The sequence below is a fragment of the Halobacteriovorax sp. genome (assembly GCF_048381875.1).
In the GTDB taxonomy this organism is placed as follows: Bacteria; Bdellovibrionota; Bacteriovoracia; order Bacteriovoracales; family Bacteriovoracaceae; genus Halobacteriovorax_A; species Halobacteriovorax_A vibrionivorans.
Genome location: NZ_JBLXBP010000003.1, coordinates 55,706 through 113,376, shown reverse-complemented (window position 1 = coordinate 113,376; position 57,671 = coordinate 55,706). Strand labels below are relative to the sequence as shown.

Annotated in this window: 53 protein-coding genes and 1 other RNA gene (1 of these 54 cut by a window edge); 11 read left to right on the top strand and 43 right to left on the bottom strand. The window is 35.9% G+C overall.

Annotation, left to right across the window (positions count from 1 at the left end; all coding sequences use genetic code 11):
• The 14 genes from ACN5L8_RS09085 to ACN5L8_RS09020 form a co-directional block, all read right to left on the bottom strand.
• A protein-coding gene (locus ACN5L8_RS09085; RefSeq protein ID WP_419172857.1) for a hypothetical protein crosses the window boundary here: on the bottom strand, positions 1-533 show its 5' end (the start). It extends 562 nt beyond the left edge of the window; only the first 533 of its 1,095 coding nucleotides appear in the window; the start codon lies at positions 531-533; the stop codon falls past the left edge of the window.
• Positions 530-1,483, bottom strand: coding sequence for a radical SAM protein (locus ACN5L8_RS09080; RefSeq protein WP_162929707.1), 954 nt, complete (start codon positions 1,481-1,483; stop codon positions 530-532). The genes ACN5L8_RS09085 and ACN5L8_RS09080 overlap by 4 nt, the downstream gene beginning before the upstream one ends.
• Positions 1,441-2,370 carry a radical SAM protein gene (locus ACN5L8_RS09075; protein WP_419172856.1) on the bottom strand — a complete coding sequence of 310 codons (930 nt, stop codon included), beginning with the start codon at positions 2,368-2,370 and terminating at the stop codon, positions 1,441-1,443. The genes ACN5L8_RS09080 and ACN5L8_RS09075 overlap by 43 nt, the downstream gene beginning before the upstream one ends.
• The gene (locus ACN5L8_RS09070; protein ID WP_120405526.1) at positions 2,360-3,298 is read right to left on the bottom strand and encodes a radical SAM protein; all 939 of its coding nucleotides are present in this window, start codon (positions 3,296-3,298) and stop codon (positions 2,360-2,362) included. The genes ACN5L8_RS09075 and ACN5L8_RS09070 overlap by 11 nt, the downstream gene beginning before the upstream one ends.
• 2 nt (positions 3,299-3,300) lie before the next feature.
• Positions 3,301-4,242: a radical SAM protein gene (locus ACN5L8_RS09065; RefSeq protein WP_120405527.1), complete on the bottom strand. Its 942-nt coding sequence runs from the start codon at positions 4,240-4,242 to the stop codon at positions 3,301-3,303.
• Positions 4,243-4,248: 6 nt separating this feature from the next.
• On the bottom strand, positions 4,249-5,280 hold the full coding sequence (locus ACN5L8_RS09060; RefSeq protein ID WP_419172855.1) for a radical SAM protein: 1,032 nt from the start codon (positions 5,278-5,280) through the stop codon (positions 4,249-4,251).
• Positions 5,270-6,190, bottom strand: a complete 921-nt coding sequence (locus ACN5L8_RS09055; protein WP_120405529.1) for a hypothetical protein — start codon at positions 6,188-6,190, stop codon at positions 5,270-5,272. Before ACN5L8_RS09055 ends, ACN5L8_RS09060 begins: the two co-directional genes overlap by 11 nt.
• 1 nt (position 6,191) lies before the next feature.
• Positions 6,192-6,728: a hypothetical protein gene (locus tag ACN5L8_RS09050; RefSeq protein ID WP_162929709.1), complete on the bottom strand. Its 537-nt coding sequence runs from the start codon at positions 6,726-6,728 to the stop codon at positions 6,192-6,194.
• Between the two features lie 250 nt (positions 6,729-6,978).
• Complete coding sequence (locus ACN5L8_RS09045) at positions 6,979-7,587, bottom strand: hypothetical protein (RefSeq protein ID WP_120405531.1); 609 nt, start codon at positions 7,585-7,587, stop codon at positions 6,979-6,981.
• Positions 7,588-7,609: 22 nt separating this feature from the next.
• Entirely contained in the window at positions 7,610-8,161 is a 552-nt protein-coding gene (locus ACN5L8_RS09040) for a hypothetical protein (RefSeq protein ID WP_120405532.1), read from the bottom strand.
• Positions 8,151-9,368 carry a radical SAM protein gene (locus tag ACN5L8_RS09035; RefSeq protein WP_120405533.1) on the bottom strand — a complete coding sequence of 406 codons (1,218 nt, stop codon included), beginning with the start codon at positions 9,366-9,368 and terminating at the stop codon, positions 8,151-8,153. The genes ACN5L8_RS09040 and ACN5L8_RS09035 overlap by 11 nt, the downstream gene beginning before the upstream one ends.
• Entirely contained in the window at positions 9,368-9,583 is a 216-nt protein-coding gene (locus tag ACN5L8_RS09030) for a hypothetical protein (protein WP_120405534.1), read from the bottom strand. Before ACN5L8_RS09030 ends, ACN5L8_RS09035 begins: the two co-directional genes overlap by 1 nt.
• Positions 9,573-10,577, bottom strand: a complete 1,005-nt coding sequence (locus tag ACN5L8_RS09025; RefSeq protein ID WP_419172854.1) for a radical SAM protein — start codon at positions 10,575-10,577, stop codon at positions 9,573-9,575. Before ACN5L8_RS09025 ends, ACN5L8_RS09030 begins: the two co-directional genes overlap by 11 nt.
• Positions 10,578-10,589: 12 nt before the next feature.
• On the bottom strand, positions 10,590-11,117 hold the full coding sequence (locus tag ACN5L8_RS09020; RefSeq protein ID WP_120405536.1) for a hypothetical protein: 528 nt from the start codon (positions 11,115-11,117) through the stop codon (positions 10,590-10,592).
• 58 nt (positions 11,118-11,175) lie between these two features.
• On the opposite strand from ACN5L8_RS09020, the gene ACN5L8_RS09015 reads away from it, so the two are divergent.
• Positions 11,176-11,547 carry a hypothetical protein gene (locus tag ACN5L8_RS09015; protein ID WP_120405537.1) on the top strand — a complete coding sequence of 124 codons (372 nt, stop codon included), beginning with the start codon at positions 11,176-11,178 and terminating at the stop codon, positions 11,545-11,547.
• Here ACN5L8_RS09015 and ACN5L8_RS09010 read toward each other — a convergent pair.
• The 3 genes from ACN5L8_RS09010 to aroC form a co-directional block, all read right to left on the bottom strand.
• Positions 11,516-12,244 (bottom strand): hypothetical protein, encoded by a 729-nt coding sequence (locus tag ACN5L8_RS09010; RefSeq protein ID WP_419172853.1) that lies wholly within the window; start codon positions 12,242-12,244, stop codon positions 11,516-11,518. The two genes, ACN5L8_RS09015 and ACN5L8_RS09010, sit on opposite strands and share 32 nt — an antisense overlap.
• A 164-nt stretch (positions 12,245-12,408) precedes the next feature.
• Positions 12,409-14,595, bottom strand: a complete 2,187-nt coding sequence (locus tag ACN5L8_RS09005; protein ID WP_419172852.1) for a 3-dehydroquinate synthase family protein — start codon at positions 14,593-14,595, stop codon at positions 12,409-12,411.
• Between the two features lies 1 nt (position 14,596).
• Entirely contained in the window at positions 14,597-15,589 is a 993-nt protein-coding gene (gene aroC / locus ACN5L8_RS09000) for a chorismate synthase (protein WP_334677902.1), read from the bottom strand.
• Between the two features lie 83 nt (positions 15,590-15,672).
• On the opposite strand from aroC, the gene ACN5L8_RS08995 reads away from it, so the two are divergent.
• Positions 15,673-16,386, top strand: coding sequence for a hypothetical protein (locus tag ACN5L8_RS08995; RefSeq protein ID WP_334677901.1), 714 nt, complete (start codon positions 15,673-15,675; stop codon positions 16,384-16,386).
• On the opposite strand, the gene ACN5L8_RS08990 is transcribed toward ACN5L8_RS08995, so the two are convergent.
• Positions 16,383-17,777, bottom strand: coding sequence for a TolC family protein (locus ACN5L8_RS08990; protein ID WP_412473863.1), 1,395 nt, complete (start codon positions 17,775-17,777; stop codon positions 16,383-16,385). The two genes, ACN5L8_RS08995 and ACN5L8_RS08990, sit on opposite strands and share 4 nt — an antisense overlap.
• Before the next feature lie 129 nt (positions 17,778-17,906).
• Between ACN5L8_RS08990 and rnpB the strand changes: the two genes are divergently transcribed.
• An RNA gene (rnpB, locus tag ACN5L8_RS08985) (RNase P RNA component class A) lies at positions 17,907-18,270 on the top strand.
• A 49-nt stretch (positions 18,271-18,319) separates the two neighbouring features.
• Positions 18,320-20,338, top strand: coding sequence for a S9 family peptidase (locus tag ACN5L8_RS08980; RefSeq protein ID WP_419172851.1), 2,019 nt, complete (start codon positions 18,320-18,322; stop codon positions 20,336-20,338).
• On the opposite strand, the gene ACN5L8_RS08975 is transcribed toward ACN5L8_RS08980, so the two are convergent.
• The 4 genes from ACN5L8_RS08975 to ACN5L8_RS08960 are packed head-to-tail and all read right to left on the bottom strand — an operon-like array spanning position 20,330 to position 23,209.
• Positions 20,330-20,758, bottom strand: coding sequence for a hypothetical protein (locus ACN5L8_RS08975; RefSeq protein WP_419172850.1), 429 nt, complete (start codon positions 20,756-20,758; stop codon positions 20,330-20,332). The genes ACN5L8_RS08980 and ACN5L8_RS08975 overlap by 9 nt on opposite strands.
• Positions 20,755-21,783: an A/G-specific adenine glycosylase gene (locus ACN5L8_RS08970; RefSeq protein ID WP_412473866.1), complete on the bottom strand. Its 1,029-nt coding sequence runs from the start codon at positions 21,781-21,783 to the stop codon at positions 20,755-20,757. Before ACN5L8_RS08970 ends, ACN5L8_RS08975 begins: the two co-directional genes overlap by 4 nt.
• Before the next feature lie 21 nt (positions 21,784-21,804).
• Complete coding sequence (locus tag ACN5L8_RS08965) at positions 21,805-22,575, bottom strand: hypothetical protein (protein WP_412473867.1); 771 nt, start codon at positions 22,573-22,575, stop codon at positions 21,805-21,807.
• Positions 22,568-23,209 (bottom strand): helix-turn-helix domain-containing protein, encoded by a 642-nt coding sequence (locus tag ACN5L8_RS08960; RefSeq protein ID WP_419172849.1) that lies wholly within the window; start codon positions 23,207-23,209, stop codon positions 22,568-22,570. Before ACN5L8_RS08960 ends, ACN5L8_RS08965 begins: the two co-directional genes overlap by 8 nt.
• A 223-nt stretch (positions 23,210-23,432) precedes the next feature.
• On the opposite strand from ACN5L8_RS08960, the gene ACN5L8_RS08955 reads away from it, so the two are divergent.
• Complete coding sequence (locus ACN5L8_RS08955) at positions 23,433-23,960, top strand: pentapeptide repeat-containing protein (RefSeq protein ID WP_419172848.1); 528 nt, start codon at positions 23,433-23,435, stop codon at positions 23,958-23,960.
• A gap of 199 nt (positions 23,961-24,159) precedes the next feature.
• On the opposite strand, the gene nadB is transcribed toward ACN5L8_RS08955, so the two are convergent.
• Positions 24,160-25,725 carry an L-aspartate oxidase gene (gene nadB / locus ACN5L8_RS08950; protein WP_114705790.1) on the bottom strand — a complete coding sequence of 522 codons (1,566 nt, stop codon included), beginning with the start codon at positions 25,723-25,725 and terminating at the stop codon, positions 24,160-24,162.
• A 2-nt stretch (positions 25,726-25,727) separates the two neighbouring features.
• On the bottom strand, positions 25,728-26,579 hold the full coding sequence (gene nadC, locus ACN5L8_RS08945; protein ID WP_419172847.1) for a carboxylating nicotinate-nucleotide diphosphorylase: 852 nt from the start codon (positions 26,577-26,579) through the stop codon (positions 25,728-25,730).
• Positions 26,580-26,684: 105 nt separating this feature from the next.
• Between nadC and ACN5L8_RS08940 the strand changes: the two genes are divergently transcribed.
• Positions 26,685-27,644 carry a ComEC/Rec2 family competence protein gene (locus tag ACN5L8_RS08940; RefSeq protein WP_419172846.1) on the top strand — a complete coding sequence of 320 codons (960 nt, stop codon included), beginning with the start codon at positions 26,685-26,687 and terminating at the stop codon, positions 27,642-27,644.
• Here the strand turns inward: ACN5L8_RS08940 and ung are convergent.
• From ung to ACN5L8_RS08920, 4 genes are all read right to left on the bottom strand, one after another.
• On the bottom strand, positions 27,579-28,250 hold the full coding sequence (ung, locus tag ACN5L8_RS08935) for a uracil-DNA glycosylase (RefSeq protein ID WP_419172845.1): 672 nt from the start codon (positions 28,248-28,250) through the stop codon (positions 27,579-27,581). The two genes, ACN5L8_RS08940 and ung, sit on opposite strands and share 66 nt — an antisense overlap.
• 17 nt (positions 28,251-28,267) lie before the next feature.
• A complete protein-coding gene (locus ACN5L8_RS08930; RefSeq protein WP_114705794.1) occupies positions 28,268-30,445 on the bottom strand; it encodes an alpha-ketoacid dehydrogenase subunit alpha/beta in 2,178 nt (725 codons plus the stop codon).
• 116 nt (positions 30,446-30,561) lie between these two features.
• A complete protein-coding gene (locus ACN5L8_RS08925) occupies positions 30,562-31,653 on the bottom strand; it encodes a hypothetical protein (RefSeq protein WP_334677894.1) in 1,092 nt (363 codons plus the stop codon).
• A gap of 251 nt (positions 31,654-31,904) precedes the next feature.
• Positions 31,905-33,011 carry a Glu/Leu/Phe/Val dehydrogenase dimerization domain-containing protein gene (locus ACN5L8_RS08920; RefSeq protein WP_114705796.1) on the bottom strand — a complete coding sequence of 369 codons (1,107 nt, stop codon included), beginning with the start codon at positions 33,009-33,011 and terminating at the stop codon, positions 31,905-31,907.
• A gap of 115 nt (positions 33,012-33,126) precedes the next feature.
• Between ACN5L8_RS08920 and ACN5L8_RS08915 the strand changes: the two genes are divergently transcribed.
• Positions 33,127-33,435 (top strand): 2Fe-2S iron-sulfur cluster binding domain-containing protein, encoded by a 309-nt coding sequence (locus ACN5L8_RS08915; protein ID WP_114705797.1) that lies wholly within the window; start codon positions 33,127-33,129, stop codon positions 33,433-33,435.
• Here the strand turns inward: ACN5L8_RS08915 and ACN5L8_RS08910 are convergent.
• The 6 genes from ACN5L8_RS08910 to ACN5L8_RS08885 all read right to left on the bottom strand — a co-directional run bounded on the left by ACN5L8_RS08910 (position 33,413) and on the right by ACN5L8_RS08885 (position 38,670).
• A complete protein-coding gene (locus ACN5L8_RS08910; RefSeq protein ID WP_114705798.1) occupies positions 33,413-34,111 on the bottom strand; it encodes a hypothetical protein in 699 nt (232 codons plus the stop codon). The genes ACN5L8_RS08915 and ACN5L8_RS08910 overlap by 23 nt on opposite strands.
• 239 nt (positions 34,112-34,350) lie before the next feature.
• A complete protein-coding gene (locus ACN5L8_RS08905; RefSeq protein WP_419172844.1) occupies positions 34,351-35,355 on the bottom strand; it encodes an NAD(P)/FAD-dependent oxidoreductase in 1,005 nt (334 codons plus the stop codon).
• 107 nt (positions 35,356-35,462) lie between these two features.
• Positions 35,463-36,809, bottom strand: a complete 1,347-nt coding sequence (locus ACN5L8_RS08900) for a hemolysin family protein (RefSeq protein WP_114705800.1) — start codon at positions 36,807-36,809, stop codon at positions 35,463-35,465.
• A 202-nt stretch (positions 36,810-37,011) separates the two neighbouring features.
• Complete coding sequence (locus tag ACN5L8_RS08895; RefSeq protein ID WP_120405548.1) at positions 37,012-37,491, bottom strand: hypothetical protein; 480 nt, start codon at positions 37,489-37,491, stop codon at positions 37,012-37,014.
• Positions 37,488-38,264: a hypothetical protein gene (locus tag ACN5L8_RS08890; protein ID WP_114705802.1), complete on the bottom strand. Its 777-nt coding sequence runs from the start codon at positions 38,262-38,264 to the stop codon at positions 37,488-37,490. Before ACN5L8_RS08890 ends, ACN5L8_RS08895 begins: the two co-directional genes overlap by 4 nt.
• Positions 38,257-38,670 (bottom strand): NUDIX domain-containing protein, encoded by a 414-nt coding sequence (locus ACN5L8_RS08885; protein ID WP_120405549.1) that lies wholly within the window; start codon positions 38,668-38,670, stop codon positions 38,257-38,259. The genes ACN5L8_RS08890 and ACN5L8_RS08885 overlap by 8 nt, the downstream gene beginning before the upstream one ends.
• 82 nt (positions 38,671-38,752) lie before the next feature.
• Here ACN5L8_RS08885 and ACN5L8_RS08880 point away from each other — a divergent pair, with 82 nt between their 5' ends.
• Complete coding sequence (locus tag ACN5L8_RS08880) at positions 38,753-39,754, top strand: tRNA dihydrouridine synthase (protein WP_419172843.1); 1,002 nt, start codon at positions 38,753-38,755, stop codon at positions 39,752-39,754.
• Here the strand turns inward: ACN5L8_RS08880 and ACN5L8_RS08875 are convergent.
• From ACN5L8_RS08875 to ftsY, 5 genes are all read right to left on the bottom strand, one after another.
• On the bottom strand, positions 39,714-40,166 hold the full coding sequence (locus ACN5L8_RS08875) for a hypothetical protein (RefSeq protein ID WP_419168025.1): 453 nt from the start codon (positions 40,164-40,166) through the stop codon (positions 39,714-39,716). The genes ACN5L8_RS08880 and ACN5L8_RS08875 overlap by 41 nt on opposite strands.
• Before the next feature lie 66 nt (positions 40,167-40,232).
• The gene (gene rny / locus ACN5L8_RS08870) at positions 40,233-41,792 is read right to left on the bottom strand and encodes a ribonuclease Y (RefSeq protein ID WP_334677891.1); all 1,560 of its coding nucleotides are present in this window, start codon (positions 41,790-41,792) and stop codon (positions 40,233-40,235) included.
• A 16-nt stretch (positions 41,793-41,808) separates the two neighbouring features.
• Positions 41,809-42,369 (bottom strand): 5-formyltetrahydrofolate cyclo-ligase, encoded by a 561-nt coding sequence (locus ACN5L8_RS08865; protein ID WP_114705807.1) that lies wholly within the window; start codon positions 42,367-42,369, stop codon positions 41,809-41,811.
• Positions 42,370-42,371: 2 nt separating this feature from the next.
• A complete protein-coding gene (gene zapA, locus ACN5L8_RS08860; protein WP_114705808.1) occupies positions 42,372-42,677 on the bottom strand; it encodes a cell division protein ZapA in 306 nt (101 codons plus the stop codon).
• A gap of 42 nt (positions 42,678-42,719) precedes the next feature.
• Positions 42,720-43,940 (bottom strand): signal recognition particle-docking protein FtsY, encoded by a 1,221-nt coding sequence (gene ftsY / locus ACN5L8_RS08855; protein ID WP_162929712.1) that lies wholly within the window; start codon positions 43,938-43,940, stop codon positions 42,720-42,722.
• A gap of 30 nt (positions 43,941-43,970) precedes the next feature.
• Here ftsY and epmA point away from each other — a divergent pair, with 30 nt between their 5' ends.
• Positions 43,971-44,966: an EF-P lysine aminoacylase EpmA gene (gene epmA, locus ACN5L8_RS08850; protein WP_419172842.1), complete on the top strand. Its 996-nt coding sequence runs from the start codon at positions 43,971-43,973 to the stop codon at positions 44,964-44,966.
• A gap of 1 nt (position 44,967) precedes the next feature.
• Here the strand turns inward: epmA and ACN5L8_RS08845 are convergent, their stop codons facing one another.
• Positions 44,968-45,744 (bottom strand): hypothetical protein, encoded by a 777-nt coding sequence (locus ACN5L8_RS08845; protein WP_419172841.1) that lies wholly within the window; start codon positions 45,742-45,744, stop codon positions 44,968-44,970.
• 206 nt (positions 45,745-45,950) lie between these two features.
• Here ACN5L8_RS08845 and ACN5L8_RS08840 point away from each other — a divergent pair, with 206 nt between their 5' ends.
• Positions 45,951-49,832 (top strand): putative Ig domain-containing protein, encoded by a 3,882-nt coding sequence (locus ACN5L8_RS08840; protein ID WP_419172840.1) that lies wholly within the window; start codon positions 45,951-45,953, stop codon positions 49,830-49,832.
• A gap of 6 nt (positions 49,833-49,838) precedes the next feature.
• On the opposite strand, the gene rimO is transcribed toward ACN5L8_RS08840, so the two are convergent.
• On the bottom strand, positions 49,839-51,224 hold the full coding sequence (gene rimO, locus ACN5L8_RS08835; RefSeq protein ID WP_114705813.1) for a 30S ribosomal protein S12 methylthiotransferase RimO: 1,386 nt from the start codon (positions 51,222-51,224) through the stop codon (positions 49,839-49,841).
• A gap of 143 nt (positions 51,225-51,367) precedes the next feature.
• On the opposite strand from rimO, the gene ACN5L8_RS08830 reads away from it, so the two are divergent.
• Positions 51,368-53,326, top strand: a complete 1,959-nt coding sequence (locus ACN5L8_RS08830; RefSeq protein WP_419172839.1) for a transglycosylase SLT domain-containing protein — start codon at positions 51,368-51,370, stop codon at positions 53,324-53,326.
• Here ACN5L8_RS08830 and ACN5L8_RS08825 read toward each other — a convergent pair.
• Positions 53,307-53,903, bottom strand: a complete 597-nt coding sequence (locus ACN5L8_RS08825) for an outer membrane lipoprotein carrier protein LolA (protein WP_114705815.1) — start codon at positions 53,901-53,903, stop codon at positions 53,307-53,309. The two genes, ACN5L8_RS08830 and ACN5L8_RS08825, sit on opposite strands and share 20 nt — an antisense overlap.
• Positions 53,903-57,586, bottom strand: a complete 3,684-nt coding sequence (gene smc / locus ACN5L8_RS08820; protein WP_158536773.1) for a chromosome segregation protein SMC — start codon at positions 57,584-57,586, stop codon at positions 53,903-53,905. Before smc ends, ACN5L8_RS08825 begins: the two co-directional genes overlap by 1 nt.
• Positions 57,587-57,671 lie beyond the last annotated feature (85 nt).

Below are 57,671 nucleotides of genomic sequence, written 5' to 3'. Positions count from 1 at the left end.
TCATAATCACGCTTGGTATTCCATGGCGTTAAATCCATTGTCTCTTCCACAAGTCGATTATTTGGGGATTTTAGCCATTTTCCACCACGACCACCATCGAAAAGTTGATTGTAAACCTTATAAAGCAACGTATTCTCAAAATAACGATTTCTTACATAAGTAGGGGTTTCAATTATACAATCGCGATAGACAAGAGATACATCTCTCACATTACTTGCTGCCGACAATTCGGTCTTATAATCTGGTGTCTTAATTGTAACAACTTGAGACAAGTGATCTGGTCGATAAGTTTTCACACCAAGTTCTTCTAATTTCTTAGAAAGGTCATCTAACTGTTGATTTCGCTTAACAAGTAAATCGTGGTTCACATAGTACTCTTCACCTTCATGCTTAAGTCTGTCATAAACTGCGTGTGTTAAGTTTTCACCGTAAAAGTGCTGAAAAGTAAAGTCTGCTACTCTCTTACTTATTTCTAATTCACGTCCTACAATCACGGATTTTAGTTTTCCAAATGATGTATTACTACTAATCATGATAACTTCCTTATTGACTCGATGTTATCATAACTAAAATCACTCATATAGAAGTCACAATTAAGCTTACATTGAGTTGTATTTCCCAATGCCTGATAACAATCACAAAAGCTTCTCGAAAATTTAATAAATTCACTATAAAAATCGAAACTGCGTTCGAAGTTATATATAGATATTGGCGCTATTTGCGTTTTCGCATATATAAATGAAACACAAGGATAACAATTACCATCGGAGTTTATATAAATTCTCTTAAACCAAGGTTTTACTTTTTTATTGTAACTATTCTCATAGAGAAAAGACATATTTCCTAACTCACTTTTATTTCTTGGTGGCCTAACCTTTTTTGTAACTATTGTTGTGTCCCTAAAGATTAACTCTAACCCAAGACGATCACGAACCATTTTATAGGTTTCAGATTCAAAGCCTTCATTATTAAGGTGACGTGAATAAATAGGCTCCACATTAATTCCATGACTGATGGCATACTCAATATTCTTAAACACCTTTTCAAGGTCCCCACCGACACGTGTTTGCTCATGAATAATTTGATTTGGACCATCAATAGCGATTTGAAAAATAATATTCTTATACTTTGATAAAGCCCTAAGATCTAACTTCTCTAAATTTTCACCATTTGTCGCAATGAGAACATCGTTATCAGTAAAACGCTCTCCTAAGGTTTGAAGTATAGAATCAATACGTGAATGTTCTAAAGGTTCCCCATCGTTTCCACAGATAAAGATCTCTTTTGGATTAAAATCTTTGATTATAGGAAAAACTTTTTCAAAATCTAACTCTCTTTTATTTGGATGCTTTGATGGAAGGCTAGGGCAGCCCTGACACTGCAATTGACAGCTATTATTTAAACTAAGCTCAATAAATTCGACAAACTTATTATAAAGCATTACAGAATCTCGAGGTCCCACATATCCATAAGTTTTTTGCAATTTTTCTCACAGATTTGACAACATTCGTATTCAAAATCTTTAATCTTCTTATAGTCGAGATCCCATTCTTCCTTACGACTTTCCTCTAGCCAAATATAACATGGATAAACTCGTCCAAACTGATCAATATGTATACTTCGGTTATGAAAGGAGCGACAATCGATATCATAATCATGCTTACCATCAACTTTGTCCTGCCATTTCTTTTTGGCTGATTCAATAATGACATCGTACTTTCTCTTTAATTCAGGTGTGATAAGCATTTTATCAAGATTAAATGAATTCTTATAAACACTTAGATCTCGACGATATAGAGTTTGTGTTAAATTTATATTACTAAATTCTTCTAATAATTCATCCATGCCACCAGACTCAAGATCATGAGCATTATAATCAAAGAGAATATGCTGAATATAATCAACCTTGTGTACATTGGCCTCGCGGAATGCTTTTGCATTAGCTCTAATATTGGCTAGACTAGTACCCACTCGATAGATTTCATGAAGTTCTTGAGTAGAACCACAAATAGTAAAATAAACACTGTCCCTTTCAGTTAGAATTTTTCCTAATTCTGCCCACCATTCTGGATTATGAGTGTCTCCATTAGTACAAATCTCAATGGCAATATTACGCTTTATGAGATACCTGCATAGATCATAAATATTACGATATAGTGTAGGCTCAGTGAAAGCTCCGACTAAATGGACATACTTTGCATTAGGAAATTGATCAAGCTGATCAGTGATTTCATTTAAGTGACGTTCATTGTACTTCACATCAATATGCTTATAATTTCGAGCACAAAGAGGACATCTGGCATTACAGGTCCCAGTGAGATCAAGCTCAATCCTGATACTTCTTGAAAGTGCATCGTAGTTAGCAGACAAAGTCCAACTCCATTACGTCTATAATCTTTTGTATTCTTTTTTCACATTTAAAACAGTCTTTAAACTTAAAGCTTAAAACTTCACTATAATCAAAAACTTCACCAGAGAAATGCCCTGGTCCTTCATATTCCGCGTGGCCATAGCAAGGTGATATTCGGCCAAATTGATCGATATAAACTTTCCTATCTCTAAGACTCATACACTTTATTTCAACTTCTTTCTTTTGTCCGGGCTTTGGGCGAATATTAAAAAGTGCATCAATGGCCCTCTTTCTTTCGTTCTCTGGTCTAATTAAATCTTTATCAAAACTCTTAATATATTCATTAAACGTTCGTTGACCTTCAGTATCGACAAATTTAGTAGCACTGAAGCGATCTATAATCTCCTTCATCTCTTTACTTTCAAAATCATCACGATTGTATTTGAACATGATATGTTGGATATGATCAATTTTATCTTTATTAGTCGATATAAAGCCCTGGTGATTATCAAGAATTTGTTTAAGTTTACTTCCGACGCGATATTTTTCATGGAGCTCTTGAGTTGAGCCACAAATAGTAAAGTACACACGATCATTAGATGTTAAAATTTCACCAAGCTCGGCCCACCACTCAGGAGTGTGAGTGTTTCCGTTGGTAAACAATTCGACAGCTACACCTCTTTTAACAAGATAGCGGCAAAGTTCTAAAACATCAGGATACAATGTCGGCTCAGAAACAGCACCGGCCATATAGAACACTTCAAGATTTTTAAAAGAATCGAGTTGTGCAATGACTTCTTCGAGAGAACGTATATTTCTTTTTAATAAATGATCAGCATGAGCATAGTTTCTTGTACAAAGTGGACACTTGAGATTACATGTACCAGAAAGGTCCATCTCTACTTCCCAAATCTCATCACGATGTAGTGTTGTTTTTTTACAACCCATAATTATCCCATTCTCTCTAATCCATTATCTTCTAGTAACTTAGTTGTCATGGATTCGCATTCGTAACAGAAGTCATATTTAAACTTATTAATCTCGGTATAATCTAAATTAAATTTTTCACCAACATTATAAATTCGATACAAAAAGCATGGAAATATTTCTCCCCACTGATCAATTGCAACAAAACGTTCCTCAAGGCTTTTACACCTCATACGACAGCTTATTTCACCTGTTTTATTCTTTTGATAACGACGCTTGGCATGTTTAGAAATAAGATCATAAGTTTTTGCAAGTTCAGCAGTCATCTTGATGTCATTTTCTTTATCTTTAATGAAACCGAATCTTTCATTATATGGAAGAGTGTCGATATTATATTCTCTTGAGAAACGTGAAATGATCTCTTTCATGGCAGGGCTTTCGTAGTCCTCAGCATTGTAATCAAATCTTATATGTTGAATATAATCGATGTCGTACTTACAACCTTCTTTGAAAGCCTGATGATTATCTAATATTTGTTGAAGATTTGATCTTACACGATACTTTTCATGTAACTCTTGAGTAGAACCACAAATCGTAAAATAGACATGGTCACGTTCACTCATAATACCACCGAGTTTGCTCCACCAGTCAGTCGTGTGAAGAGATGCATTCGAATATAATTCAACCTCGATTTCTCTTCCTACTAAGTACTCCATAATCGTAAAAAATTCTTTATGAAGCGTTGGCTCTGAAATGATACCGGCCATACAACACATTTTAATATTTGGATATTCATCAAGTTGAGCAATTATTTCAGCAGCTGGCCTTTCGTTGTACTTAAGTAAATGCTTAGCATTTACATAGCTCCTAGTACAAAGAGGACAATCGAGATTACAGGTTCCTGTAAGTTCTAACTCGACCTCTAGGATATCTTCTTTTGAAAGCGTATTTGGTAATTCTTCCATATCTACCTACTTATATTCACATTCAGGATATTTTCCACGACGAAAATAGAGAACATCATCAATTTTCTCACCTTCGACAGGATAGACATCTTGAACTTGGCTTATCTTTTTCTCAACTCCATCACAGATGAAGAAGAATTTGCAACCAAAGCACTTTTTGTCCTTTGTATATGTATGTTTTCTTTTTTTATTTGCTACTTCAAAATACTCTTTTGTATCAATTTCTTTTGCTTCAACTTTTTCAACATCATAGGTATAAATATTCCAGTCATCACGGTCATATATATGTTGATAAATACCAACTACATATTCTTCATATCCCTCCATAAAACAATAAGGGATGTAGCGAACATTTATCAGGATATTTTCATCAAGTGTATCAATTGCTTTCTTTATATATCGGCTTAGGTGCTCATAGCTTTGTGATTCAAGACGATTTGCATCTTCCCAATAATTTAAGGGTAAGAAGTTAAGCTGATATGGCCTTATCTTATTAATCAGTTCGACATACTCATGTAGTAACGATGCATTCTTATCAGTGACAGTACAGTTGATGCGAACTTTAATACCGATTTCTTGACAATTTGAAATGGCCTTAAGCATGCGACGAAAAGCACCTTTTCGTCCCACCATCGAATCGTGATTTTCTTCATTAACACCATGAAGACTAAATAATAGCTCCGTTAATCCATGTTCTTTTGATTTTTTACAGAATTCGATATTTGCAAATTTTGCACCATTAGTAAGTGCAGAGATATTAGTAAAACCTAGATCTCGACAATAGTCTAAAATCTCAAACCAATCACGGTGGACAGAACTTTCACCCCCACTTAGATCAACCTCTCGCATACCGCATTGGTATAATTTTTTTGCTCTTTCCTTAATTATCTCAATGGGAGTTACCTTATCGAGATCTTTGATATAATAGCAGAAGAAACATTCATAATTACAGAATGTTCCTGTATCGAGCTTTGCTCTCTTATTGAATTTATCATCTATTAGCCTCAAACCAGAGTGGCTAAAAATATTATAATCCAATATGTTCTCCCAAGATATCTAGTATGGGATCGCCCTCTTTTAGAAATATTGATTCAAAATCATTATCAATATCCCACTTTCTCCAGTAGAGGCCTTTGTCTTCATCCCAGTAGTCTATATTATAATACACAACCTCTTTTTCAAAAAATTTACACTCTGAGATCATTCGTGGGCTACAGTCAAATTTGCGTGGAACGGGCGTATAGATATATCTATCAAATTTCTCAAATAAATCTGGCACGGGCATCTCAGGGAACTCAAAACGCTCAGAGAGTCCTTCTAAACGTCTCTGAGGACGGTTTTCTTTATTAGTCAGGCACATGAAATTTCCATCATACTTATCTAGAAGGTCTAAATACATCTGATCTGGAATATTTCGACAATTTTTTGTGCCATATAGTAAATTACAACGTACTGTTTTTACGGGTTTTTTAAGACGATCAAAATTGATTCGCTTCTTATAATCAATAGCATTCTTACAATCACGATAAATACGCTTATCTTGAAGAATAAATACATTATCCTTATCGTTATCTTGTAGCTCCTTATCACCACAAGCAAAGTGAAATATTTTATGCGCTAAGATATGCTTACTTTCCAGAGACTTAGCTCCTCCATCGGTAAAGAGGATATTGTTTGCATGTATAAGATTAGGTCTATTTACAAAGAGAGTATCCTTTTCAAGCTGGACCAACTCTTCATCAGAAATAATATACTTGTCTACGACTGTCTTCTTGAAAGTTGGCCAATCAATATCTTCACATAAGAGTATCCCAACTCTCATATACTCTTTTAAAAAGAAATAATAATCAATAACTTCATATGTGTGTCCACATAGACCATGATTATTTGCACTCCAGCTATATGTTAGCCAAAGATCATAATTTTCTTTATCAAGTCTTAAAATCATACTATTCCAAAAAAGCTGAAATTAACTTATCGTCATTAGTTAACTGATAAGTAGCAAGTCCATTTTCTAAAATATCATTATACCTTAAAATAACAGAGTCTTGAATCCCATTGGGAATAATCTCAATCTCTTTACCATAGTAAAAAGACTCAGGAATAAGCCTATTATTAGTGTCTGGACGGTTTCCTTGAAAGTATAATAGTGTATCAAAATGCTCATGTAAGCGGTCATGATGACGATTAGCCTCCTTATAAAGCTTCTTACGATCATGATATTTTTGTGGGATCTCGATATTCTTATAGTCAAAAAAAGGTGAAACAACGAAGACATTATTATCGATAACATCTAATTTTCTATAATGATTGAATGAAAACTTTAAAAGTTCTTTTTCATCATAAGTTTGGTAATCGTAATAACCAAAATAACGACAACTTTTCTTCTGAAATCTTTTTAAAGGGTTTGCAACGTTAGAATAAACAAGTAAATCACATGGAATTATTTCCCCGAGCCCTTCTAACGTATGAATATCTAAAATCAAACAAAGCCTAGGCCTTAATTTATAAATATCATATACCTTTTGAGTAACTATAAAAGAGTCATTATAATCCTGAGGATAATTATACTTTTCTTTAAAGATTTTTATATATTTAAGGCGTTCTTCTTGCGAACAGTTATGAAGGACAAATTTCACTTCACTGCTTTGAGACCTTGTATAGAGAAAGTACTCAAAGCAGTAAAATAGTGTTCCATTTATTTTACGATGATCTTTTTGTAAATAGAGAATAACTCTAGAAGAAGGTTGAATAATAATCCTCTAAGAACTTATTTGTTAAGCCTTCGATTTTTTCAATATCATCTTCTTCACCGATAAGCTTTCTAAAATGATCAAACTTCTTATTTAAAGCAGCAACCCTTTCAATTTGATCTTTCGTGTTTAAATAATCTTCTAATTTTTGGATAAGTTCTTCGTTACCTGTTTCTAAAATCTCTAAATATTTTGATTCTCTATTTTCAGCAGTAATAAAGAATCCTTTGTCACAAAGTTCATTATTAAGGCACATAAAACTATAAAATGTATAACCACTTACTGAAGCAAGGTCATGAGTCACAACCATACGGGCCTTTTTAATTGCAGATTCGCGAGCATAATTATGATCATTCTCGTCGCCTTCAATTAATCTAATCTCATGTGGCATTACTTCATTATATTCAAGAGGCTTCGTGATCCTTACTTCAATTCCCTTTTCAATAGCATGCTTAATGATAGAAGAAGAAACCGCTGAAAGGTTTAACAATTTCTCATGTCTCTCAATTGGATCAAGTGTATGAGGAAAAACATTTGTCACATACCAATGTGATCCACGATCTTCAACTGAAGCAACATCATATAACATCATATTTAAATCCTTTTAAAATATCTTAATAGTGACAACCACAATTATTGTGGCATGCACAAACAGCGTTACAATTACAGTCTGTATTACAAATACAGTCGGCTCTTAAAGTATTATAATAATTTAAAATCTCTTGAATATGGGGCTCGACGATATGTTGACCTGTTTTATTCCAAGCTCTTGTACCAGAAGTCCCGGAAGCACTCCCATCGTCAGAAGTCTTAGGTCTATTATCAGCAGGAGAAGGATTTGCAGCACTCCATACTGAGTCATTTGCTGGCGACATTTGATTAAGACGACTTACCATATTGGCCGTAACAGAATTAGTAATTTGAGTACCAACACCGTATGAGTTAGTTGGAGTACCTGGATTATACATTGCGTGTGCTCTTCTAGCTGCCATCTCTGCAGAAATAACATCTCTAAGAGCTTTAACGTGCGTACCATATATCTTAGCACCAATTGCAATATTTATATTTAATGTGTGTGTTCTATTTGAAGAACAAACTCCTCGGTGCCCTGAACATGTTGACGTTCCTCTATTATGATAGGAACAGTGTCCACCACTACATGCCATTTGCCATCTCCCTGTTTCTATATTCCTCATCAGTTTCTGCATGTAAAGCAAATAAGTGCTTCTGTACTGCGCGGTCAATTTCTCCAAAAGCTTTAAAGAAACCACAAAGTTCATTAACCCAATTATCTGTCCACTTAGCGAAAAAGTCCGTTTTTTCACTCTTCTCATGACTTGCAACAGGACAAATCATACAAGTCGTGGCAACACAGTCCTTACAATCTTTATGGATTTTCTTTAATGGTTCTTCAAATTTCTTTGTATAAGCACTAATCTTTTGGACAAATTCTTCATCATGGATATCGCTATACGCTAATTCATCCTTATGTTTTGAATAGATAGCACCGTGACATGCGTAGAGATTTCCTCTTTGATCAATTGCGGCCATATTATAACCAGCAGAACAATGCTTTCTATTATCTTCTCCACCAAACCATGAACAAAGATAGCGTCCATTTTCACGGTAAAATTCAATTTCACGCTTAGCAATCTTTAAGAACTCACTTCTAAAGATTTTTACCGCATCTTTTTTCTCGTCTAAACTAAATTTTGTAATATAGTCGATAGTCGGTGAGTAATTGATATTAATATTTTTTGAAACCTTCCAAAGAAGTTTTTGAATATCATGATAATCTTCCCAACATTTATAAAGACTATCCATACTGTCAATTGGAAGGGTTGCCTTCATACTCACATTGATACCAAGGTTTGCTAACTCATAGAGGTTATTAATTACTTGATTACTAGATGCCTTCTTATTCTTCATCAAACGGTAATTATCATTAACCGCTCGTCCATCATAAGATACCTGAACATGAAGTTTAGACATATCAACATTATCAATAATTTTCTTCATATTGTGCATATTGAATGCATTTGTATAAAGGTGAAAATCAATATTATCGTGTTCACGATATTGATTCATAAGATCGATAATAAATTTTGGATTTAAAGTAGGCTCACCACCCCATAGAGAGATATTTAGGCCATCATATTTTGCCTGAAACCATTCCTTGTCTTCAAGGATACTATCAATCCTTTTAAAAATTGTTGGAAGATCGTTATCAAGCCTTGCCTTGTCAACTTTCTCTCCTTCAAAACAATATGTGCAATTAAGATCACATAGTGCAGAGGTTGTAATTTCAAGTGTGAAGTAATTCCTTACGCCACCTTTTGCTTTCGCTGGGTTTTCAATATTATAAGCTACCATTATTCAATCTCCGTATTCATGATTTCATCCAAGATGCTATCGAGTTTATCTTCCGAAACCTTTTCCTCTTCAACTTTTATCATTGCTAGAATTTCATCAGCATCTTTTAAAAGTTTGTCAGAATACTCAGGTGCAATTGGATGCATATGCTTACTAGCTTCATAAAGATGTTGTGCAGCTAGATACATACTTCGATTCAGTGCTTTAAGATTCATAAATTTCTCGCTTCAAGATTCGTTTAAAATATTCATTCCCTTTCAAAGTTTTAATCATACGTTGTACTTCTTTATAGAAGTGCTTATACATAAAACAAATACTTTCAATTGGGCCTTCATTTTTTATGTTCTCATACAAACAGCCTTTTCTACAGTAATTTTTTACCGAACAAGACTCACAAGCTGCCATATTTTTGTATTCTGGAATTTTAAGATATAAGTCGTCATCTTTGAAGCGATTACAGGCAATTAGCTTATCTTCAGAGAAGGATAAATGAGTATCCCCGGCACCACAATAATCAATGCGCACATCTTTAGCTGTGTAGCGTAAAATATGCCTTAAATATGTGAGTATAATTTTTGGCATTTCAACATTATCAACGTTTTCAATATACCAATCGACCAGTTCACTAAAGCCAAAATTCACCTCTTGTGCACTTTCATTGGTCCAAACATCCACATCTCGAATTAATGTTAAATCAGGATTGAGATTAAGGACTTTTTTAATATAGAGATGATTTTCTAATAAATTATTATTTCCAGAGTAAATCATTGAATGACACGAAAGGTCATTTAACTGTTTTATTATTGGGAGCTTTTTTTGATAAAGATAATTGGTACCACGGCCATCATGCTGATTGCGATTTATATCCTGCCATAGGCCATCATATGATAATGAGACTCTAACTTTGTTAGCATTTAAAAATTCAACTTTTTCATCATCAAGTAAAAGACCGTTGGTTGGCATATAGAATTGCACATTGGGATCATCTTTTAGCTCTTTAGTTACTGTAACGATTTTATCCCAATGTAGGAGAGGCTCTCCCCCATAGAAATCTACTTGAATAAGCTCTTGTGGGTTTTTAGAACGTACTTTCTCATAGGACTCAAAGAATAAGTCAGTATTAATTGACTTCTTTGAAAGCTTATCAACATTGCAGTAACTACAATCTAAGTTGCAAGCTTCCGAGAAAGCTATTGATAAGACAATCATTTGAATCCTTTATTATTTAACCTTCACCCAATGGCGTCCATTAACATCAATAAACTTCTTACCATCTCCGAAAGAATCTTTTAATTCCTTCTTTTTATATATTGCAACGACGCGCTCAGGAAAGTTTTGTTTCTCTTCTAAAGTCATCTCTGTTAGGTTTCCATTTTCGTCATTAGTCAATGGAGTTCCACATGGGTATTCATCATCAACATATGCTAAAACCCAACCAGCTACTGCAATTGGTACTTCAACACCAGCATTACCTTGTCCAACACCAAAACCAAATGTATCAGAAGCTACCCCAATTACACTCAGCTGACACCTTTCAGTACAAATTCTAGCACCTTCTATTGTATCAAAGTAGCATTTCCCTGGTATTAAATCATCATTAAGTAATTGAAAGTCAGCAACATCATTCCAAACAGAGTTCCAGACCTTATCCGCTACGAATTCACCACTTTGTACCCTTAGATCAGGTCCAGATGAACCATTTGTAATAGTACCTGTCGAACTTATAGTACATGGTCTTAACAGCGCCATAAAATCTCCTTCAATTAATTTTTTATTGAAAATTATAATTATAGTATATAATAGGATCATGAAACGAAGAAATTTTATTTTCACTACATTATTTTCTCTTTTCACATATAAGGCCATGGCCCACTCTATTATGAGATTAAAGAAAACAAACACTGGTAACTTACTAATAACTAGTGATAATGATACTTGTATCATTCTTAAGAGTGGTATGACTTATGAACTTCCCATTAAACCAAAAGAAATTCACTCAGTTATACATTTTCGCGTAAGAAAAACAAAATGGGGAAAAAGTCCTATTATCAATCCACACAATAAAAAGATTGCCAATAAAAATGGGCTTTTTATTGTCGAAGAAAAAGTTGATCTAAATTACTCAAGAAATTTTTCTATGCAATATATCAACGATGATATGGGCTGGATTGTAGTTTAGTAGACTTTCCTAGAAGAAAAATTATCCCTATCAATATAATATTCGATACAAATTCCACCCTCATTGTTAAGACAGTTAACAGATGAAATATTATAATAAAACTTGCCCATAGATAAAGGCATGTGCGTTTTTTGAAATATAGAAATAAACCCGAAAGTTCTAAGATTACGATCCCTAAACCAATTAGAAATAGAATAACACTTGGGATTACATCTATGATCGGCCAGCTATGATTAGTTAAAATATGTGATTCCTTAATAATCTCTCTTAGTCCTTCTAAGTGAAAATATCCAAGGCTTTCATTAAAAAATGCTTTAAATGAATAAAATAATTTCCAGAATCCAGACATAAAATAAATGAGAACAATGGTAAGTTTAGAAAAGTCTAAAATTGCTTTGTCACTTTTTTCATCTCTTCCTTCAAATATAAAAAGAATAGAAATATAAAACCAAGCAAATAGATCATGATCAAAATCGGCACCATTTGTTAATGCGATAATTAAAAAGAGGAAGCTAGAATATAAAATACGAAAGTATTTACGTAAAAAGGAGCCTATTGAACCAAATATTGAAATGGCCCAAAGTATGATTAGCGGAGTGATTGAATTAAATGAGGGTAGTAAGCTTGCAACCCAATTACCAGAGTTTTGAACTTCATAGCCTTCATAGAGATACATACTCACAAGTGGAAAAGTCATGAGGTAAAATATCAGAGATATCGTACTTAACATCTACTGGCCTCTCGTTGTACTAAAGAGATTCCAACTAAAGAAAGGATATACGTTTCCTCTATAGCCTATCGACTCACATAGAATTGATAGTGATATAAAAAGAATCGTAAAAATCAATTCTGCTTTTTTCACTAATTGATAACCTCAAAGAAATTTGGAAATGATTTTTCAACACATTCTGTATTTTCTAATTTTCCTCCACCATTAACAATCTGATAGAGGTAAGAAACCATAACCATACGATGATCACGAGGAGGTGTTATGTCGACGACACGTCCATCAGCTTTTCTTCCTTCTATTTCAAGAAGATCATTTTCTTCATCATAATGATGTTTGATATCGTATAGCTCCATTAAATCCATAACTGCATTTAAACGATCTGATTCTTTATGAACTAAAACTTCAACACTTCTAATTATTGAGACACCATCTGCATAAGATGCGAGAAAACAAAGCGTCGGAATAAGGTCGGGACAGTCTCGACAATCAATCTCAAAGCCATTTAAATTTTCTACACCATTAAACAGAAGCCCGTCTTTTGTAAAATCGAAGTCTCCACCTAGCTCTTCTAATAAACTTATAAATTGACTATCTGCTTGGAATCGATCAATTCCCTTACAATTCTCAACAAGCACAGGTCCAGACATACATGCATATGCTAGTGGATAACCAAGAGAGCTAAAATCGACAGGAACTTCAAAGACTTGTTCTCCACTTTTAAATCTTTCGATTAGATTTAGTGTCATCTCCCAATATGGACGACTTGTGGACATATTGACTGGCTCCACATCAATATCGTTGGGAGATAAGGCCATTGCCAGTCCCGTTGCAAACTGAGTTGATCTTGAGCAATCAACTTCATAAACACCTTTTGATATATTAATTGGCCCTTGAACTTGAAACCAATTTTCTTCATCTCTTAAAACTTCGACATCTAAATCATCTAGTGCCTTTTCTAGTTCGTCCATTGGACGATCAAACATTTTTTCACTTGGTATCAGATTATACTTATTATTTCCAAGCGAAAGTAATGGGATTAAAAAACGATTTGTTGTTCCACCATCTCCTGAGACAAGGTTAATAACTTCATCAGTCTCAATTTCACAAGCAGGAAAGGAGCCCTTTATTGTGACACTTCTTCCCTCTTTATTGATCTGTAAACCAATATGCCCAAGACAATTAAGCATATGAATAACATCTGTAGATTCTGGAAGATCTAATAACTCAATGTCTTGTGGAAATATAGCAGCTAAAACAAGCGCACGATTAGCAAAAGACTTAGATGAAGGAACGCGGATCTTCTTAATGAAATCCTTTGTTGCTCCTTTACCGTGGGCATACTCCATTAGTCGCTTTCTTATTTCATCCAGAGACACTTCTTGAATGATAGGCTTGCCTATCCCTGAAGGTAAAATTACTTCAATTGTATTATTAGCAACGACTTTTTTATCTTTTGCAACATATTCCATAAGCTCATCAATAGGTAAATTATCTTGCCACGGACACATAAGAGCATTTAGACCAAAGACATGAGCAAATTGATTTAGGAATTCACTCTCTTCATCTCTTTGAAAGATGTTAAATATAAGCTTAAGCCCCCAAAATACAGCAACTCCATGCGGTAGTTCGTAAACTTTTTCAATAGCGTGTCCTAGTGTATGTCCTAGGTTTAAGATCTTTCGAATTCCACCTTCTTTAAAGTCTTGATCGACTATCTCTTGCTTATAACGAGCACAGCGAATTGTAATTTCATCAAATGATGCTTCATTATTGATAAGGTTAAAAACCTCTTCATCTAAGAAGAAGTACTTTGCTAATTCCCCAAGGCCAGAGATAAAATGATCTTCTGGTAAACTTTGGAGAAACTCAGAACATATATAAATATTATCTGGTAAGTAAAAAGCTCCGATTAAATTCTTACCAAAGGCTGAATTCACTGCAACTTTTCCACCGATACTTGCATCAATCATTGAAAGTAGAGTTGTTGGAATAACACTCCAGCTAATTCCTCGTAGGAGCATAGATGCAACAAGACCAGCAAAATCAGAACACGCCCCTCCACCAATAGCAACAAGGTGGGCCTTACGATGAATGCCTCTTTCTAAAAAGAATTCACATGCTTTTTCGACTTCACTTAACTTCTTACAATCTTCTCCGCCAGGAGCTATATAGATATCTACTCCATTCTTAGGATCTATTAGATCTAAGTAGAGATCATTAACATTAGAATCAATGATAATTAGTATCCGATCTGAATCGATCTCATTAATTATAGTATTAATCTTTTGAATATCACTAAAATGCTTAATTTCAGACAATTTAAACCTCGTATGCCTTTTGTCTTAAAAAATGATCTGCTAAAACGACTCTTACCATTGATTCCACGACAACAACTGCACGCGGAAGAATGCATGGGTCATGACGTCCTTCTTTTGCATTTGCGCCAACTGTTGAAGTGGGCTTAAATGTTAAATCTAAGTTAATCATCTCACCATTACTTATTCCACCTTCAATTCCACCAAAATTTGCACTATCACCGCTTACTTCTTGTCCACTCATATCGGCCATTTTCACACCTGCACCAAATGAGAATGCGACACAAGCTCCAATTGATAAAACAGCTTTTGCAAGATCTGCTTTCAGCTTATCAAAAGCAGGCTCCCCAAGACCGACTGGACAATTTTCAATATTAACGGAAATTCGACCACCAACAGAATCGCCCTTGGCCTTTAAATCAATCAAGTACTTTTCAATCTCTTGATCTTTACTAGGATCTCCAAAATTATAAGTTCCTAAATCTTGTGGAAAAGACTTAATTATATTTTCACATTCAAACGGCCCAAGCTTAGAAATAAAAGTATTAACTTTCACCTTAGGAAGAACCAAACTTGCAAAATAACCAGCAACAACACGTGCAACTGTTTCTCGCCCACTACTTCTTCCACCACCACGATGATCTCTAATTCCATACTTTAAATCATAAGTTCGATCAGCATGACCAGGCCTATAATTATCTTTTAATTTATCGTAATCCTTACTTCGTTGATTAGTATTTCGAATAATAACAGCGATTGGTGTTCCCAAAGTCTTATTTTCAAAAACACCTGAGAGAATCTCTGCCTTATCTGCTTCTTTACGGGCAGTCACTCCCTTTGAGCGACCAGGTGCTCTCTTATCAAGCATTGCCTGTAAATCTTCTAGATTAAAATCAAGACCACTTGGTACTCCATCAAGAACAACACCAAGTGCTGGGCCATGGGATTCACCAAAGGTAGTCATTGAAAACATTTTACCAAATATACTTCCGCGCATTATAACTCCTATCCCCTTATTATCACCTTAAATATACAAATATTCCAATCGCAGCTGCTAGGTAAATATGTTATTAATTATGAATGGAAAACTTAAAATACTTAAAAGATGTCATGAGCCTAGATAAAGTCATATTAGGCTTAAAACAAGCTAATAATGAAGAGTTAAAGCGTATTGAATTTCTTATTAAGCAAAAAGACAAGAAAGAAGAGGAAATTGCTCAACTACGTAATGATATCAAGCAAGCAAAAGAGCAGGTTACGGCCAGTGAAAAGTCGATTTTCGAAATAGAAAAAAAGCTAGAACAAAGTAGAGCAAATCTCAATGCTGTCACTAGTCAACAACAAGAAGAAGCATTAAGCGTAAGCATAAAAAAGCAAGAAGATGAGTTTGAAGGCTTACAAGATAAAACATTAGAGCTTCTAGAAATGATCGAAGAAAAAGAAGCTCTTCAAAAAGAGGCCATTGAGTTTATTACCGGTATCACAAATACAATTGATGAGATTCAAGCAGAGGTCGATCAAGGCAATAAGGCCAATGAAAGTAAAGTTTTAAGTTTGGAAAATCAAATTGAAGGACTTTTAAGTGAAGTACCTCCAGAAGCTGTGAAATTATATAAGATGGCCGCATCAAAACGGGCCCATGATGCTTGTACATTTCTTATTGGACAAAGTTGTGGCAGCTGTAAATTTACATATGCAGCAGGAGAAGTTGCTACTTTTAATAAAGGAATTGATCTGATTCTTTGCAAGGGATGCCAAAGGTTACTCCTTCCTGCACCCCTAAGAGATATTTAATAAAAATATTGTTCAAGCTTTCCGTAGATATCAAGTAAGTTGAAATATAATTTTTCTCTTCTACTAATATATTCTACGTATTTATTTTCAGTATTTATAAGGCGCTCTTCTGCACTTATCACGTTATCAAAGTCTGCTCGTCCCCTTGAATATAACTTATTATATTCTTTAACAGATAGTGTTGCTAACTTATGCCTTTTTAAAACTAAGTCGATTGTTTTATCAATTAATCGCATTGTATTTGTCAGGGCCTCAAGTTGATTCTTAGTTCTAACTCTAGCTAGTCTCTGTTGATACTCTGTATTCATACGATTAATTTTTGCTTGTTTTAATGAGTTCTCATCAGCACTAAAGCCAAGTGGAATAACTACCGTTAGTCCAACTTCTGTAGCATCATTATCAGAACCAAAAGTTCCATCACTAAAAACATTTCCGTTGTTTGCTGTGACAGTTGAATAGGCATTTGTCTTATAGGCACCCATTAATTCAATCGTTGGAAAAACTGAATTATCAAACTTTTCTACCGTCTTATTTAGAGACTCAAGTTTTTTGTTCAAAGCTTGTATTGTAAGGTTCGAGTCAATATTACCTTCTTCAATTGGATCTAACTTAGTTTTCTCAATACGATATAAGCTAATATCACTAAAGCGATGTCCTCTTTCGAGTTTACTTTCTAATGACTTTTTAAAAGTTTCTAATTGTGATTCCAATTCAGCATATTCTTCACTTACAGAGTTTACCTGTGCTTGTGCAGAATAGAGATCAACTCTCTCACGTAGTCCATCTCTTACCTGTTTTTGAACAAAGTTAAGTCTACGAACGGCCCTCTTCTTTGCTTCATCTTTTAGATTCAGTAATGTCTTTGTTTTTTTATAATCGAAATAACTTTCAATAAGTTCTAGTACATTTTGAGATCTTTGCGCATCAAATTCGTATTTTGTTGAATATACTTCCTGTGCAGCAATTTCTTTATCCATTTTGTCATTGCGGCCTAAGAAGTTCTTACCAAGATCTTGTGTATAACTTACTTCTTGATTATAACCTTCATATTCAGTGCCACCATTAAAGTCGATATAAGATCCAGTGATCGCAAACTTTCCACCATAGATATTTTCTTTCGATAATTCAGCTGCCGAAGTATAGGCCTTATATGTATTAATTAAATTTGGGTTATTAGGATTCGAAATAAGTTCTACGTTATTAAATTCATTCAACAAACTGAGGGTCCATGGTCTTTTATCATCACTTTGAAGTTCAAAATTAAGTTTTGCTAACTCAAAATTATATCCAGCTTGTTTGATCTCAGTAGAGTTTTTTAGATATTCTCTTACATAACTTTTAAGATTAGCACTGGCGTTTAATGATAGAATCGCCAATAAAATATATTTCATGTGGTCCCCACGTTATTACTTATCTTTATTACGAATGAAGTTTAAAAAAGTTTTACCAATTTATTCAACCCATGACTAGATACCGTGTAAGTCTTTGACATTCAGCGTGACATAGGGCATAAATCCAACAGAGTTAAGGAGACTATCGCTGGTTTATTATATTTCGGTATAATAGACGGGAGGAAAGTCCGGGCACCATACGGCAGCTTAGCGGGTAACGCCCGTCGGTCGCGAGACTAGGACAAGTGCAACAGAGAAGAAGTACAGGGGTTTGAACTCGATTGGGGTAGCTTCGGCCGGCCAATCAGTGACGAGATTTATCTCACCTGCTGTAGTGAAAATAGGTAAACTCTAGGCGGTGCAAGCTTGAATAGGTCAACTTATGGGGTAGCCGGCCCTTGTTGACGGGTTAAGCGCTCGAGCCAGTGGGTAACTACTGGCCTAGACGAATGATAGTCCAATACAGGACCCGGCTTATACCTTAACTCTATTTTTTACAAATGTGTCGTTTCGGCGACACATTTTTCATTTCAGGGGGAATAATGGAATATCCTAAACCAAAGAAAGTCTCGCATGAGACAAAGATCCACGACCAAATTCTAACTGATGATTATTTTTGGATGAGAAATCGCGAAAGTGACGATGATGTCATGAAGCTTCTCAATACAGAAAATGACCTTTTTAAAACATATCTAAAAAATAAAGGTAATTTGAAAGAAACAATCTTTGAAGAATTAAAGTCTCGTGAGCTTCAAACTTATGAAACTTGCCCTTATCCTCACGATGATTATGAATACTATGAACGCTATGAAGAAGGTAAAGACTACCCTATTCACTTACGTCGTCACTTAAAGTCTGGTGAAGTCCAAGTATGTTTAGATGAAAATGAATTGGCAAAAGGACACGACTTCTTAGACGTAGGAGCCTTTGATATCTCACCTTGCCACCGATATTTAATTTACACTGTTGATTATAATGGTGACGAACTATATGACTTATATATTCTTGATTTATCCACAAATAAGATCGTTCAAGAAGGACCAAAGAAGATTAGTTATTCACCATGCTGGTTTAATGACTCAAAGACTTATGCTTATATTGAAATGGATGAAAATCTTAGACCTTATAAAATCCATGTCACAGATATGGAAAACTCATTTGATAAAGTAGTCTACACTGAAGATTCAGGTGAATACTTCCTAAGCCTTGAAGAAACAATGGATCACCAATATATCCTAATCAATGTATCAGGATCTTCAAATAACAGTGTTCTTTATATGAAAGCTGATGCAAGTGATCTAAATCCAATTGAAATCTTTCCTAAAGAAGACAAAATTGAATATAGCGTTGAAAGTGATGGAGACGACTTCATTGTCCTTACAAATAAGTTTCATGAAAACTTTTCACTACTTAGAACTCCAATAATGACTCCTTCATATAAAGACGCAGAAGTAATTGTTGAAGGAACTAAAGAAAACTATCTAACAAACTTTAATACATTTAAAGATTTTATGGTCCTTCATTATCGCACAAAGGGACTTAATCGCTTTGCCATATTAAAAGATGAAAAGCGAATTGAGGCCAGCTTTCCTGAAGATGCCTACTTTGTAGGTGGTGGCGATAATGCAAACTATGAGACTAAGGTATTTCGCTATGAATACAGCTCATTAACAACGCCCACTACAACATTTGACTATGACATAGAAAGCAGTGAATCAAAGAAGATTCATCAAAAAGAAGTTCCTGGTTTCGATCAATCTAAATACGAAGTTGAAAGAACTTTTGCTCCTTCTCATGATGGTGCCATGGTTCCAATGACTATTATTAAAGCGAAGACAACTAAGAAGGGTGATCCTAATAAATGCCTACTCTATGGATACGGCTCTTATTCGATGTCGATACATCCATGGTTTAATCGCAATATTATCTCACTTCTTGATCGTGGATTTGTCTATGCAATAGGACATATCAGAGGAAGTTCAACCCTAGGTCGTCACTGGTATGAAAACGGTAAATTTCTTCATAAGAAAAATACTTTTGAAGACTTCTATGCCTGTGGAAAATTTCTCATTAATGAAGGCTATACTGTTAAAGGTAAACTTGGAATCATGGGTGGTAGTGCAGGTGGAATGCTTGTAGGAGCAACAATAAATCTTGATAAAGAAAACCTCATCGGAGCTGCTGTTGCGGATGTACCATTTGTTGATGTTTTAAATACAATGCTTGATGACACACTACCTTTAACAAAACTTGAATACGAGGAATGGGGAAACCCAAATGATAAAGAATATTTCGACTATATGAAATCATATTGCCCTTATACGAATCTTGAAAAAAGAGAGTATCCTGCAGTTCTTGCAATAGGTGGGCTTAATGATCCTCGTGTTACTTATTGGGAACCAATGAAGTGGACTTATAAGCTTAGAGACCTTGCTACAGACTCAAGAGTAAAACTTCTTTGGACAAATATGGAAGCAGGTCATGCAGGTGCATCAGGTCGATTTGAAGCCTTTAAGGAAGTCGCTGATATTTATACTTTTTTAATAAATGAATTAGAATAATTTTTCGAGGTCTTGGGGAGAAATCCCTAGGACCTTTGTCATCTTTGTCTTTTTTATCTCTTTTGACCAAATAAAACCGTTAATTTCATCACCATCTAAAATTAATTTCATATCACCTTCTCCTGATCCTGGACGAAGGCAATCTTCATTTGAATGAGGCTGCTTTGAATAATCAAAAACTCTAATCCAACCATCATCTTTTATTTCACGTATGATTGCGATATGACCACTGTCACCACTAATCGGTATAATATTTTTTCGCCAAAGGACGATATCTCCGACACAAAGCTCACTGAACTTCTGCTTAATTTTCTTAGATGATTCAATTGCATCAAAGAGTTCAAAAACACGACTAAATGGAAGATTGATCCCCTTATCTGTCAATTCTTCTTGAATGACACTCAGGCAATTAACTTTCATGATAACTTAGCTAGGGCCTTTGTTGTGGCCGTTGAAATATTTAATTTATCCGTAAGCTTATACTTTCTAAACTTACCACTAAAACGATCTTTAAATTCTTGTGTTGATAACTCTAGAATATAATTTGTAATCTTATACTTAGTGATGGCGGTCTTATATTTTTTCAATTTCTTATAAGATAGTTTTTTATCTAAATGAGGATATTGCATTAAGTTCTTATCTTCACTTTTTAAGATAAAAGTTGGACACTCAACTTGTCCAGCAAGCCATTCGTCATCAGACTTCTTATATCCTAAGATAGAATTATTCTCATTTACAATAATTCTTAAAAGCTCAAGTTCATAAGTCTTAGCAATTTTCTTAACAGGAATTTCTGGATACTCTAGTGGATCTTTAGTATTTCCTGCAATACATTTTTTCTTAACAGGACAACCAAGACAATTAGCACTTCTGGCCTGGCAGTAAATTCTACCAAGATCCATCAACGCTTCATTAATCTCACGGCCACCACATTTATTGATCTCTTTAAACTCACCTTCTTCAAACTTCTTTTTTAAAAGCTTTTGAAGCTTTGGTCCTTTCTTTCCTTGTATACCGTAAATTCGACTAACAACTCTTTCGATATTTGCATCTATTGCAAGTGCGTTCTTATTTTGTCCGATACTTAAGATTGCATTGGCCGTATACTCACCAATCCCAGTAATCGTAATTAGATCCTCATAATTACCTGGAATTTTCCCGTCGTAATTTTCAACTATATCAATGGCAGCTTTTCTTAAGTTGCGTGCACGTCGATAGTAGCCTAAACCTTTCCAAGCTACACAGATCTCTTCTTCTGAAGTTTTAGAAAGTGCATGGACATCGGGATATATTTTCAAGAATCTTTCAAAATGATTTTGAACAGTTCCAACAGTTGTTTGTTGCAACATAATTTCAGAGACTAATGTCTTATAGACAGTTCTATCTCTTCGCCATGGAAGGTCTATATAAGCGTCTTTTGACCATTCGAGTAATTTTTTAAACATGATTATTTGTAGCGATTTCTACTATTTTTGACAAGTTGCTTTTAAATTATCTGCTAATCTAAATAGATCTTCTGGATAAAATGGCTTCGTTCCAACGCCATGTACCTTTGCTCCGATATTACTTAGAAAATCAGTAAGTTCCCCATTTGCTTCATCAATGTCTGTTAATACAAAGAGATGTTTCGCATTTGAATTCTTTACCCAGCGAATAATTTTCTTTGTATTATTTCCACCTTTAGTTTGGCAAAGGTAGAGATCATTAGCAATTTCTTTAAGGGATGAATCAAAGGCCTTAATCGTTAATGGACAAGAATGTGATAGTCTTGAGACGAAGCTTCGACGATAACAAGTATCCCCGGACTTAGACCAATCAGCACGTCTTAAAGAAGCACTTGTATCAATCCATATTTCATATTTTGACTTTGGTTTCTCTTCAACTTTCTTTGCCTTTCCACAAAAGATATCAAAGTAGGCACCAGTACAGCGAATCATATTTGATTCAATTGTATTTTCAACTTCAACCTTTTTATTAACTTTTCCATATTCTTGATCAACATAATCGACAGCTTTATCATTTTGGATATAGCCTTTCTGAGGATCAAAACATCCTTCACCCATTGGAACACAATTTTCTTTTTCGTTTTGAGCTACTTTTCTATAATTGATTATTTTTGAATCTAATAACGTCGTCTTATTAGATGCCGCAGGAGAGATGAAGACGAATTCTACCGTATCAGGCAAGGAGAGCACTGACTGGGTAAGTAAGAATGCGAGAGTTAATCTCTTAAGCAATCATTCCCCTTTGTCTGAAATAACGAAATAAATCATTTCCTAAATCAACAATTAAATCACGAGCATCAATATCTAAGCTTAAAAAATCTGCTACATAAGCTTTTTGTCTTGGCGTTAGCTCTGCCATTCTTTGCTTTAGCATATCTTCATTACTTGTATCGGCCATAAATGGCATCGTTCTCGTTTTACCACCAATTTTTACTCTAGCATTGGCATTCATTTGAGCATTACCTGTTGAACCAGTTTTTAATGTATCAACAAGAGCATCTTCAAAACTTCCAGTAGGTATTTCTTCTTCCCTTGGTTGTTCCGGTGCTGATTGAGCTTGTGCTGCTGGTTGCTCTTTCTTTTCATCACCCTTATAGAACTTAACAAGTCTAATGAAGTGATCTGTAAAATGCTCTTCGACAAAATCAATCATTTCATGAAGTGGAATCTCAAGCTCCGCAGTTATTTTTGCTACTACTTGAGGGTTTATCTCCGTTGTCTTCATTGATAGAAAGCGTGAAATCGTTGAAACACCAAGCCCAGTTGCTTCGGCCAACTCTTTTTGAGTCATTGGGCCACGAACCTGCATGTATTTCCTAATAATCCCTAGGTAATCATCTAGTTTGTCTTTGTTAAATTCCGACATGAAATTCTCCTTGCAATTTGAAACATCATGCAAGTGCCTGATATTTCGATTACGTGCAATTGAGGTCCTAAAAAAAATCACCTCAAAAGTCCTTAATATCATTATCGGATTTAATTTTTATTTCTTGATGCAATTTTATTGCTTGACGCAATTAGTCAATTACCGCTATTATTGCATTGTGGATGAACAAATCCACTAATTAAGCAAGGCTTGGGGGGATCACATGGCCACATTAACAAACTTCATTATGCCAGAGAAACTATCAGACTTCACAAATGGACAATTTGAAGTGATTGAAAATGAGGTAGTAAAATCAAGTGATTTAAGTAACTTAACCGTATCTGGTTCTCTCTTCTCTCAAACTACTTTTGTCGCTGTTCACTTCAAGTCTTGCACTTTTTTTGGGTCAAAAATAAAACAGTGCAAATTTATCAACTGTGTATTTGAAAATTGCACCTTCGAATTTTCACATATTGAAGATTGCAATTTTGAAAGTAGCAGACTTGTTGGGAATACATGGAAGTATTCCACTTTAAAAGGCTCAAGTATTGAGGAATGTGAATTTGATCTTGTAACTTTTAAGGTCATTAAAGATGGAGACCGCAATCAATACGATATTTTTGAAGAAACACAAAATATCGAAGAAATAAAAGAAGAAGTTGAAGCAGTTTTAAGCTTTGAACAAGCATTAACATCTTCACCGAAGCAATGGGGGACAAATCTCATTAACTTCATTAAATCAGCAGCATAATTTTTAACTTTAATATTTAGCTGGCAATGGTGTTTATATCTAAAGTCTCAAGGAAAATACGGCCAGCCGCAAATCTAAATTGAGACGACATATCACAACCGAGTATAAAACAGAGGATGTTTTAGCGTAGGTAATCTCGCAACTAATAATTGCTCTTCGGCCAACTCTCTCTCATAGGTGTTGGCCTTCTTTTTTTTATTTAGAGCTTTCTGTAAAAGCAACCAATTGATTCTTTATTACGCATCGACGACTTTACGATCATCGTCGATACCTCAATAGCATTTCTTAAACCAATTAAGCTATCATCTAATTTACAACTTCGATAAAAGCGTGAAACTTCATCGTTAATTTCATTAAACATTGCAACCGCTCTTTTAAGACGATTAGTTGTTCTTGAAAGTCCAACATAATTCCACATGGTAAGTTTCAGAGTCATCCAATCTTGCTGGACAAGGGCCTTATCAATTGAAGCATATTCTTCACGCCAATCTTTTATTTGTAAATGAGAATATAAATCTTCATTTTTAACAGTCTCTTTAATATCCATGGCCGCAAGGTATCCCCATGTAAGGCCTTCTAAAAGAGAAGTTGATGCTAGTCGGTTTGCACCATGTAGACCTGAGCAAGAAACCTCTCCAACTGCATATAAGTTTTTAATTGAAGTTTGTCCCTTCATATCGATCTTTACCCCACCACATGTATAGTGAGCGGCAGGAACAACAGGAATTGGCTCATTTGTCATATCAACACCGTGTTCAAGACAGTGCTTATAAATCGTTGGAAAACGCTCTTTAATCCAAGTATCTTCTTTGTGTGAGATATCCAGGTAAACACATTCATGGCGTGTCTCAATTGTCTCTTCCATGATAGAGCGGGCCACAACATCACGTGGTGCTAGCTCCATTTCAGGATGATACTTCCCCATGAATCTTTCGCCATTACAATTAACCAGAATTCCACCTTCTCCTCTTACTGCTTCAGATACTAAGAAACGTCCATGAGAAGAAGAGTCATAAAAAGTTGTGGGATGAAATTGAATAAATTCCATATCAATAATATCGGCTCCAGCTCTTTTTGCCATTGCGATACCATCACCTCGACTAGCTCCAGAGTTAGAGTGATGTAAATATAAAGCCCCAACTCCACCTGTTGCTAATACAGTCTTCTTTGCCATGGCCTTTACTACGTTACCTTTTTCTTGATTTAAAAGGTAAGCACCTAAGATTTTTCTTTCTTCATATCTTTGAGAGATGGTAATTCCATGATGGGATGCTGTAATAAGATCAATTGCAGTATGAGCCTCCAAAAATCTTACCGTTGGATAACGCTCATTATCTTTTAAAAGGTTTAGAAGACTTATTTGAATTTCTTTTCCAGTATAATCTCCACGGTAGAGTATTCTTTCAATAGAATGGGCGGCTTCTTTTGTGTATTTTAGATTATTCTCACAATCTTTTTCAAAGTTAACCTTGGCCATTTCTAATAGCAGCTCATCAATCGCATTCTTTCCATGTTCTTGAAGGGTTGCGATGGCAAGTGGGTTTGATGTATTTGAAGAAGCAATTTGAATATCATCAAATAAAGCTTGATCATCACCTTTTGGATAGATTATTCCACCTTGGGCCCAAAATGTATTTGATACCTGTGGGTCTCTGGCACGAGTAACAATACCGACTTTTAAATGCTCTCCTGCAAGCTTTGCAGCTGTTGCAAGGCCAGCAATTCCACAACCTAGAATAAGTACATCAAAATCGTAATTGTCCAAATTTAGCCCCTACTATATTTAAGAGAGAGATCAACTGCAGGAGCATCGTAAGTAAGTGCACCAATGCTTATTGCATCCACTCCTTCAATTAGATATTTTTCAAGAGTATTTAATCTCACTCCACCAGATACTTCAAAAGTAACATCCGAAGGTTTTTCTTTTACTGCCTCTCTAATTTCATCTGGAGAGAAGTTATCAAGCATAATATGTTTTACGCCTTCATTAAGCGCTAACTTAAGCTCAGAAAGATCATGAATCTCAACTTCGATAGGAGTATAGAAAGAATTCTTTGACTTAAAAAAGTCGATGGCCTCTTTTACACCACCAAAGAAAGACTTATGATTATCTTTAACCATCCACATGTCACTTTGACCAAATCGATGATTATTACCACCACCAGTTACAACAGCGTATTTCTCAAGAGCGCGATAACCTGGAAGAGTTTTTCTTGTATCAAGAATCTTTACGCCACTACCTTTTGCCATGACAGCAAATTTATTCGTATATGTTGCTATTGATGAGGCCCTCTGAATTAAGTTTAAGGCAATCCTCTCCCCTGTTAGAGCGATGGAAAATGGAAGAGTGAAATGAATTTCGGCCATCTCATCTTTTTGATACTGACGTCCTTCATATTTTTTAAAATCTTCATATTTTAAATTAGCTCCAAGATAATTGAATGACTCTACAAAGTAAGGAAGGCCACATAGAATCATGTCATCTTTGATTTTTAAGCGACACTGTACTTCATCACTTGGAAGCGATTGAATATAATTAAGATTACGTGATAAATCATCTTCTTTGAAATAGTCCGCGATAGATTCTTGCAATGCTTTGTTTATAAGTAGATTTGTCATAATTAACTCCGTAGAAATAATTTCTACCATTTTCATTTTAGAAAAAAAACTCTCAAAAGATGAGTTTCAGCTGATATTTAGAGATTTCTTCCATATAAAGCTGCAATGCGTTTCAATATTATCTTTCTAGCTGCATTTCTCTTTATCAATCCACTAACTAATCAATTTAATTACAGATCATACCGCCCTGCACCCAAAATTAAGCTTCCAAGCAAAATAAAGAAGTCATTTAAAGAAAAGAGAAATTTCTACTTCTATCGCTCAGTTATAACTGGTCAGAAATGGGGACTTGATAAAAAATTAAAAAAGCGACTGTCACATTTGAATCTTATGCACTTGATGACACCATCCGGACTTCATCTTTCTTCTTTATTTCTAATTTTCTTTTTAATCAGAAGGAGGTTTAAGAGACCAACTCAATTCATAGAGCTTGTGATGTGTTTTATCTTTTATTTCTTTCTACCAGGATATTACTCTTTTCGAAGAGTTGCCCTATTAAGAAGTTTCTTTATTTTAAATGATATTAGAAAAACAAATTATACGAAAATGCAGATATTCATCTTTTTTCTTATAACGGATTTTCTTTTCGGAACATACCGCTTTGGCCATCTTTCTTTTTACTTAAGTACATTATTTCTAGCATTAATTTTTTCAATTAAAGACTTTCGAGTATATAAGATGTACTTACTCTTTTTTGTTGCTCAACTTTTTATCGCCCATAAGTTCTCGGGTGTTATTTATCCCGCATCAGTAATTCTCTCTCCTCTTTTAACAAGTCTATTCACTTTGGTTTATCCCATTCTATTTTTAAATCTCTTCTTCATTAAAATATGGAATTATTCAGAGGTATTAATAATAATCTATACAAAACTCGTTGAATTTTGTTTTGATATCGCAAATAGTATAGGATTTATCCATGTAAACTTCTTAATCTTAATTGGTATAATAATTTACACAAGGAAATCTAAAAATTATTCATTGGCCCTAATTACTATTGGACTAATTAGTGATTTCCCAAGAGACGGGCTTCAAATCATTCTCAATGAGATAGGCATTGGCCTTTGAAAATGGTTTTGAGCCAAAGAAGCCGCGATAAGAAGAAAGAGGAGATGGGTGAACAGATTTAAGAACTAAGTGCTTAGACTCATCAATATTCTTGCCCTTCTTTTGTGCAGGAGAGCCCCAAAGAATAAAGACTACATTTTCACATTGCTCATTAATCACTTCAATAATTTTGGCAGTAAACTTCTCCCACCCTTTTTTCTGATGAGATCCTGCCTGTGCTTTTCTAACACTTAAACAATTGTTAAGTAGCAGAACGCCTTCCTTTGCCCATTCTTCAAGAAATCCATGCTCAGGTACCTCGACTCCCAGATCTTCATTTAATTCTTTGTAAATATTTCTAAGAGAAGGTGGAATTTTTACACCTTTATTTACAGAAAAGCTTAAACCATGGGCCTGCCCTTCACCGTGATATGGATCCTGACCAAGAATAACGACTTTAACTTTTTCTAGAGGAGTTAAATTTAATGCTGAAAAGAGCTCTTCTCTTTTAGGAAAGATCTCACCATCTTCTGAATTTAAAAATTCAGAAAGTTCACGCATATAATCTTTTTGGAATTCGTCTTTAAGGTAAGTTAGCCAGCTCTTATCATTTAAGAATTCAATCATAAGAGCTGGCCTTTATTTTAATAACTTAGAAGTTTATTAAGTTGTTCGTATACGTCTGAAACTTGTGGAAGAATATAATCTTCTGAAGTTGGACAATATGCAACGTGAGAGTCTTTTGCAGCAACACGAAGGATTGGAGCATCAAGTGCTTCAAAACATTCTTCGTTAACACATGCAGCGATTTCACCAGCAAAGCCTGAAGTTTTCGTTTCTTCGTGACAAATAAGAAGACGATTAGTTTTTTCAAGTGACTTCTTAATTGAATCCATATCAAATGGAGCAAGAGTTCTAAGGTCAATAACCTCAATCGTCTTACCAGTTTCAGATTCGACTTTCTTAGCGGCATCAATTGATTTTTGAACTAATGCACCCCAAGCAACAACAGTTGCGTCCGCTCCTTCTTTTGCGACACGGGCCTTACCAAATGGAATCATATATTCTTCACCTGGATCTGCAGTACGGTTATAACCTTGGTAGTAAAGGTGCTTGTGCTCTAGGAACATAACTGGATCATCTGATCTAATTGCAGTTCTTAAAAGCCCAGCTGCGTCCGCCGCATTAGATGGGAAGACAACTCTAATACCTGGAACGTGAGTAAATAGTGACTCTCCACATTGAGAGTGATAAATCGATCCACCTCTTAGGTATCCACCGATTGGAACACGTACAACCATTGGACACTTAAAGTCTCCACCTGAACGGTAGCGAGTCGTCGCCATCTCATTCTTAAGTTGCATATAAGCAGTCCAGATATAATCGAAGAATTGAATTTCAACAACAGGCTTAAGACCTCTCATTGCCATACCAATTGCACGACCGATGATATTTGCTTCTGCTAGTGGTGAGTTAAATACTTGTCCTTCTAAAGATGCTCTTTGAACACCTGAAGATACCTTAAATACACCACCTTTACCTTTTAGTTCTGGATCTTTTAATTTTTCTAGATCAGAGAAATCGGCAACGTCTTCTCCAAACATTCTTAGAAGTGGGTTCTTAGAAAACTCAGAGCGAAGAACAGCATTAATTGCTGATGCCATTGGAATATCTGTTTTTCCTTCAAATGAACCTTCAGTTTCAAAATCCGATGAAGTTGGATCAACATCGTGAGAATATAAGTGATCAAGTGCAGATTCAGGAGCTGGCCATTCAGTATCAACAGCTTCTTTCATTGCACGTCTTACATCAATCGTTACTTCTTCAAGAAGATCGTTAACTTCTTTCTCAGTCATTACACCAAGCTCAATAAGAGTCTTTGGGTAAGAGTTAAATACGTCGATTTGCTTTTCTTCAGCAAGCTCATCTTTTGTACGATACATTGACTGATCATCAGAAAGAGAGTGTGAGTATGGACGAGTTACATGAGAGTGAAGAAGAACTGGCCCCTTTCCTTCTCTAATATGCTTTGCTGCTTTTTCAGCGGCCTTATAAGATTCAATAGGACAATTACCGTCACATTCAATAATCTTTAAACCAGGAAATTCATCTAGAGCTTTAGAGATTGATCCACCTGGAGTTTGCTTAGAAGTAATTGTTGAAATGGCATAACCATTATCTTCAACGTGGAAAAGAACAGGAAGTTTATTAGCACAAGCTGTTGTTAGACCTTCCCAGAACTCACCTTGAGCAATCGTTCCATCACCACATGAAGTATAAACAACTTCAGCATCTTCAACTAAGAATTTTGATGTATCGTAATTATGTTTTTCTTTTAATTCTTTAAGAGCAAGTCCTGCTTCAGCAACACCACATGCCTGTAGAAATTGAGTTCCAGTACATGAAGACTTTTGAACGATATTTAGTTTTACATTCCCCCAGTGAGCTGGCATCTGACGGCCATGAGTTGCTGTATCTCCAATGTTACCATTTGCTTGGCAAAGCATTTCATATGGAGTTACACCAAGACCTGTACATAGTGCTCTATCTCGGTAGTAAGGAATAAACCAATCGTGAGCAGGCTTTAGAACTTTTGCAAGAGCTGTTAAAACACCTTCGTGTCCCGCTCCAGAGATTTGGAAGAAAGCTGTTGATTGTTTCTTCATTGTGATCTCAGCATCGTCTAGCTTTCTTGAAACGAAAACATTACGAAGCATCCAAGTTAGATCCTCTTTTGAAAGATTGTACTTTTTAATAATCTCTTTTTTCTTATCTAATTTGTTAGATCCCACAGTTGATCCTTTTGCAGTTTTATCAAGCATTTAACGCCCCTTTTTAAGTGGGGCTAGCTTACCAATTTTAGTGCAAAAGGTGCACATGCTGTGCATTAAAATAGAATATAAGTTTTGACAAATTTCAGGTATTTAGAAGATTAACTTTAAAAACCACTAGAGATTCCTAGCACATATCGGCGATCGACCTGTCCTCTGAAGTCTGAATCTGTTGTATCAACAGCATAAGTTGAGAGATCAAACTCCATTTTTCGCGTTCTAATCCCAATTCCTCCGGAACCAAAACCGTCACCGTAACCTAAACGGAAATAGAAAATACGACGTAAATCAAACTCTAAACCAAGTCCAAGCTTTCTAATAGTGTCGACATTCGAGTACTCACCTAGCGCATCTTTATAATTTAATTCCATGTGAACACGCATCGTTCTACCTATTTGAGGTGTAAGCGAAAGTCCTAAGTCAAAAGTTTGTTTGATATCAGCTGGTGCTGCTGGACCTCCGGTCTGCTCAAAACTTGTACCACCTGTATTATGTGAAGTGATGGCAAGAGTTGGGAGAAATGTGTATGGAAGAGTTAAGCGAAAACCAGTAGTAAAAAATAACATTTTACCTTGGTTGTAGGCCGTATCAGGTAGATCTAGTGCAACCGCTGGATCAGCTGTCCCGATTGCTTCCTTTCTAAATAGATAAGTTGCGGTAGCACCTATTTTTACGATTCCACCAAAGAGTGAAAAGTTAAAAGCTGCGTATGGACCGTGATCAGTTCTTTGTGCATATTCAAATTGGTCACCAGCTTGATCACCAATAAAAGCTCGTTGTTGAACAGCATAGACATATCCCATAGAGAAATAGCGAGTTGAGAAGTTTGGCATCATTTGGAAACGACTATGTGAAACTGTTCCCTTATTTTGATTGAGAAGTTTTCTTGCACCCTCAAGCGATAGTGCATCAAAAATATCACCGGCGTTACCAGTTACATCTCCACCAAAGAGAGTCTCCATCCAGCCCTTATTGGTTTCAAATTGAAAATTTGAAAGGTGGAAGTGTTTTCCACGATATGTTCCAAGACCTGCTGGGTTATAGAAAGCAGCGGATGCATCATCTACTTTTGCAATAAATGCATTTCCCATGGCAAGGGCACGAGATGAAGTGACAATCTCTGGAAAGACAGCATCCTCAAATTGTATTGCATAAATACTTGAGTGAATTAATAGGAGTAATAAAATCAACTTCTTCACGGAGTTAATTTTACCTTAAGAAGACCTTAATATTAACTCGTGGCACAAGATGCCGACATAAACAAAAAAGGCCCGTAAAAACGGGCCCTTATATCGAAAAATATCTATCGATTCTCATTTCAATAGCTTTCCCATTGCTCCTGAGGCAACAAAGCCTGCATAAATGCAGGCTTGTTGAATATATTTCTTTATTTCATTGCAATGGGAGCTAGCCTAGCGTCCAATAGACTGGCCTTAGCCAGTCAATGACGCTAGCGCTTCTTTCTACCAGGAAAACGGTGTCCTACGTGACCTAGGAACTTCCCTTGGATATTCTTAATTGATTCAATTCTTGATTCTGCAAGGATATCAGTTGCTTGATAAACTGGAATATCTTGTTCTTCAGAAATTTCGAAAATCTTCATAGTTGTATCATAGATTGTATCAACCATTCTGATTGCCTTATCTTCTGACCAACCTTCAAATTCAATTGAAACGTTCATTAGACCACCAGCATTGATTAGGTAATCTGGAGCGTATAGGATTCCTTTTTCTTTAAGGATTTTTCCGTGACGATTTTCTGCAAGTTGGTTATTTGCAGCACCAGCAACGATCTTACAATTTAGACGCTCAATCGTTTCATCATTGATAGTTGCACCAAGTGCACATGGAGCATAGATATCCATCTTCACATCGTAGATTTCATCAATTCCTACAACCTTTGCATTTGGAACTTTTTCTTTGAAAAGTTCAAGGTTCTTTTCATTGATATCACAAACGTAAACTTCTGCACCTTCATTGTATAAGTACTCACCTAGGTAGCGACCAACTGATCCAGCACCTTGAAGCGCAACAACTTTACCTTTTGGTGAACGGTCTCCGTAAACTTTCATACAAGCTGCTTCGATACCTCTGAAAACACCGCGAGCTGTCCATGGAGAAGGGTTACCTGAACCACCATGAATTTCAGCAACACCTGCTACATTATTTGTTTCAGTAAATACGTGCTCAATATCATCAACACCAATATTTACATCTTCTGCTGTAATATAACGTCCATTTAAAGACTCTAGGAAACGTCCGTATGAACGGAAAAGAGCTTCTGACTTATCCTTTTCTGGATCACCAATAATTACGGCCTTTCCACCACCAAGGTTTAGACCAGAAACAGCTGCTTTATAAGTCATCCCTTTTGAAAGTCTTAATACATCATTGATTGCTTCTTCTTCTGAATTATATGGCCACATTCTAGTTCCACCAAGAGCTGGTCCTAAAACTGTGTTATGAATCGCAACGATTGCCTTTAGGTTACAACTTGGGTCACTGAAAAAGATAACTTCTTCGTGTCCATCTTTGTATAGTCTCTCAAAACTAGGCATGCTTAATCTCCTTAATTGATTGCAATAATTACCCGAAATTTCATGGCAATTTAAATTGCTTAAAATAGTGCTACAATAGTGAAAAGAACAATAAACTTTCAAGGATAAAAACTGTATGCACAAAGCGTCACTAATCGATGAGAATGGGCAAAGTACTGAATTTACGATCGATGAAAATCAAAGTATCTTTGACGCACTTCAAGATCAAGGCAAGACTTTACCTCATGGATGCTTGAGTGGCTCTTGTGGCTCATGTCGTATACAGATCATTGAGGGAAAAGAAAACATGAAAAAACCAGGTATCATTGAGCAAAACACAATTGATGCAATAGCTGGTGAGCATCCAGAAGTTGAAGAAGGTAAAATTAGAATGGCCTGTCGAGCTAAGGTTCTAGGTGATATTAAATTTTCTTCTCTAAAATAAGTTGAATTAAAGCACGAAAGTGCTTAATACGATCAAAGTCCCAAGACTTATTTCCATCTTTATAAAAATCTAATCGTTCTTGATCTAAGACAGTAATCAGATGATCAACATCATTAACGATAATATATTGTTCATCCTTAAAAAGAGCAGATTGAATATCCACCATTCCATCATTTCGACCGACACGATTATAAATATAATTACGGCTTGATTCTAAAAGAGACTCTCGCCCATCTTGAGCATCAATAAAGGTAATGAATTGTAAAAAGTTAACATCGCCTAGAACCTTCATGACTTCTTCTCGATGCTCACTCATATACTTTTTTCTTTCGGCCGTACCTACAGACTGCATTCCACTAATGTCACCACCAAGAAGGTAGAAGGCCCAGCCAATTAACGTTTTCGTCACTGTTCCATCAATAAAGTAATCAGCAAGAACTGATCCACGAAACGGAGATTGCATTGTCACCCAACCCACTACGCGATCTTTCACTTCTGGATGGTTTATTAAAACTTCTAGAAATTCAAGACCACCTTTAGAGTGACTTATAATAAGTAGTGGCCCTTTAATCTTATCTAACTTTGATTTAATGAAGCGTGCATTCTCTTTAACCGGTGCCTCTGATTCCACAATAATTCTTTTAAAAGGAATCTTGTGCTCTTCTAATAGCTCCATATAATCACTAAAGTAATCACCTACAAAATAGGATAGGTTTAAAATTTGACCTGATTTCTTTATTGCTGATTGAGATAGAATTCCTGGTAAGAAAACGACTGTAAGCTCTCTTAGCCTTGCTATTTCTTTTTTAGATAATTTTGGTTTTGATTGATAGAGACTCTTATAATGAGTTGTTTTATTTAAGGCCCAGACAACTTCTGTCCTAAAGACAGAAGTTATCAGAGTAAATATAAGAACTAAGCTAAACCTTTTGATGTTAATAATGCTGCCCTCTTCTTACGGCGAATTTTGGCGTTAATATCATCTAGAGAATCAACGGCCATATCCCATGCTGTATAAATTTGTTTCTTCTTATTGGCCCTCAGGTCACCGGCAACATAGAAATTTTCAATATTCGTTTCACCTTTTTCATTGCCTAGAACGTAGCCACGTTCATCAACTTCTGCGCCAATGGCCTTTGCTAATTCATTATAAACGATAGTCCCGAGGGAAACAAAAGAAAACGCTGACTCTAAAGTTCGCCCACTTGCAAATTTATAACCTTGAACCTGTCCTTCTTTACGATCTCCAAGTACATCCACAATTTTTTCCGTGAAAACTTCAATATTATAAGCTTTGATTAGAGTTTTAACTTCATCGCTAAAGTCAGGAGTCTCTCCATTTGTTAGGATCGACATCGAAGGAGTGTTGTACCTCTCCTTGAGCATCACAGCAACCCACACGGCCCCTGAAGTGTGCCCTATAATCGATGTGTGCTTATCATAGACATGGTGTCCATCACATCTTAAACAGTAGTCTACTGTTTGTGCATTAGCAAAAGGAAGAATTGGTTTAATGCTGTCGTTAAAATGAGGCTGAACATCCATGATCCCAGTACAAAGGACCACATAGCTTGCTTCATACTCACTTCCATCACTATCAATGAGCTTAAAAGAGCCATCATCATTTTTTGTGACCTCTGTGACACCTTTTCCTTTTACGAAAGTGAGATTATCTTTAAATTCAGACTCTTGAATCCACTCAAGAGTTTCCCTATTAGGTTCTTCGATCCCTTTTTTATACTTATGTGTACCAGGCATATTCTCAACCTTATAGACCCACTTCTCACGTGAACGCTTCTTATCGCGAGGAGAACCTGGAAACATCACAACTTTATCGTTATTTAATACACCTCTTAGTGTGGCCATCATTCCTGCGGCCCCGCCACCAATTACTGCAATATCAAATTTTTCGCTAGACATAATTTTCTCCATCTATGTTTCTCAATAAGTATAGACTAACAAAAAGAGGGAATCTAATAGATTCCCTCTATATAAAGATATATTAACTATATGATGAAATTAGATAGTTACTTTACTGGAATATCGACAAGATCCTCACCTGAGTCGACTGCTTCTTTGGCTTCTTTCTTAGAGAAGAAATGCTTTTCACCATCGACATCTTTGATTTTGACCTGCTTGATCTCATAATCAAAAACTTCAATTAGTTCAAAACTATAACCTTCCCAAATAATAATCTGACCAGATTCAGGGAAGTTATTACCAAGCATATCAAGTAGGAAACCTGCTAGAGTTGAATAATTATCATTAAGTGGAATCTTAATATCATAGTCATGATCAAGATCTCTTAAGTTAGTGGCCCCATCAATATCCACACCGTCGATAAGATCATTTTGTTCATATTCTTTTGTAATCTGATCGATATCATCATCGTGCTCATCTTGGATTTCTCCAAGTATCTCTTCAATGATATCTTCAAGAGTAATAATACCAACGATTAAACCGTTCTCATCTTTAACAAGTGCCATGTGAACTTTCTTGCGATTCATATGATCAAATACGGCCTGTATCTTCATATGCTCGTAGACAAAGAATGGCTCTCTTAAGTGTTCAGATAATGTGAAGTTATCGCGCTGATCCTTCTTGATGAATGCAAGTTCCTTAACGTGAAGGAAGCCTTCAATATTATCAACTTCACCATCACATACTGGATAACGAGAGTGAATTGATTCCTCAATTTCACTAATAACTTCTTTATAAGAGCTACTAACTTGAATTGTTTTGATTTCCCTACGAGGAATCATAATATCCTTAACCTTAATCTTAGGAAACTCTAAGATCGAGTTAAAAAGATCAATTTGCTTGTGATCAATCGTATTTTCTTTTTCTGCTTTTTGAATCATAAACTCAAGATCATCTTTTGTTACAATTCGACCTGTAAGTTGAGCATTTTCACCAAGAACAGTATGGATTAACCACACCATGATCTTAATCACAGGATAAAGAAGATAGTAGAAAATTTGAAGAACTCGAATAACGAAAAAAGACATACTTTCAGCGTGTGTACGAGCAAAAGTTTTTGGAATAATTTCACCAAAGATTAAAATGATAAACGTCGTGGCACCAACAGCAATTCCTATGGCATCATCGGCAAAGAGACGAGTTGCTAGAACTGTTGTAAGAGATGAAGCAAAAATATTAACGACGTTATTCCCTACGAGAATCGTTGTTAGAATCTCACTTGGACGATCAATCATAAATGCAATGGCACGTCCCTTTGCTCCACCTTCTTGAATAAGCTGGCTTGCTCGGTCATGAGGAATTGATAGCAACACGGCTTCAGAGCCAGAGAAAAAACCTGAGCCAATAAAGCAAACGATTAGTGAGACAATTTCAAGGCTACTAACATCAGTCATTGCCTTGTCCTAGTTTAAACGAAATGGAGTTGGAGTTTTTTAAGAAACAACAATAAAGCGGAGGTTCTATAAAATGTATCCTTGTTACGGGCATAGAGAGATTATCTCACCCTGTTCAATAGTTAATATTTTATCAGTATTCCTGATGTGATTCAATACATCATAACTCTATAAATTTCAAGGATATAGGTTTATTTCTTCACTAGTGATGATCTAGCTGCTCACCCTTGAAGTCGTGATCCGAGTACACAATTCGGTCATTCATCTCGTGATTAAAGTCATATATCTCACTGATATTACTGACTTTTCTAAAGATCGTCTGGCACTTATAGCAGATAACCACAGGCGGAAGACGCTTAAAAAGAGCGAAGTCAAAAATATATAAAATAATAAAAGGAGCCACTGAATATGGAGCATATTGAGTTGTGGCCATATAAAGTGTTAAGAGAGCGGCAATTACAAATAGGGTTACACCAACTTTTCGATTAAAGTCTTTTTGCTTATAAAAGTCTTTACGCTTGCAACAAGGACAGTCTTTTAAGATGCCTTTTTCGTGATCTTCGTTCATATGAACTTCAGTTTTTGTATGACAGATCTGACATTCAACTTCACTTACATCTTTATTTGGATGAAATGAAACCCCTGAGCCACATTCTTTACAAGTTAAAGTAATTTCCATCATAGTAGTAATCCATATGTATAAAATAAATAAATCGCAATAATTTCACCAATGAAGATAAAAATCGTCATGGCATAGAAAACACCTGTAGCACTTTGTGTACTTCTCATGCAAACAAGTTTCCAACCAAATATACTCATTGCAAAGATAACTAGGTATCCCCAGATATCACGCATAATAACCATTAACCAATTAAAGGCATAACCGCCGCCAAGTTGTGTCCCTTCTGTTAAATATGGCCCAAGCTTTGTGTGTTCAACGGCCGTCCAAATAAGCTTAATCCCAATGAGTGCCCACATCGCCAGAGTGGCCCTTTTAAGGGGAAGCTCTGAAAGCTTTGGCGTTACAAGATACCAGTGACCTAAAATCATAGCATATGTAATTGCACCTAAGTAATAGACTGACGAAGCGACATATAAGTAATTTAATAAATTCTTCTCTTGAAATAAATAAAGAACAATAAAGCCTAAAAGAGTTGGGATAGCATAAAGAATCCACAGTGCCGTATTTTTCTCATCATAGTGATTGTGTAATTGGTGATGAAAGAGGATTGAAATCGTACTTATATAAATAAGAATTGCTTCAAGATCAGTTGCACTATGACCCGTTATTATATGAGTGATAGCTGCAAAGAATAAACTAACTAAACATGTTGTCGAAAGAAGCTTTTGAAACCCCCCACCAGTCATCTTTGAGTTCGCAACAGGTGCAAAAGCAAATACTCCAAAGCCTGCGGCCAAGAAAAAGTACTTTGCGATTTCAAATGTATTACTCATTATATTTACTCTCTCGTAAGAAATGTTCTACTAAGCGCATAATTATTGTTTTATTTGCATCTGGAATATTAAGCTCTTCTACCTCATTTTGAGCGTTTTCAAAAGATATCTTTTGCGCAATGAGGTTCATACTTTCAATATAATCAGTAACATAGACATAGAGAAAGACACTTCGATCGGGGTATTTGAAGCTTAGATGGGTAAAAAGAGAAATTTTATTTAATTCACTGCCTACCTCTTCTAAAAATTCTCGACGAGCAGCCTCCTCACATGACTCACCATCTTCGATCTTGCCTCCAGGAAATTCAAACTTTCCATCAAGAGGGCCATCTTCTTGGCGTTTTTGTCCAAAGAGAACAATTCCATCTTCTTCTATGCGATAAGGTATAACTATTGATATTTCCATAAGATTATATCTACCCTAAAAATATTGAAATGTTAAAGAGCTGTGCTAGCTTTTTATAAGCGGATTGTTTATAAGAAGCTCAGTGAGAAAACTACCTTTTGATAAACATTCTATGATCTTTGCGCCGATGGAAGGTGTAACAGATGGCCCTTATCGCGAGGCCATTCAAAGGGCATTTGGTGACTGGGATTATTATTCAACAGATTTTTATCGAATACCATCGGTTGGTAATGTTCATACAAAGACACTAGTAAAACACTACGGTGAAGAATATTTAAAAAAGAAGTCTCATAGTATTAAGACGGCCTATCAATTTCTAACCTCAGAAATTGCACAAACGAAGCAGGCCATTAATTTAATTAATGAACTCAATTATCACCATATCGACTTAAATCTTGGATGCCCTTCAAAGAAGGTCAACTCCAATAAAGGGGGAGCTTATCTTCTATCTGACCTTAAGGCCCTTGAAAAAATCATAAGAGATATCCGTGAATCATTTCAAAATGTCTTCACGGTTAAGATTCGAATTGGCTATCGCGATGATTCGCTCTTCTTTGACCTCTTAAATCTTTTTGAAGATTGTGGTGTTGATGGCATTACAATCCATGCGAGAACCCGCGATCAGCTTTATAAAGGTGTTGCCGATTGGAGCTATATTGAAAAAGCTGTTAAGCACTCATCTCTTCCAATCATTGCAAATGGTGATATCTGGACAATTGAAGATATTGATCGCATTTATGACCAATGTGATCCTTATGCGATTATGTGTGGTCGAAGTGCCTTAAAGACGCCATGGCTTGCTTCAATTTATAAAGAATACCAGGGACGTGCAGACTTTATCAGTGAAGAATTTCTCTTAAAGTTAAGAGCTCAAAATCTTGATCTCTACTTCTATGAATTAGAAAAAGAATACCGAAAGTTTGGCTATCCAGAATCGACAATACTTAAGAGATTCAAAGCATTTTGTCGCTATCTCTTTGATGATTATGAGAACTTTGAATTAATTAGAGGTAAGTTTTTGAGATCACAAGAACTTCGTGAATTTAAAGATCATCTTGTTCAATTTGTTCATCGCTATTCTTAGCAACATAATTTAAAACACTTTTAGAATAGAAAAAGAACGTTATCTCAAATAGAATGACTCCGCCAAAATAAACTAGCCAACCTTGAATTGACACTCCTGTTAAAGATACAAGTAGAAAGAAAAGAAAGCCTGGTATTTGTCTTACAAAGAAGTTTCCCCACGTATTATCTGGAAACCGTTTTTCTAAATTTAAAAAGAAGCTCATAACAGCATTGGCAAAGTTAAAACGATTTGTTCGCCCCTCAAAATATGAGACTCGATCTGGATGACAATAAAGTCCTGCAAAGGCTATTGCTGTAAAGAAACAAATATACTCTTCTGTTGAAAAATTAAGGACGGCCGAAGCAATAAAGAAAATAACAAAAGTGGGAATAAAAAAAATGTAGTAGCGAATGCCTAATTTCATCTTCATTACTTTTCTCCAAAATAAAAAGGCACCCTATTGGGTGCCCTCTTACTATTATAAATGTAATTAGTTTTACTTCGCAACTCCAACGGCCTTAGTCTCACGAACAACTGTAATTTTAATCGTTCCAGGATAAGACATTTGCTCTTCAATTTGCTTAGCAATATTTCGAGATAATAATACTGTCTCTTCATCGTTGATTTTTTCATTCTCAACAAAAACTCGTACTTCACGTCCACCGGAGATAGCGTAAGACTTGCTAACACCTTCAAATGAATTAACAATTTCTTCGATATCTGTAAGACGAGAAACATAAGACTCAGTAAGTGCTTTGCGAGCTCCTGGTCTTGCACCAGAAATCGCATCAGCAGCTGCAACGATATGAGCAAGAATTGATTCCGGCTTCTCATCATCGTGGTGAGCTCTAATTGCATGAACAACGTCCGCAGACTCTCCATACTTTCTCGCAAAGTCAGCACCGATAACAGCGTGTGAACCTTCTGCCGCAGCATCAAGTACTTTACCAATATCGTGAAGTAGACCGGCACGACGAGCTTGCTTAATATTAAGCCCCATCTCTGCTGCCATTGAACCACAAATAAATGCTGCTTCAATTGCATGCTGGTATTGGTTTTGAGTATATGAAGTTCTAAAGTTTAATGCACCAACAAGCTTAAGGATCTCAGGGTGAATACCGTGAACACCAATCTCCATTTGCGCCTTCTCACCTAGTGTAAGAAGCTTCTTCTCAAATTCAGCCTTTGACTTATCATGAAATTCTTCAATTTTTGCTGGGTGAATACGACCGTCAGCAATTAGCTTCTCAATTGTATCCTTAGCGATCTCACGTCTTACAACGTTAAATGAAGAAATAACAACGATCTCTGGAGTATCATCGATGATTAAATCAACACCACAGATTTGCTCAAATGCTCTAATATTACGACCTTCACGACCAATTAGACGACCTTTCACATCATCAGATGGAAGATCAACAGTTGAGATTGTCTTTTCACCAACATGTTCACCAGCATATCTTTGAATTGCAATACCAACGATTCTCTTAGCACGGCTTTCAGCTTCTTCTTTTGCCTCTTCTTCCATGCGTTTAATCATTTTAGTGAAATCAACTTGAGCGTCTTCTTTCATTGTCTCTAGAAGTTCTTCTTTGGCCTGCTCTTTTGTCATGGCCGCAACTTCTGAAAGTTTTCCAGCATATTCTTCTTGGCGAACGACATACTTTTCTTTCTCTTTAAGAGCGTCGAGTTCTTTTTCTTTAACTTCCTCTTCTCTCTTATCAAGCTTCTTCTTCTTTTCATCAAGCTCATCCATTTTAGACTCAAGCTTGGCCTGTCTTTTATTCAGGTCTTTTTCTTGATCATTAAGCTCGCGCTTAACTTTTTGGACATACTTATCAGCGTCCTTCTTTTCTTCTTGGGCCGCTTCTTTTGCCTCTTTTCTCGCTTTATAGCTAATCTCTTTTGCTTGCTCTTTAGCCTTGTTGATGATTTCATCACCCTTTGCCTCACGCTCGGCCAATTCTTTTTTGGCCTGAAGGTTACGGATAACAAAACCAACTGCTAGTCCAAGAACAAGAAAAAGAAGTGATGCTAAGATTAAATCTGTACTCATTACTCTCTCCCTATATTCACACTTTAATCACTTTCTTTGCTGTTACAACAAAGTCCATTACTTGGTCATGTTGCTCGCAAGGAATGCTTTCTTGTAACTGCTGATTAAAGCAAACGCCTATTTTTAATGGTTCTTTTTTCTTTCTATTTGTGAGGTATCGATCATAATAACCCTTACCTCTTCCTAAGCGATGCCCTGATTCATCAAAAGCAACACCTGGGATTAATATAATATCTGGTTCAACAATTTGAGATGACTCACAAGGCACCTTAAATTCTTTACCAAAAGCATTAATAGTCTTTAACTCACTTAATGATGAAGACTTAAATTCCATATCATTTGAGTCTTCATCAAATACGGGAAATGCTAAGCTCCCCAGTACCTTTAAGTTAAGACAATTAACTTCTCCTGGAATCGGATAAAAGATCCCAAGAGTCTGCGGATAAAAGTTTTCGGATTTAAAAAGAGTAACGAGGTTTGAAACAACTTTTGCACTTTGAATCTCAAATTCCTGAGGATCCATTTGCGCTATGATATTTAAAACTTCTTTACGAAGGTTTTTCTTTTCCGAACTCATGATTAGTGAGTCTTTGGAAGTGATTCCTCTATCAATCTCAGGGCATTATCAGAAAGAGACATCACATCTGTGATCTCTTGTTTATACTCTTTCTCTAAAGATAACTTTTCCTTCGCTAACTCTAGTGCCACAAGTGCAGCTAATTGTGAGTTAGAAATTGAAGGGGCCTTTTGGCGAATATTACTTGCGATCGTATCAACATACTCAACAATTTCTGTCGCAGAAACAATCTCATCTTCTCCAGACTCTTGGAGTCTGAAATTATGACCTAAAACTTGATATTCTTTTACTTCCGTACTTATATCCATAGTAATTCAATTGTAGTCCTACAAAGGATTCCAGTCAATCAATCAATTACCTACCAGTGCGTCAAGATACTCATCTAAATTGAACACACTCAGGTCTTCGACATTTTCACCGACACCAATATAAGTAATTGGTATTTGAAGTGCGTCAACAATTGAAATTGCACTTCCGGCCTTCGAAGATCCATCACATTTTGTAAATACTAGACCTGTTAGATCCAATGCCTTATTAAACTCTTCCGCTTGGCGAATTGCATTCTGACCAGTAATGGCATCAATAACTAAAAGTGTATGATGAGGTGCATCCTCCATCAGCTTCTTAAGAACATTCTTACTCTTAGTCAGCTCATCCATTAAATTTCCCGCTGTATGAAGACGCCCCGCCGTATCAAGGATACAATAGTCAGCTTCCTCATTCATTGCAGCCTGAAGCGCGTCATAACCAACACCACTTGGGTTGGCCCCTTCCTTTGCGCGAATCATTGTTGCACCTGCGCGATCGCACCACACCTGGAGCTGATCAACTGCCGCAGCACGGAATGTATCACACGCACCAACAACAACCTTTGCTCCTTGATTAGTAAGCTTTGTCGCAAGCTTTCCAATAGTTGTCGTCTTTCCTGCTCCATTAACACCAACAATCATTATGACCTTAGGTAATTTTGAATCACTCTTTTCGAATTGAAACAGATCACCAGGACTATTGGCCTGTACACTTGCCATCTTATTCTTCAAAAAGTCTTTAATATATGACTTAAATTTTGCTTCATCAAAATCCCCAGACTTTGCCTTTTCTTCAAGATCTTCAATGAGTTCACTTGTTGCCTTTGGCCCAAGATCTGCTCCATAGAGAAGCTCTTCAACTTCTTCAAGTGCATCCTCATCAAGGCCTCCGCGGCCAAAGATACTTCCGATCTTTCCCCAAACTCCTTCACGAGAGCGTGAAAGACCCTTTGTTAGTCGATCTTTCCATGACTTCTCTGGCTTAGTCGGCTCAAGGACTTCTTCCTCTTCCTCTTTTTTAACTTCTTCAACAACTTCTAATACTTCAGCTTGTGACTGAGGTTCGTCTTTTTCTTCTGTCTCTGTTTTAGTTGGTGGAGGCAGCTTTGCCTTTGGTTTCACAAGATAGAAAAGCCCAGTGAAACCACTCACACCTAATACCGAACAAAGAGCAATAAAGGCATAAGCGTATTCGATTGTGATTATGATATTCATTCCAGCTTGGTCTGCCCAAGACTGTAGAAAAGCAACGAGTTGCAACATATAATTCTCCATTTTGTGTGCTTTAGAGATATGATAAGTAAGTATAAAAATCAATATTTTAAGTCAAAAAACGGCATTAATATGGCAAATAAATTAGCTCTTTTTCAATTACAGCAAACGATTCGAAACTTTTTCAACAAAGAAGGTTTTATTGATGTGCTAACACCACCAATTGTGGAGAATCCGGGAATGGAAACTCACATTCATCCCTTTGCAATTCACTCGGTGCATCAAGAAAAAACTCATAATCTCTACCTTCACACTTCACCAGAATTTCATATGAAGGAACTATTGAGCGAAGGAATGAATAAGATCTTCACTATGAGCTACTGTTTTCGTGATGAGCCAAATAGTGAAACACACCGCAAGCAATTCATAATGCTTGAATGGTATCGAGCTAATGAAAACTATGAGAAGATCATGGAAGATACAATCCAACTTTTTAAGTACTGTTATGAGCAAGTTCGCAATAAGACACAAGTTGATATAAAAAAACTTACTGTTCAAGAAATTTTTCAGAGCGTGCTTCAATTCGATATTCTCAACTATCTTGAACGAGATAAATTATTTAATAAGATAAAAAGTGACTTCAGTGAACGAATAAGTCTTTCTAATAATAAAGATGATTATCCGTGGGACGACCTCTTCTTCTTACTTATGTATAATTACATCGAACCAGAAATGAAAAAAGATCCTTTCGTTCTTCTTTATGAATTTCCAGAGCCGCTACGTGCACTTTCAACTATAAAAGAAGACGATCCTCGAGTGTGTGAAAGATTCGAAGTTTATTGTCATGGTATTGAAATTTGTAATTGCTTTAATGAACTGACAGATCCAATTGAGCAGATTAAAAGGTTTGAAAAAGATAGCAAATTAAAAGAAGAGATTTATCACTACAAACTACCGTGGCCAAAAAGATTTATATCAACCCTTGAAAAGGGCCTTCCCAAGAGTGCAGGAATTGCACTTGGAGTAGAACGCCTTCTTATGGCCATTACAGCTGAAGAAGACGTATTCTTTGATTAGTTTATTGTTGCTTTTGAAGATGATTAAAAAGCAAGTGTAGCTTCAAGATAAGCTCCGACTTAACAATATCAGGTGTCATCTTCATGGCCCAGCGAAAGTGAACTCCACTTTCTTTTGTGCTTCTTAGTTTACTACTCCATATTGGATGATTCTTGGCCAAGTCAGCAGATAAGACTGCGTACCAACGACTGAAGTTTTCCTGACTTTGACCTAGAAGGGCCTCCATTACTTCAAGAGATTTTTCTGTCGTTATTCTTTTTATGGAATAAATATTTAAAGAACTAAGTTTAGCTTTTTCTAAATCATTATTTAAATATGTCCCAAAGAAAGAAACAGTAAAGACTTTGGCAGCCTCTGAAGTTTGTTCTTTATAATTTTCAAGCCTCTGGTAATAAGGAGAGAGAACAAGAGAACGATACACACCTTCACGTGTTCCCCCTTGTTCTAGAGTACTATACCACTTTGATAACTCATTTCGATTTGCTTCTAAACCTCTTGTCGCTTTAATTAGCTCATTTATATAAGAGAGATTATATTGAGACATTTTTTCTTTTGAAAAAGGTGAATTATATTTTTTCTTGTTATAAACACTTAAGTCTTTTGCATCTTTTTTAATTGTTGGTATCTCAGGTATAGTAACTTCGTCCTTTGCTCCCCAAATTTTATCCGCAAGTTCTGATGAAATATTTTTTTCAACAAATGGCCTTAAGTTTTGCAGAAAATTAACCTGTGCAAAGGTCGTACTCGCAACTAAACAAACAATAATGAGTTTCTTCAAAATGGTCCCCCAAAAAAAACAATAAGTTATCAATATTTCCTCATTATAAATGCCCTTCGTATTTTTAGGAAGTTAGCAAAAATTAGCCACATATTTTTGTCAAGTTTTTATCCAAGTCACAGGCAAGAAATACCTCTATCCCCCCGTAAACAGGGGTTATTTCAAATTTCGTAAAGATTATGGTCGTTTCATTCGATAATAATTGTATGAAAACGTTAAAAGGTAGACCGTCACTCCATTTATTATTAATCTTACTTCTCATCACATCTTCATGTGTGCCAGATAGCTTAACTAAGTTTAAGGAAGAAGGTGCAACAAGTGATGATGCATCAAGTTCAGTTGGTGAAGTCGTCGATCCACCATCAGGATTTGAGGATGATGAAGGAAATGAGATTTCAGCAGACAGTATCGATATTCCATCGTCTGTTTCTTATGACAGCTCCAAAACACATATTTTTGTTACCGGTGACTTAAGCCTAATGAATGTCAATGGCTCAAACTTAGTTAACTATATTCAACCAAGTGGAAACTTTGGTGATTATACAATCATCGAGTCATCTGGTGGCGACACTCTAAGTAATCAATATAGTGAGTATATAAGTCAAGAAGACAAGGTCTTTTCAGTAAGTGACTCTACTCAAAATAATTTCTTAGATCCAATCTCAAATCCAGGTTTTAACTTTGGAACAGACTTAGAAACAACATATGCAAGTGTTTTCACTCTTGAAAGTAAAACAGGAACAATTAGGCTTGGAGATACTAACGCTGCGCCAATTAGAACATTTACTGCTGCAAACGCAAACTTCAACTTCTATGATCCACCAAATGCAACGGCAGAAACTATAACAGTAACTTCGATGCCTAAAATTGCCGTTATGGCACCTATCCCAGAAAAGCTTACCCTCGAGGTAGATACTGGATTTAATTGTACTGGAACAGATATTGGAACAAGTGTACCAAGTACTCCTACAATTGGTGATGTGTATCTTGACTCAGGTACTTGTTACTTTAATTATGATGGAACAAATACAAATACTGTGGCCTTTCCATTTTCTGGCCCTGTTTATATTGGCTTTCAATTAAATTCAAATACTGGATTTTTAGCTGACGATTCTATTACATCTGAAACATTCTCAACTGCATCAGGTGCAACAGGAACAATAACTTACAAAGATGAGTCTAATTCTATCTTTGGAACAATCAGCTCAGGAGAAATATACCCTGGTGACGTTATTGACAATCAATCTCCATTCTCTAATACAGAAGGAGTTATTGAGAAACTTAAGTATTACTTTCAACCTGATTCAAATATTGTTTTAAAACTTATCAATGATACATCAGTAAGTCCTATTTCACATATTAGCTATGACAATCATACCAATATTGAAGTTACTCCAGATCTTCCTTCAACATTGAAGCTAGTAAAAGATGTGGATAGTCCATTATTTGGCTACATCATTGATGTATCAGGAGGGGCAGATCACGAACTACAAAGCGCAAAAGAATACTCTGTTACGGTATCAAATAATATCTCAAAGAGAACTTTTACGTTTGACATAGGTATTGTAAACCCGCCTGAGAAGCTATCTTACTCTCAACTTACAGCTTTTAAAGTAAAGAACTTAATTCAAAGTACTTCAACATTTGTCGTAGGCCAAGAAGTAGCAACTGTTGCAACACCTCCTCTAACAGAAGGTGCAAAAGGGATTATCAAGAAGATTTTAGACATTGATGGAAATGAGAAGTATCTAATCGTACAGGTTATTTCTGGTGAATTCGTAAAAGATTCTTCAATTGATAACTATAAAGAGTTCCTAGATGAAGAAGCAGTTATTCAAACGGAGCCAGTTTCTTTAACTCATGTTATGGAACTTAATACAACGGCTGCATTCACACCGACTTATATTGACCAACAACCGGCACTTTGTCAGGAGTTTATTGCAGCACCTTCAAATGAATATGCAAAAGCGATTGTAACAGGAAACCCAACGGATACAGGGCTATCTGGATACGTTTTTGTAAATCAAGTAAAAGATCCTGATGATACAACGGCCAATCGTGACTTCATTGCAAGTAATACCAATTTAGCTGATTGTGATTTAGGGACTTCATATACAATGTTAAGTATGTGGGCTCCAGTTATAGAAGCTACGTTTTCAGATACAGCTAGTTTAGTATCAGGAATGGACGTTTTAACAACAACGAATCGTGCAAGCTTATCATTATCTGCCATAGATTCAACAAATGATACAGCACTGCTGCAAAGTGCAGATGGTAAGCCAATTACTTTAACTCTGCCTGCACAATTCTCATCAGTGAGACCGTATTCATTAAATGCAGACTCGATAACAAATTATAAATCTCTAACAACTTTTGAACTTCAAAGAGGTGTTGAGTCCTCACTTTTAGCAACTCTTCCAAGAGGAGATTCTGTTGTCTACTCTGTTGAGCCGGAACTTCCACCTGGACTAACGCTAGATCCAGACACAGGACGAATTTCAGGAATACCTGAAGTTGCTGCAGCTTCAAAAAACTTTATCGTTACAGCAAAAAATATTTTAGGTTCTGCTTCGAGCTCTTTCAATATTTTAATTGAAGACTATTTTGAAGTTGAAATTGATATTGATAATACTCCACTGTTCTATGGCCACAAAGATGGTGAAGGTAATATTTTTAATAGATGCCGAATTAAGAAGAGAGATATTATCAGTAATCCAAAATCATCAGCTTCTGATATTGAAGATATTATTGATATCGATTGCTTCTTCGATATTGGAGAAGGAGACCTTTACGCAAGAGATATAAATATTAATGCAAATGTTGGTCCAGGAATGTGCCATACTCTTGAATATGTACCATTCTCTTACTTTAAGCGTAGACCAAATAAGACAACAGACAATCAAATTACATATGATGGCTCGGCATCGGATTACATCGTTCAAGTTGTAACAAATGCATCTCCAGAATGTCTTGCAGCAGGGACAACAAGCTTCTCAGCTGGCCAAGGAGGTGGAAACGTTTACGGTGGTGGTGCTGCTGACGTTGCGACTTACTCAACTGATGGAATCTACATTAACGGACGACCATTTTCTGGATCACTTGATGATATTTGCACTGGAAAATACAGCGAAGACATCAACTGTGATGATGGTGGCTACTCACTTGGTTTAATCAACTTCATCTACACTGAAGAAGTAAGGGACGATACAGGAACACTCATTACACCATCAGACTGTACCAACACAGTAGAAGTTGTAAAACATACATGTGAAGGTAATCCTAGAAGTTGTCTTGATGGGCCTATTGTCGAAGAGTTTGGTAGGAGTGATGTTGCGAAAGGTATTTATGCAAAACTAACGGAAGCATATAATGGAGTAAATACAACTCAATCACCAACTCGACCACTTGAGAGAGGTGGTAATACAAATGTACTGGTAACAAATTACCTTACTGAAACATCTTGTCATGATGGGAATACGGACTACTATGCAGACGGAATAAAGGCTCACGCTTTATCAGCTACATATGAAGATACACCTAATAATATTGTTGATCCATTTATGGGAGCCAATCCTTTTTATACTTTTAACTGCCTTGACCAAGCCAATGATGTTCAAGCAAGAATTAACGTTCACATTAGAGATTGGGATACAAGCTTTGATCTAACAAACCTCGACAAAGCTTATATTGCAGGTAACTGGGCAATGGATAACTCACTATCAGATTTATTTGGCAACCCTATCAATGGATTTGACGATTGGGACGATTTAAATAGAGGAACAAATTATAGTGCTTGTGGGCCATCGACTGCGCCAACAGTAGGTACTGCTTATACTGTTATCCCTTTAACAATTGATTCTGCAACGAAGTCCGAGCTGTCAGTAAAAGTTACTGGCGGATTTCCAAGCGAATACTTTTACCCTGGTATGGAGATTCGTATTGGTACAGATGATTACCAGATTAAGGGTTACGACGATGATGAATTCTTCTTAACGTTGCCACTTCTTCAAGGCTACACTTCAGGGGATACGATTACAGGACGATATCTCTACGAGTTCCCTGCGTATAAGTATAGAGATGAAGAATAAATATAATTAAAGCACACGACCAACTAAATCAAAATCTAATACTTCGGTGATCTCAACTTCAATGAGGTCACCGATTTTTAAATCTCTCTCATTTAAATCATTGATAATAACTTTTCCATCAATATCCGGAGCTTGTCCAAAGTGGCGACCGACAATTAAAAGATCAGTATCCTCATGTGTTCCTTCAACTAAAACTTCAACTGTTTGACCTAAGAAATCTTGATTAAGCTCGCGAGCAATTTCTTTTTGAGCTTCATATAAGCGATCAAATCTTTCATCAATCACTTCCTGAGAGTTCTTATCTTTAAGACGATAGGCCGGTGTACCTTCTTCATCAGAGTATCTGAAAATACCAAGGTGGTTAAAGCGAGCTTTTTTTACACCTTCTAAAAGTTTTTCGAAGTCTTGTTCAGACTCACCAGGAAAACCAACAATAATTGAAGTTCGTAGAACAATACCTGGTATTCTCTCACGAAGCTTAACAATTCTCTCCATGATCTTCTCACCTGTGATCTTTCGATTCATTCTCTTTAACACGTAATCAGAGAAGTGCTGAACTGGCATATCAAGATACTTACAAACCTTTGAAGATGTTGCCATCTTTTCGATTACTTCATCAGTTAATTCATCTGGGTAGAAGTAGAAGAGTCTAACCCAATCAACACCATCAACCGTTTCAAGGCCAGATAGGAGTTCAAATAGATTATTTTCATCACTTAGATCAACTCCATAATCAGAAAGGTCTTGAGAAATAAGATTTAACTCACGAACACCTGATTCAGAAAGTTTCTTTGCTTCTTCAACCAGAGACTCAACAGTACGTGAACGAAGACGCCCTCTAAGTGTTGGAATAATACAAAATGTACAATTTCGATTACACCCTTCAGATATCTTTAACCAAGCTGTATAAAATGGAGAAGTATTAAGTCTTGGATCAAATTCAGTATGAATAAATCTTGGGACTTCAACAAATGACTTCTTTTCTAATTTATTATTTTCTAAAGCTGTTAGAAGAGGAACAATCTTATTGTACTCACCTGTTCCAATAAACATATCAACTTCAGGAAGACTTTTTTCAAGTTCATCTGAATATCTCTGTGCCATACAACCTGACACAACGAGGGCCTTACATTTTCCGACCTCTTCATCTTTATAGTCCGCTAGGTCTAGAATCATCTCAATCGATTCTTGCTTTGCCGCTTCAATGAAAGAGCATGTGTTAACAACAATTACTTCTGAATTTTGCGGCTCAGTTTCAACCTTGAAGCCATTTAGGCCCATATGCCCTAGCATAACCTGAGCATCAACAAGGTTTTTAGAACAACCCAGAGAAGTAAAGTAGACCGTGCGGTCGTTAAATTTTTGGTTAACTTGAGATGAAATCTCAGTCATATATGTCTCCAATGTAAGCGAAAGTAGGTACTTATAAGTCTCAACCGACGTTTTTTCAAGGTCTTATGTAATTTTTTTAGGTACAGAAGTGCCTATTTTCAATTACTTGAAGGAATTACCTTCTCGGCCTATTCTAGATAGTAATGAGATTAATTATTATAACGACATTTATTTTACTTCTGGCCTCTTGTACAAACTTAGATCGTCCTCCAAAGGAGCGTAAAGCAAGTGGTGAATTAACAAACCTACTTGTGAAGATTTCAAAGAACGACAAAGTCTCATGTCGAGAATATGAAAAGTTTTTAGTGACAGATTTCCCTTTAGCTCCTTGGCTGAGAGCGAATTATCATAAAAACTGCACAAAAAGTATCCAAGAACTCAGTGAAGAATATAAGAACGTAGAACAATATCCATACTGGGCCCGTGAAGAACTCATCGACGCCATCATCTCAAAGCCTTATTACAATGATACTTATGTAAGTGCCGTATTAAATAAGATTGATTATTTGAAAACACGTGGAGAAACAGAAAGACTACTTCAAGACAGTTTAAAAAAATTTCCACAAAATACAAATGAATACGATCGAATCTATGAAAAACTAATTGAAGTTTCACCTCGCTTTAACACATCTCCAAAGCCAGAAGAGTTTATGGAAGTTGGAAAGAGTTTTGAGCGTGATCGCCAATTCCCAAAGGCGAGAAATTTCTATCGTCGTGTTATTAGAAATAAAGATTCCACAAAAGAAGAAAAGGTCGATGCTTGGTTTCGACTAGCACACTCATATAAGAGAGAACGTAAAGGTGATAGCTTTCGTGAAAATATAAGAGGACTTGTACTCTATCTTCAAAAGAATCGTGAATCAGAATACTTGAAAGAAAAGCATGCTGAGTATTCAATTCGTTTAGCAAGAATATATTGGACGGAAGATAATCTACAAAGAGCAGTGAGAGTCCTAAGAAACCTACTATTATATAAGGAAGTTCCAAACGATTCAGTGGTAACGACTTATTATACAATCGGTGGCATTTTTGAAGATTTAAGAAAATATGATCGCTCTATTAAGTTTTATAAAAAGGCATATGCAGCAATTGAAAAAGAACATGAGCATCTCGAAAGCATTGTATGGAATCTCGCCTGGACAAATTACAAAGCAGGAAATTATGAAGAAATGATCAGTTGGTTTGATCAGTTTGAAAGTAAATCAGAAGAGGCAAATTACCGTTTTCTTTATTGGAAGTTTGTAGGCTTAAAAAAGCTTAATCGATTTAAAGAAGCACAAGAGCTTCTTAAAAGAATTCAAGACGAAGATCAATTTGGATACTATGGCCAAATTGCTCATATGAATCATACAAAACTTGAACACATCAACTATCGTGAAAGGTTTGATATTACTATTGATGAACTGGCCTGGGCAGTATACTTAAACAATACAGAACTTGCTAAGAAGATTATTGATAGCAATGAAGACGTAAGCTATAGTGACCTTTATGCAGCAAAATACTTCAATATAATGATCTTCAAATTCTTCAGAGAAAATGATGAAAAACAAAAAGAGATTCTAAGTAAAGATCCACAATTTGCATTTCCTTTAGCATTCAAAAAGGAATTTCTTGAGAATAATCGCTCAAAAACAGTCACAACCCCACTACTTATGAGTATCGCTAGACAGGAGTCGGCTTTTAATCAATACGCACGCTCACCTGCCGATGCATTTGGACTTCTTCAATTAATTCCGGAACAAGGTAAACGTCTTTCTAGACGCTATAAGATTCCATACAATAGTTATGAAGACCTTTATAATCCAAAGATTAATATCACCTTCTCAAGCCTTCTTCTAAACGAGTTAATGAAGAGAAGAGATAATAACTTTATTGATTTTGTGGCCAGTTATAATGCTGGAGGTACACCAGTAAGACGCTGGAGAAGCCGAATTAAACTTCCAGACCTAGAGTATATTGAAGAGATTCCTTACAAAGAAACACGAAAATATGTAAAACTTGTAACGAGAAACTATCTCATATACTCACGATTACTTAGTGATGAGCCTATTACTTTGAAAGAGAACTTCTTTCGCGGTGGTTTTATTGATATGAAACGTTAGCACCTTTTGGTACCTGAAGGATAAAGTTCTTCTCTTGAAATTTCTTATTTGTGGCAATGTTAGATAGTTCTAAATTAACACTCTTGCCATCAGCATAATTGATTTCAATCTTTGAAAGATTACTGAATTTCTTATCAGTTGATTTGAAAACAAGCTTTGTTTCAATTACACCAGTGTCCTTTACGGCCTTTTCCTCAAAAACCAGGACACTGTATTTTTCGCTGTCTTTAACCTTGTAGTTCTTATTTGTTTTTAATCCACTTTTTAAGAGATCAAAGAAGTTGGATAGCCCTTTATCACTTCCCTTATGGATAACAATCTCAGCAGGATCTCCAGGCATAAAGCCATCTCTTTTATACCAAGTTGTCTTTTCATTCGTTACATAAACAAGAGCATCAGTTCCAACTTGCTCGAGTCTAAGTTTTCCTGGGTACTGGTAATCAAAAGTCCCATTAGACTCTTTAGGCGTTCCCGTTAATTGGTTTTTTACAATTTGTTTGTATTTAGTAGAAAAAGACCTTGGAACAAATCCCAAGGCCATATTTGAAATAATTGTCAGTAGTAATAGTTTTTTCATTACTGTAATTGTACCGAAACTGCCTTTGAAACACCAGGCTCCTGCATTGTTACCCCGTATAGTGTATCATTTAACTCCATTGTTTTCTTATTATGTGTAATAAGAATGAACTGTGATTCAGCACTCATTTCACGAAGAAGTTCATTAAAACGTCCTACGTTGGCATCATCAAGTGGAGCATCAACCTCATCCAGTAGACAGAATGGAGATGGCTTAACTAAGAAGATAGAGAAGATTAGTGAAACCGCAGTCATGGCCTTTTCACCACCAGACATTAGGTTGATATTTTGCATCTTCTTACCTGGAGGTTTTGCAATAATATCTACTCCACATTCTGCATCTTCAATATTTCCAACGATCTCTAGACGAGCTTCCCCTCCACCAAAGATAATTGGGAATACTTTTCTAAATCTCGTATCAACTTCTTCAAAAGCAATTTTAAATCTTTCTTTTGATTTCTCATCAATATGATCAATCGCATTTTGAAGATCTTCTAGAGATTTTCTAAGCTCTACTTCTTGAACCTTTAAGAAGTCATAACGAAGTTTTTGTCTGTCATAATCTTCAATCGCCTGCCAATTAATCTCACCTAAGCGACCAAACTCAGACTTATAATTTTTAAGCTTATGCCCTTGGTCTTTAAGGTCTTGGCCATATTTACGAACAAACTCATAAGATTCTTTTTCAATCTCTTTTGGTCCATTCTCAGTTTCCATGAAGTACATTGTTGAAATATCATTAAGCTTTTCAAAGTCAGACTCACCATATTCAAGATAGCGACCAAGAGTCTCGCGAAGATCAACACGGTACTTCTCAAAAATATTACGTACGCACTCTTCTTCTTCATTAAGACATCTTTCAAGACGAACTTCTTTTTCAGTAATTTCCTTGTCGGCCTTGTTGATATTCTTAGTGAGTTCTTTAACCTGCTCTTCTCTTTCTTGCATCGCAAGTAATAATTCAGAGAACTCGTCTTTCATTATACTTAGAACTTCATCTTTACTTGCAAGAACATCTGCCTTGTCATTATTTGAAAGTTCAAGCTCTTCAATCTCAACTTGAATCGTTTCGATTTCATTTTCAAGTTTCGTAATTAATTCAGTATTGGACTCTTTACGAAGCTTTTGCTTTTCAATTTGTTTTTCAATATCCTCTGACTGAGAACGAAGTGAATTTACACGCTGTTCAAAAGTCTTGGCCTCAACTTGTTTAGAAACATAAACCTCACGATCAGCTTCATAAACCTCATTCATCTCATTATATCCATCACGTAGATCTTGAATTCTTTCAGACATATCTGAAATTGATTCTTCTAGTGATGACTTCTCTTTATGAAATGATTCCTCTTTTTCAAGAATAGCAAGTCTAAGCTTAGACGTTTCATCCTTACGATTCTTAAGAATATCAAGTCTCGTATTTCCAGATTCCATTGAAGCAAGCTTCGACTCTAAAGCAGAGTTCTTTGCTGCATAATCTGCTCTTGCTTCACTTAGAGCAAGACGAGCATCTTCTAGTTCTTCAACTTTCGACTTTAACATCTCATTTGAAGCACTTACTTCTTCTTCAAGGTTGGCAACTTTTTCATTTAGAGAGACTAACTCGTTTTCAAGAGTTTCAATTGTATTATTTCTTTCAATCGCACTTTGACCTTGCTCTCCAGATCCTTTGATATGAAGAACTGTCGCATTACGACGATTTCTAATTTGAATATTTCCTGCAATATCTGAAATTCCACCAAATGAGATCGAGCTCTCAAGTGATGCAACCTTATCAACGTCAAGAGTATCAACGATGAATAAGCTTGATAAATAAGGAGTCAGTTTCGCTTTATACTCTTCAGGTAATTCAATAATATCACTTAACGTTGTTAGCTCTGCTCCTAGCTTAACCTGGAGTCTTTCACGTGCTTCAGCCGAAATGATATCTGCTGATTTATCAGCAAGTAAGATTTCAAGCGCATTCTCATCATTTTCAGACACCCAGTTTTTCAGAAGAGATAGGTCACTTTCAGAAGTAACTAAAGACTCTAAGAACTCTCCAAGAAGTGCTGTAACAGCTTTCGTGTACTTGTCATCACACTTGATAATATTTCCTAGAACAGTGTAATTTTCCGAGTCTACTTCATTTAAGAACTTCGATACACCTTCTTTTGCACCTTCTAGAGATGCGCGGATTTCTTTTAAAGAAGATAAGCGTGATTGTTTCGTAATCTGCTCTTTTGTAAGAGTTTTCAGTTCACTCTCTAGATCACGATCCTTAATAGTTAATTCATTTACTGTTTCTTTCAGGTTTGATTCTGATTCAGTTAACTCCTGCGCTAAATTCTTAGCGGCCATAACCTCGTCTCTTTCCTTGGCAAGTTCTGTTGAAACACCTGAGTATTGTTTTTCAATAGCTTCAATTTCAGTTGCAAGGTCTTGAAGAGTTGCAGCATATTCTTCAAGTTTTGAACTATTTTGAAAGGCTTGTTGTTCCATTTTAACAAGCTCTTCTTTTTTAATATTTAACTCTTCTTCAATTTCATTTATTTGAGATTGGCGATCTTCAAGTTCAGACTTTAAAGTTTCAAGTTTTTCACTTGCAGCTTCATAGTCATAATCTTCTTTTGAAGAAGTGATAACATCATTAATTTCTGTTTCAATTTCTTCTTTCTTCAGTAGCCTTTCTTCAATCTCTTGTGAAAGCTCTTCGATCTCTTTTTGTCTTTGCTCTAAATTCTCTTCCTTATCCGTTAAAGACTTGCAAAGAGCATTAAGCCTTTCTTCTGAAGCAGCTAATTTATTTGAGATCTCATTTCTTTCTTTTTGAAATTCATCAATTTTTGCAGTCTTCTCTTCTCTTTCAAAGCGCTCTTCTTCAAGAGATATCTCTAGAGAATCTTTCTGTGTACTCCAAGCCTCAAGGTTCATTCTTTTTTCAGTAAGTTCTGATGAACCATCACGAAGTTCGCGAAGATCTTCAAAAACCTTATGAGCATTAACAGAGATTTCAGTGCGCTTAATTTTCTCTTTTAAGTTACGAGCTCTTTCAGCTTTTTCAGCTTGTTTTTGAAGAGATTTTAAATTCTTTTCAATTTCAACAGTAAGATCATTTAGACGATTTAAGTTTTGCTCTGTTGCTTCGATCTTTCTCATCGATTCTTTCTTACGAACTTTGAATTTCGTAATACCAGCAACTTCTTCAATCATTGTACGACGCTCAACCGGTTTTGCTTGAACAAGTCTGTTGATTTCACCTTGAGCAATAATTGAATAAGACTTTGCACCAGCACCAGTATCCATAAATACTTCTTGGATATCTTTGAGTCTTGCTGGCTCTCCGTTGATACGATATTCCGTATCTCCATTTCTATATAACTTTCTTGTTAATTGAATCTCTGAAGGGTTTGCAACTTTTCCACCAATGTGAATATGCTTACCATCCGTATTTTCTAGGACAAGTGTTGCCTCGGCCCAAGCAGCTGGATTGTATTTAGAAGAACCAGCAAAAATAAGGTCCTTCATAGAGTTACCTCTTAGGTGTTTAGCTGATTGCTCACCCATAATCCAAAAAAGGGCATCTACGATATTTGATTTACCGCATCCATTTGGCCCAACGATACCTGTAATACCGTCGTCAAAATTAACAATTGTACGATCTTTAAAGGATTTAAAGCCCTGGATAATAAGTCTTTTCAGTTGCACTTTGATTCACTCCGTCAATGTCTACTATATTTTGTGTGTTGTGTAGGGCTTAATGTACCATTTCAAGCACCAAATCGTACACTTT

What these genes read in the sequence shown, in the direction of transcription:
- ACN5L8_RS09015 (WP_120405537.1), top strand. Translation starts at nt 11,176, where the DNA reads ATGAAACGAAGAAATTTTATTTTCACTACATTATTTTCTCTTTTCACA.
- ung (WP_419172845.1), bottom strand. Translation starts at nt 28,250, where the DNA reads ATGATTGAATTCTTAAATGATAAGAGCTGGCTAACTTACCTTAAAGAC.
- rny (WP_334677891.1), bottom strand. Translation starts at nt 41,792, where the DNA reads ATGAGTACAGATTTAATCTTAGCATCACTTCTTTTTCTTGTTCTTGGA.
- ACN5L8_RS08915 (WP_114705797.1), top strand. Translation starts at nt 33,127, where the DNA reads ATGCACAAAGCGTCACTAATCGATGAGAATGGGCAAAGTACTGAATTT.
- ACN5L8_RS08890 (WP_114705802.1), bottom strand. Translation starts at nt 38,264, where the DNA reads ATGAGTAATACATTTGAAATCGCAAAGTACTTTTTCTTGGCCGCAGGC.
- ACN5L8_RS08885 (WP_120405549.1), bottom strand. Translation starts at nt 38,670, where the DNA reads ATGGAAATATCAATAGTTATACCTTATCGCATAGAAGAAGATGGAATT.
- rimO (WP_114705813.1), bottom strand. Translation starts at nt 51,224, where the DNA reads ATGACTGAGATTTCATCTCAAGTTAACCAAAAATTTAACGACCGCACG.
- ACN5L8_RS08955 (WP_419172848.1), top strand. Translation starts at nt 23,433, where the DNA reads ATGGCCACATTAACAAACTTCATTATGCCAGAGAAACTATCAGACTTC.
- ACN5L8_RS08990 (WP_412473863.1), bottom strand. Translation starts at nt 17,777, where the DNA reads ATGAAATATATTTTATTGGCGATTCTATCATTAAACGCCAGTGCTAAT.
- ACN5L8_RS09065 (WP_120405527.1), bottom strand. Translation starts at nt 4,242, where the DNA reads ATGGAAGAATTACCAAATACGCTTTCAAAAGAAGATATCCTAGAGGTC.
- ACN5L8_RS08910 (WP_114705798.1), bottom strand. Translation starts at nt 34,111, where the DNA reads ATGGAGCTATTAGAAGAGCACAAGATTCCTTTTAAAAGAATTATTGTG.
- ACN5L8_RS08970 (WP_412473866.1), bottom strand. Translation starts at nt 21,783, where the DNA reads ATGTTTAAAAAATTACTCGAATGGTCAAAAGACGCTTATATAGACCTT.
- nadC (WP_419172847.1), bottom strand. Translation starts at nt 26,579, where the DNA reads ATGACAAATCTACTTATAAACAAAGCATTGCAAGAATCTATCGCGGAC.
- ACN5L8_RS08830 (WP_419172839.1), top strand. Translation starts at nt 51,368, where the DNA reads ATGAGATTAATTATTATAACGACATTTATTTTACTTCTGGCCTCTTGT.
- ACN5L8_RS09030 (WP_120405534.1), bottom strand. Translation starts at nt 9,583, where the DNA reads ATGAATCTTAAAGCACTGAATCGAAGTATGTATCTAGCTGCACAACAT.
- ACN5L8_RS09035 (WP_120405533.1), bottom strand. Translation starts at nt 9,368, where the DNA reads ATGGTAGCTTATAATATTGAAAACCCAGCGAAAGCAAAAGGTGGCGTA.
- ACN5L8_RS08865 (WP_114705807.1), bottom strand. Translation starts at nt 42,369, where the DNA reads ATGAGTTCGGAAAAGAAAAACCTTCGTAAAGAAGTTTTAAATATCATA.
- ACN5L8_RS08895 (WP_120405548.1), bottom strand. Translation starts at nt 37,491, where the DNA reads ATGATGGAAATTACTTTAACTTGTAAAGAATGTGGCTCAGGGGTTTCA.
- zapA (WP_114705808.1), bottom strand. Translation starts at nt 42,677, where the DNA reads ATGGATATAAGTACGGAAGTAAAAGAATATCAAGTTTTAGGTCATAAT.
- ACN5L8_RS08840 (WP_419172840.1), top strand. Translation starts at nt 45,951, where the DNA reads ATGAAAACGTTAAAAGGTAGACCGTCACTCCATTTATTATTAATCTTA.
- ACN5L8_RS08960 (WP_419172849.1), bottom strand. Translation starts at nt 23,209, where the DNA reads ATGTCGGAATTTAACAAAGACAAACTAGATGATTACCTAGGGATTATT.
- epmA (WP_419172842.1), top strand. Translation starts at nt 43,971, where the DNA reads ATGATAAGTAAGTATAAAAATCAATATTTTAAGTCAAAAAACGGCATT.
- ACN5L8_RS09055 (WP_120405529.1), bottom strand. Translation starts at nt 6,190, where the DNA reads ATGATTTTAAGACTTGATAAAGAAAATTATGATCTTTGGCTAACATAT.
- ACN5L8_RS09040 (WP_120405532.1), bottom strand. Translation starts at nt 8,161, where the DNA reads ATGGCATGTAGTGGTGGACACTGTTCCTATCATAATAGAGGAACGTCA.
- ACN5L8_RS08900 (WP_114705800.1), bottom strand. Translation starts at nt 36,809, where the DNA reads ATGACTGATGTTAGTAGCCTTGAAATTGTCTCACTAATCGTTTGCTTT.
- ACN5L8_RS08920 (WP_114705796.1), bottom strand. Translation starts at nt 33,011, where the DNA reads ATGCCTAGTTTTGAGAGACTATACAAAGATGGACACGAAGAAGTTATC.
- ACN5L8_RS08930 (WP_114705794.1), bottom strand. Translation starts at nt 30,445, where the DNA reads ATGCTTGATAAAACTGCAAAAGGATCAACTGTGGGATCTAACAAATTA.
- ACN5L8_RS09045 (WP_120405531.1), bottom strand. Translation starts at nt 7,587, where the DNA reads ATGATGTTATATGATGTTGCTTCAGTTGAAGATCGTGGATCACATTGG.
- ACN5L8_RS09020 (WP_120405536.1), bottom strand. Translation starts at nt 11,117, where the DNA reads ATGGCGCTGTTAAGACCATGTACTATAAGTTCGACAGGTACTATTACA.
- ACN5L8_RS08825 (WP_114705815.1), bottom strand. Translation starts at nt 53,903, where the DNA reads ATGAAAAAACTATTACTACTGACAATTATTTCAAATATGGCCTTGGGA.
- ACN5L8_RS08980 (WP_419172851.1), top strand. Translation starts at nt 18,320, where the DNA reads ATGGAATATCCTAAACCAAAGAAAGTCTCGCATGAGACAAAGATCCAC.
- aroC (WP_334677902.1), bottom strand. Translation starts at nt 15,589, where the DNA reads ATGCGCGGAAGTATATTTGGTAAAATGTTTTCAATGACTACCTTTGGT.
- ACN5L8_RS08995 (WP_334677901.1), top strand. Translation starts at nt 15,673, where the DNA reads ATGGAAAACTTAAAATACTTAAAAGATGTCATGAGCCTAGATAAAGTC.
- ACN5L8_RS09070 (WP_120405526.1), bottom strand. Translation starts at nt 3,298, where the DNA reads ATGGGTTGTAAAAAAACAACACTACATCGTGATGAGATTTGGGAAGTA.
- ACN5L8_RS08905 (WP_419172844.1), bottom strand. Translation starts at nt 35,355, where the DNA reads ATGTCTAGCGAAAAATTTGATATTGCAGTAATTGGTGGCGGGGCCGCA.
- ACN5L8_RS08875 (WP_419168025.1), bottom strand. Translation starts at nt 40,166, where the DNA reads ATGAAGATGAAATTAGGCATTCGCTACTACATTTTTTTTATTCCCACT.
- ACN5L8_RS09025 (WP_419172854.1), bottom strand. Translation starts at nt 10,577, where the DNA reads ATGATTGTCTTATCAATAGCTTTCTCGGAAGCTTGCAACTTAGATTGT.
- ACN5L8_RS09010 (WP_419172853.1), bottom strand. Translation starts at nt 12,244, where the DNA reads ATGACTTTTCCACTTGTGAGTATGTATCTCTATGAAGGCTATGAAGTT.
- ftsY (WP_162929712.1), bottom strand. Translation starts at nt 43,940, where the DNA reads ATGTTGCAACTCGTTGCTTTTCTACAGTCTTGGGCAGACCAAGCTGGA.
- ACN5L8_RS08975 (WP_419172850.1), bottom strand. Translation starts at nt 20,758, where the DNA reads ATGAAAGTTAATTGCCTGAGTGTCATTCAAGAAGAATTGACAGATAAG.
- ACN5L8_RS08940 (WP_419172846.1), top strand. Translation starts at nt 26,685, where the DNA reads ATGCGTTTCAATATTATCTTTCTAGCTGCATTTCTCTTTATCAATCCA.